Here is a 45,937-nt window from a genome sequence, read left to right on the forward strand (position 1 = left end):
ACATACGGATTAACAGTCCGCCGTTCTACCGACTGAACTACAGAGGAATCGTGTGAACGGGGCGCATATTATCGATGCTCCCCGATGATGTCAAAGGCAGAATGCATATTTCCGATCGTTTGCCGAATTATTCTCCATTTCGCGCAATTGTCAGGCATTTTGTCGCGGATATTTCCACAGCCAGCGCCCGCTGACCATGCGCCAGTAGAACAGCGCCCCGCGTACGGCCCAGTCAAGGAACATCCCCAGCCAGACGCCCACCACGCCCCAGCCCAGCACCACGCCCAGCGTATAGCCCGCCACAACGCGACACCCCCACATGCCAAGCATGGACACCCACATGGCAAAACGGGCATCGCGCGCCCCTTTCAGCCCGGCAGGTAACACCCAGGATGCCGCCCAGATGGGCATAAAGGCGGCGTTGAGCCAGATAAGGATCTTCACCACCTCTTTCACGTCATCTTCGTGGGTATAGAACGCGGCCATCAGCCCGGCAAACGGCGCTGTGCCCCAGGCGATCAGCGTCAGCCCAATCGTCGACAGCCAGAACACATGGCGCAGCTGCCGCTCCGCCTGGCCTATCTGCCCTTTCCCGAGACGTTTCCCCGTGATGATGGTTGATGCCGACCCAAGGGCGTTACCCGGCAGGTTAATCAGCGAGGCGATGGAGAAGGCGATAAAGTTACCGGCGATAACGTCGGTGCCCATTCCGGCGACAAACATCTGCGTGAGCAGCTTCCCGCCGTTGAACAACACGGATTCAATGCTCGCGGGAATACCAATCCCCATCACTTCCCAGATAATGGCGAAATTAAAGGGCCGGAAATAGCTCTTAAGCGTAAGACGCAGCGAGGGGGTAATCCCCGTCATCAGCACCCCGATGATGGCCGCCGCACCGATATAGCGTGATATGGTTAATCCCAGCCCGGCCCCGACGAACCCCAGACCATCCCACGAGAACGCGCCGTAGATCAGCACGCTGCTGATGATGATATTCAGGATATTCATCCCACCGTTGATCAGTAGCGGGATTTTGGTGTTACCTGCCCCGCGCAGCGCGCCGCTGCCAATCAACGCGATGGCCGCCGCCGGATAGCTTAAGACGGTCATTTCGAGATAGGTCAGCGCCAGTTCCTTCACCTCGTTCGTGGCTTCCCCGGCGACAAAATCGATAATCTCTTTACCGAAATAGTGGATCACCGCCGCCAGAACAATCGAAAAGAGGGTCATGATCATCAGCGACTGACGTGCAGCCTCGCGCGCGCGTTTGGGATCCAGCTTGCCGAGACTAAAGGCCACCACAACCGTCGTCCCGAGATCGATGGCGGCAAAGAATGACATCACCACCATGTTAAAGCTGTCTGCCAGCCCGACCCCCGCCATCGCCTCTTTCCCCAGCCAGCTTACCAGGAAGGTGCTCAGCACTCCCATCAGCAGAACGCAGGTATTTTCCAGGAAAATAGGCACGGCAAGAGGGGTGATTTCACGCCAGAACAGAACACGATAGCTTTTACGTTTTGCGTACCATGGCGTGCGCACGATCGCCTGGCGCAGAGGGGCAGTGACGTTCAAAATGGACCTTAGCGAGAATAGTTGAAACTCCATTTCAAATGATGGGGGAGAAATGCTAATCCTGCAAAGTATTTTCCTGAAAAAGATGTGTGTATTTACAACAAACTGACGACAGAATCGGCAATCAGTCGATTTTCCCTAAGATCAGGTTTGACAAAAGTTTTTTCGCCGCTAAGATAAGCCTCCACAACGATTCCTCTGTAGTTCAGTCGGTAGAACGGCGGACTGTTAATCCGTATGTCACTGGTTCGAGTCCAGTCAGAGGAGCCAAATTCTTGTTTTCGTGCAGCTTCATTAATGCCTGTATGGTTTTAATACAACAGCTTAGCGTGAAAACTTCTCCTGATGCATTTTGATTTTATCCTCCGCATCGGGAAAAATTGGTGGTCAAATCTGGGGTCCGGTTCGTTCTATTATGGAGTGACCCCATATGTCTCTTACCGACACCAAAATCCGCAGTCTCAAACCATCTGATAAACCCTTTAAAGTTTCCGATTCCCACGGTCTGTATCTCCTGGTCAAACCTGGCGGTTCACGTCACTGGTATCTCAAGATAGCGCTTTGATAAAACTATTTATCAAGTCAGGCAAGTCAGATTTATCCGCATTTTGGAAAATAGCTTTCCAATCTGCCATCATGGATTTTTGATTGCTTTCCGATAATTTCACCAACCAAAAAAAAGCTATTTTCATAAATTTTGGAGGAAGGGATGGTAACAATTTAATCAGTAGTTTTGACATTTTATTTTTGTCAGTTTCCCCTCCAATACTTATCGACAATGATGCTAATTTACGTAAAACCTCAGTATTTCTATCCAATTTTATATTATCTAAAAATTCATTTACCCTATCCAGAATACTGCCTACCGCCCGCTCATCACGCAATCGACTTATATTAGATTCACATATTTTATCTAATAATTCAATCTGAGCCTTTGTTGAAAAATCGAGGTTATTTAAAATAGTTAGTATTATTTCGGTAAATTCAGTGTTTGTAGTATTTGATAGCTGAGCATTACCATGTGTTATACAATTGATTAGTGCTAAAGTTTCAGAGAAAGGATATCCATTAAGTTTTAACCATTCAAAATGAAGAACAACTGCTTGCCGCTGAAGCACTTCTCGTCCTCGGGTATGTTCACTAATCCAGCGCATAAATTTGCTTCGACCAAAAAAAATCTCGTTTTTAGCAAAGACTGTTGAAACTACGGCAAACGTTATTTCTACATCTTCTTGAGTATCAGCTAAGTAAACTACAGCATCATGACCTGTTCGTACGCGTTCTGACGTGCAGACGCTTTGCAAACGTAAACTAGTTATATTTAGATTATATGCCTCCATATTTATCGCGGCATCTATAATTTTTTTACAACGGACAATATCCAGATAATCACCAACCTCAACTATAGTCTCGGAAAATTCTATAAGAGGATGTGTAAAATATTTCAGTTCAGGAGCTTGTTTTTCTAGTCCATTCTGCAACAATCCCAATCCAAAACGTCGTTCATCAATATCTCTGGCATCAATATGCTTTAACAAAGATATTTTCAAAGCCATGATATCAGGTTTAACACATTCTAAAATACTGGTTGAAAGTTTCGCATGTCCAGATCTAAACCGACGATTTACTTCATCAAAAACTAAGTGTTCTTTTTTAGCTTCTGCCCAAAAACTAACAGATGGTTCAATACGCATTAGCAAACTTTTGGGTACTGATTGATCATAAGTACCACACACACAAAGACTGAGAAATAGGTCGTACGCTTTATTACCATGTTGTTTAGCTTTCTGTATAGTTCGCTCAGCTATTATCATTAGACTTGATCCCATTAATAGCAAGGAAAGGGAAAAAATCTCCCCAGATTGCATTAAAGATAGTAATTTTCTTTTATTATCTGAACTTACTTTTCTATCAAGAACATTAGCTAGTTCAGCTATTTCATTTTCAGATACCGAAGTAAGAGTATGGATGCATAGAGACGCAGGGTAATTTTTGGGGATGCAATTCGCCGACCTGTCACTTGCTATGATGACTATATTACTATAGGTATGACGCTGTAGATCTTCAAAAATTTGCGAGTAGTTTGAAATATCATCAATGACAATTAGAGCGGGTTTGCCAGCTAACTTAGCAAGACGTGCAATTTCATCCCATGCCTGCTCAATTAATTTTGATGGATTTGTCATCTCGAAAACAAGGGCTTGACCTGAACGATGTATATCCCAAGCAACACGACGGATAAGCGTTGATTTACCGGTTCCTGATGCTCCCGAAATTAGGATCATCGATAAAGATTTACCCATATTTTTAAAGTCTTGATAAACTTTATCAGATTGGTCACGAATAATATCCATACCATAATGGACAACTTCCCATGACCCTCTGCCACTCTCTCTAAACTCTTCAGCGGCATGTTCTTTTGCTGTAAATTGATTGTCGCCGGGAAGAAGATTAAATGGAGAATCATTATGTAATGGGTGGTAAGGAGCAAGGCCTGTTAGGCATTGAGATATATCATATGCAAATAACGAGCAAGGTTTTATAAATAATTCTTTAATTCTTGAAATAGAATCATTGATTCGTTCAATTGGGACGCCAAATAAAACCAATCTAGCTATTGCCAACAACTCTAAATCTTTCTTAATTTCCTGTTTTTGATCAAGGCTAACTTGCACATGATTAAGAACATATTCAGCAACTTCTTTGTACTCATTTTTTGTAGAAAGCGGGTTTTTCTCGTATGTAAATCCTTTTGAGAGTGTGTTTGCAAGTGTATTGGTTGATGTTTTTCTAATTAATTTCATCATCTCAGGACCGACAAAGACTCCCGTAGAGACAAACAAAAAACTCAGTTGTAGAGTATCAAGATGCTTAGTATTAGCTGGATGTCCACATGCATCTATAGTATCACGCATGAATCCATGCAAAATATCACGCATTTCAGTGAATGTGTACTCTGTCCCAGCAGTTTCTTTATATTGTATATAGAGCTGTTTTCCATCCCCAAACATAATATCTACATCTTGAGCCCCCTCATATCTTAGCTGTACTAAGCCATCATCGCATGTCAATAATTTTATAACATAATTTAACGCATGTGCCTCCTGATATCCAAATCCTTTTAATGCAATCATTCCGCCTTGTCTGTGCTTTGTTTTTAAATCATCACCATCGACAACCCAGATATGTTTATTCTCGCGCATAGGTGCTCCTGTATGCAAAACGATTATCCTAACGATTTTTCTGAAAAATATCGATATCAATCAAGAACGACCATCTTTCTTGTCTATCTTTTCTCTTGATATTTATAATAAAACTATCATTTTTACAACGATGGCTTTCAGGTTTGTTTTGTTCTGTCTTATAACTGTCCATAGACAATTGTTAGCCAGTAAACTCAGTGTTCTTATCTAAATCGCCGCACCAAATAGTAAATCACTTTGAAGGAACGCAGCCCCGATTGTGCGATTAGATCAACCGCCAAACCTACCAAAATCGCCAACTGGACGGAGCGATGCCGATCACAACATCTACATACTCAACTTGCCGTTTTCTTTCCACCTAATTCTCATTTCAGTATGTTGTAACTAACTACATATTTTCATACAGAGAAAGACATATGGCCCCGGTTAAATTTTCCACGCCTGTGGTATTCTGTTGTGATTAATTTCAGGGAGTTGAGCTAAGTAAGGATCTATCAGAATAATGAATAATTCGTCGAAACATATCCTCTCCGCATGGCTAGATTATCTGAAATTCAGCGGTGCGGAAAAGAGTAAAATACCGGCCAGCCAGACGCATGAACACCATCAGCTCATGCTCGGTAAAGACAACTGTGAAGAAAACCAGAACGGGGTAGTGCTCAGCGTTACGCCAGAAATGCGCGAAAACTGGCGCAGGCGTTTCGTCAAATATGGTGAAAAAGGTGAGATTACCCATATTGAGCCTGTCAACCTGCTGTTTCCGGTGTTGCGCTGTATCGAAAATGAGCGCGGCAGAGCCAACGTAAAGTACCTGCCGCTGTTCTCTTTTCCACTCCCCAAATCCTTCTTTGAACAGGGCAATACCTCGCTGCTGGTTCCGGTTAAAGACGGACAACTGGTCAGCGCATTCCCCTTCGCTTTTCGCGAGATGTTTGGCATCCAGCTGGATGAACTGGGTGAGAACCGCCATATGATGAGTATCGTCAGCGCGCTCACCGGGTGTAAATATGACACCTTCCTTGAGGCATTTGAGGCTCTTCAGATATGGGTTGCTCAGCAATCAAACCGCAAATACCAGGGACTGGAAACTGCGTTTAACGCCCTGGTGGCACCACTGCATAATGAAGATTACAACCTCAGGCGTGATGCAGAAGATTTCACCTGGTTGTGCGATAACGCGGCTGGTGACTTCCCTCTGCTGGAGCAGTATCTCAACCATATTCACAATGACGGGAATGCCCCTGACATATACGAAGTGGTAACCGGCGGTCTGTTTGAAACACAATACCCGCTGGGTCATGGACAGATGGCGGCAATACAGGCCATTAATCAGGATGAGCGCCTGATTGCCGTGCAGGGTGCGCCGGGTACGGGTAAAACAACACTGTTCAAATCACTCATCGCACAACAGCTGGTTGCCAGAGCACTGGCAATCGCTGATGGAAAGGACCAGAACTTCGGCATGCTGGTAACGTCCACGGCAATAAAAGCGGTGGAAAATATCATTGACGATCTGCGCAGTGACCCTGCAACCCAGGATCTTGACTGGTTATGGTTTCATAGCGGCTCGAACGAACAGGTTCAGCATGAGCTTACCCGGCTTGAGCAACTGATCAGCCGCTGGCGGCAGGAAAGCTATGACGAACAGCACCAGCGCGATTTTTTAGCTGTTCTGCTCAGGCATCGCGACGAGTTGAACGCCTGTTACCGGGCGTATCTGAATGAAAAGGCAACCGCGATACAGTCTGTTGTGGATTGTGGTCTGGACACCACCAACGCAGAAGAGCTTCCGGCACGTTTCATGGTAAAAATCCCCCTGGTAGCCGCTCAGGCACAGCAGTTGGGAATTGACGTTTCACTGCATCATCCCGACGACCTGGACAACTTAACCAGCCAGCTGGAGCTATGCCTGCAGGAACTTCGCGGGATAAAAGCGCAGCGTTTGCAGGCCAGCAGAATTTACCAGACATTGCAGGCGACATGGCCGCAGCAGCATGATCTGGCGCAGATACTGCGCTGGATGGATTCACCACTACGCCCCGCACTGGAACTGCATTACCGCGATTATCCGCGTAAAGGGATAAAGCGCCATCTGGCCCGCCTGTTCGAGGGAAAATACCCGGCACGGCTGCAACAGATGAGCCTTGCTGCACCGGAGGACTTTCAGCATTTCAGTCTTTCTTCCCTGCCCCATCGCCAGTTAGCGGCTCTGGCTGATGCGGGAGAAATGCTGTCACATCAGACAGACAACCTGGCCCTGCTGGAACTGCTCATGCATGACGAACCCGATGGGCAGCAGGAAGAAAATCTGGTGAGCCTGTGTGCTGATATCGCAACACTCCGGAAACAATGGCAGCAAGTCACCCGGGCACAACAGGTTATGGCTCAGTATCAACAGCATTACCCCGAAGGTAACTGGTGTGACATTTTGCGTAAACGCTTCATCAGGCAACACCGGGAAATGTTTGAAGCCGCTATCGGTTATCTCTGGCAGGAACAACTGAAGCGGAAAATTGAGCTGGAAGAGGTACTGACTCACTGGCGGGCTCTGATGAGTAATCGCCGCAGTGCAGGCTACTATCGCTGGCTGGATAAGCTGGATGAATTCTATCGCGCACTGTCACTGGTGTATCCGGTAATGGCAACCACACTGGTCTCCGCGTGGAAAGTGGCGGGTTATCGAAAACTTGATGAACTCAGGGGACACAAACCCTGGCATCTGGCACTGTGCGATGAAGCAGGCATGATTTCGCTTGAATCTCTGGTGCCACTATTGAGTCGCAGCGAGAAAGCGATGATTGTCGGCGATCCTCTGCAAATCGAACCCATCAGAAACCTGTCAGAAAACCTGCAAACACAACTGCGCGAACGTCATTTTGCTGACAATAATACGTTATATGAGCGGGTTTCACCTGCAAGCGTTACAGGCTGGCACCGCGCGGCAGGTACACTTTCTGGACGAGTGGATGATACCGGCAACGGTATTATTCTCGATGAGCATCGCCGGTGCCAGAAACCCATTGCCGATCTCTTTATCCGGCTGGCGGGCTATCATGGCGTCAGCGTGGAAACGGCCTCCCCTTCCGACCGCATTGCCAGCGCCTTTGAGAAGTCTGGTGGGCATCATTTGATGTTCTACAGCGTAGAGGGCCAGAAAGGCGATATGGTTAACACCAATCAGGATGAAGTCGAGGCTATTGAGCAACTGTTGAATAAGTTGGAAGAAGCCGGTTACGATCTGACTGCCGATGTGGGCATCGTCACTCCCTATAGCAATCAGAAATCATTACTGATCAAGCACCTTGCCCAGCGTATGAATCACTGGCAGAAAAACTGCATTGGTACAGTGCATCAGTTCCAGGGAGTGGGCTTTGAGGTCATCATTTACAGCCCGGTAATTTTTCATCCTCTTGATAATTCAAATTTTCAGAACGATGCGCCTAACATGCTGAATGTCGTGGTTTCACGCGCAAAACAGCAGTTTATCGTGGTAGGTAACCACCATCGGTTGCGACAGGCAGGTGGATACCTGAAAGTTCTTGCGGACACTGTTGCTGAAGATTTCCTTCTTGAACAGGGTAGCCAACATCCAAGTTTCGACAGCCTGATCCAGACACCACGTTTGCTGCGTTATTACCGCGACTGTGAACATATCGCCGCATTCAGTGCGCTGGCGAGCCAGTGTGAACAGGAGCTGGTTATTATCACTCCGTGGATCCGTCGGGGTGGTAAACAATATCAAAGACCGGAACTGGCGCAACTGGTAGCAACACAGCGGCGTGATGTCAGCGTTAAAGTCTACTACGGTTACTACCATCAACGTCTGGACCGTGCAGAGGATAACGATGAAACTCTGGTTGCTGAGTACCGTGAACAACTGGGAAAAGACAATGTTATCCGTCTGACCGAAGGTACTCATGAGAAGGTACTGATGATCGATGGCCGCTATATTGTTCTCGGCAGCTGGAACTGGCTGTCACATGGTTATCATGATAGCTGTGAGCGTAGCGAGCAGTTCAGTAATGCTATTCGTCATGAGATTAGTGCGGAGCTGGATGATGTGTCGCTGGTGAAGGAGCTTAGGGAGAGGTTGAGGCTGGAATAACTCTTAGTGTTCGGACTGAATAAATAGCCTGGCTCGAAAAAACTTTGCAAGATGCAGAACAATAAGGAGAGCAGATGATTCTGGCTGATAACGAAACAAAAATTGATCTATTAAATAACGAAGCCATTGCGTCTACGATTATCGGGCTGCTTCGTGAGGAGCCTAATCACCCGGTAACTATTGGTGTTCATGGCGATTGGGGGGCGGGAAAATCCAGCGTACTCGAGATGATCGAAGCCGGCTTTTCGGATAAAGATGATATTTTGTGCTTGAAATTCAATGGCTGGCGTTTTCAGGGATTTGAAGATGCCAAAATTGCCTTAATCGAAGGTATCGTTTCGGGATTGGTAGAAAAACGTCCGGCGTTGAAAAAAGTTGAAGGAGCTATCAAAGACGTATTCCGCAGCATCGACTGGCTAAAAGTTGCCAAACGAGCTGGTGGTCTGGCATTGACTGCATTCACAGGTGTGCCAACACCAGGGCAAATTGGAACCATTGTTGGCTCCTTAGAAGCTCTAGTTGCAGATCCCGCCCAGTTAGTGACAAAGGAAAATATATCTACCGTCATTAATGAAGTTAAGGCGGTAGTGAAAGAAGGAGAAACGAAGAATGTGCCGATGGAAGTGGAAACATTCCGTAAGGCATTTGATCAGCTTCTGAAAGATGCAGGTATCAATCAACTCGTGGTATTGGTCGACGATCTTGACCGTTGCCTACCTGACACAGCCATTGAAACCCTTGAAGCTATTCGCCTATTTGTGTTTACCGCACGAACAGCATTTGTGGTCGCTGCAGATGAGGCAATGATTGAGTACTCTGTACGTAAGCACTTTCCTGACTTACCTGATACCACAGGGCCACGGGACTATGCCCGTAACTATCTCGAAAAACTCATCCAGGTTCCGTTCCGGATCCCGGCGCTGGGCGAAACAGAAACGCGCATCTATGTCACATTACTGCTTGCTGGTGCCGAAATAGGTGAAAATAACCCAGACTACGAGAGGCTAATCACCGTTGCGCGGGAAAAGCTGAAACGTCCCTGGACTAGCGGTGGATTGGACGCAGCCACAGTAAAATCAATCCTTGGTCAGCAAGCCGATAAAGCAAATAATGCACTTATCCTTAGCGACCAAATCGGACCAATTCTGGCGAGCGGTACAAAAGGCAACCCCCGGCAAATCAAGCGTTTTCTCAATACCCTCTTGCTACGCGAGCGCACAGCAACGGCACGAGGTTTTGGCGATGATATCAAACTACCCGTATTAGCAAAACTCATGCTCGCAGAACGCTTTATCCCAAGATTGTTCGAACAAATTGCTCTTGTAGCGGCGGTTCATTCGGATGGATTCTGCAAAGATCTCGAAGCACTAGAAACATTTCTTGCAATAACCGCTAATAGCAATGATAAACCACAGGAAAAACAAACCGCTGAAGTATTATTACCACCCGATAGTGCGGTTTTGACTGAATGGAAATCTTCAGAAACGATAAATGACTGGGCTCGACTCCCACCAAAGCTATCAGGTCTCGACTTACGGCCCTACTTGTTCGTCACAAAGGACAAAAAAGATTATTTTGGCCCAGTATCAGTTCTGGGTCACTTAGCCGAAGTGGTTGAAAAATTGTTCGGTGGGAAAATGACTGTCCAAAGTTATGAGTCAGAATTGAAGCAGCTTGTACAACCTGAAGCCGAGAAGGTCTTCGAAGCTGTTCGTAGCAAAATAATGAGTACAGCCACTTTTGATATCAAACCAGCTGGAATTGATGGTTTGACTGTTCTTGTAAAGGCGCAACCGAACCTACAGAGCCAGCTAATGGATTTCCTAGAGACCTTGCCAAATAATAAATGCGGTCCCTGGGTTGTAAGTGGTTGGCAAAATGTCATAAAAGACCCCGAATGTGTAACACGATTAACCATGTTGCTGGGAAACTGGGGCAAAATCACTAGTAATATCAGTCTAAAAGTCGCGGCCGAAGCAGCGCTTAAAAGTCATAAGGGAACACATTAATGGGAACTTCAACAGCTTATGGAGGACCTGGCGGCGGGACTCCACTTATTCCATCATGGTTGGATAACGAAACCCCGGTATCTCCGCCAGATATTGGCACTGGATCTGGCGGCCAGCAGCCAACAGATGGCCCTGAACCACTAACGCCTCCAAATCACCCACCAATACCTAATGCAGCGGATCCGCAACGTTTCTCAAGCGCACGCAGCAACTTCACGCGATTTGCAGGATCTGGAGGTACTGATCGTGCAAGCCTTGGACGAGCCATATCGAAGTATGTCTCAACGTCATCAGGCGGTGCTCGCCAAGCTGCACAGCGTATGGGAGCGTCCAGAGGAGCGAGCACACGACTCCTCGGTTTCTTGGCAGATGCGCAAGCAAGAGGTGTTAATGAAGCTCTGCGCTCACTGGATCTAGAATCTCTGGCAGGTCGCCCAATAACAGAAATTTTTGTTGGGCTAGCCGACTATATCTGCCCTGGTGCAGGCACGGTTGATGAAGGTATTGCTCGCGAAGCATATATTGAGACTATCGTAGAGCTTGCGAGCGAAGGGCTCACAGATTTGAATACATTTACACAAGATCAAATGCATACCGTTTTCGAATTATATGCTACTCATGCGATTGAAGCTCGTATATGTAATGATATCGGGACCAAAGCAGTGTCCATGCCTATAAATGCTCATTCTGCACATCTTGTTGAGCAGCAGGTGCGTGATTTCATCCGTGGTGGAGTAAGCGATGCTCTGGCACGAGCTCAAACGGGTACTCATTATCTTACCACCGAACAAATTCAAGGGTTCGTGGATACCATTTATGAGTCTGCATTCGGGATTTTACAGGCGCTTGGTGAAGCAGAGGCTAATAATCAATGAAACGACAACTCCTGGTTGGTCATTTCGGCTACGACGATTCATTTTCCGCAGTGGCAGGTATCGATGAACAGATAACTTACCTACAACTCATCGCTAGCAAACAAACTTTGGATTATGGTATTGGTCATTCACTGTCCAGACTCAAAGATATCGGAATATTCCCCTCAGAAATAGGCATTGATCTGCTAGTATTAGCCGCTCATGTTCATGCTGCTGATACACGAATATCTCGTGTTGAGCAGTCGCAGGATTCATGGACACGCGAAATTAGATTGATAGTGCCCGTGAGTGAGCCCTCCCGCTGGGGCTCAGCAGCACCAACCATCAAAAAATCTCTCGATTTTCTCACCGGCGATCGCTGGACTATAGATTTCAGGCCACGCCCTGAGCGTTTTGCTACTATTGCCGAAGAAGCACCACCATCTTTGATTGCTCATCCGTTTGATTCCGTAAGTTTGTTCTCTGGCGGACTTGATAGCTTGATTGGGGCTATTGACTCGCTGGAAAATGGTGCAACACCTCTTCTGGTTAGTCATTTCGGAGAAGGTGCAACGAGTGACGCGCAAAGTAAGTTATTTGCTGGCTTGAAAAAACATTACACCACATCATCTTTCGAGAGATTACGGGTTGGTATGACCTTTGAGGAAGGACTCGTCGAAGGTGTTAGTTCAGAAAGTAGTACTCGAGGCAGATCATTCTTGTTCTTTGCTCTCGGCGTTTTTGCAGGAACAGGATTAGGGGATCATTTCGTTTTGCGCGTCCCTGAAAATGGACTAATTGCTCTAAATGTTCCGTTGGATCCTCTACGATTGGGATCAAACAGTACTCGCACTACGCACCCGTATTATATGGCAAGATGGAATGAGCTACTTTCCAAACTTGGAATTAATGGCGAAATTCAAAATCCGTATTGGGACAAAACTAAAGGAGAAATGGCTTCGGCTTGCCAAAATACTTCTCTTCTAAAAAAACTAGTTTCAGACTCCTTATCGTGTTCATCTCCTGCCAAGGCCCGGTGGTTAGGACATGGCATTGAACAATGTGGTTATTGCCTTCCATGCTTGATCCGCCGTGCAGCATTGATGGCAGCATGGGGTTCAGATAGCGATCCAACAGTATATACAGTGACAGACCTCCATGAGCAGCCCTTGGACACACGTCAAGCAACTGGAGTTCAAGTCAGATCCTTTCAATATGCTATAGAGCGTCTGAAAGGAAATCCACAACTCGCCAATGTCTTGATTCACAAGCCGGGTTCACTCGCGGATGAAATAATGCACCTCGAACAGCTAGCTAGTGTCTATAGGCGTGGCCTTGCTGAAGTTGAACGACTCATTGATGGTGTCGCAACGAGACCTTGTTGAAAAGGATGCTTACATGAATCCAACTAAAGGACTCGTGGACTTTCACTGCCACTTAGATCTCTATCCGGATCATTCTGCGGCAATAAGAGGTGCGGAAGAAGCGGAAATATTTACATTAGCCGTTACGACGACCCCTCGCGCATGGCCCCGCAATCGCGAGCTTACACTACGCACAAGATATGTTAGGGCAGCATTAGGATTACACCCTCAACTGGTTGCAGAACATGAAAACGAACTTGAGCTATGGGACCAATATATTGCGGAGACACGGTATATTGGCGAAGTTGGATTGGATGCTGGTCCCCGTTTTTTCAAATCGCTCGATGCACAGAAGAGAGTATTTCAGCATATACTGCAGCAATGTGCCCAAGCAGGCGATAAAATCATTACGGTTCATAGCGTAAGAGCAGTCAAAACTGTGCTCGATCTCATTGAGGCCAATTTACCATCCGAGCGTGGAAAAATTGTTCTTCACTGGTTCACTGGAACAAAAAACGAGGCAAAGCGGGCGTCAAAATTAGGCTGTTATTTTTCGCTTAATGCAGGAATGCTTAGTAACGTGAAACATATACCCATGGTCCTTACTATACCGCTGGAACGGATATTGACGGAAACTGATGGTCCATTCACTCGTACAGGTGACAGGCCTTCACAACCTACAGATGTAGCAAATGTTGTAGAAGAGCTGGCCCGTTTACGTGGTCTATCCACAACCAGTATGGTCAAACTTATTCGTAACAATCTAAGGACATTGCTAAATAGTTGAAAGCTATTAGGCTTGCCTTACAGAAAGAATTAATTGGTGGTCATTCTAGAGGTCTTGACATAAAAGAAACTCAGGCTTAGCTTACTTATTAGCCAGTTACTGGCGTAGGCGATCCCAGTCAGAGGAGCCAAATTTGAAAAGCCTGCTTTTGAAGCAGGCTTTTTGCTTTTCTGCGTCGGGTAGAATTGTCAGCTGGCGGCTGCGCCTGACCCGACCTACAAATCAGCGGACCGTTGATCGTCAAATAAAAAAGGCCCCCTGTCACCAGAGAGCCTTTTTCACAATTCGCTGCGATTATTCGCTTTTAGCTTCGGCGTTTTTGATTTCGCCCATCACTTTCAGCTTTTTGGAGATGTCGCGACGCTCTTTGGACAGCTCGGCATTTTTGATGATGTAATCATCAACGCGGTCTTCATAGTCGCTCTTCATGCTGGCGATGATGCCCTGAATAGCTTCAACGCTCATGCCCGGCTTGATGTAGTCGCTCAGGTTGTCGAGCAGCAGAACACGTTTCTGGTTGTCACGGATCTTCTTCTCAACGTCCTGGATTTCACGCTGCAGTTTGTTTTTGCGGCGGAACAGGCGGACGAATTCCAGAACATCCTGGAACGAAGGCTTGATAGTTTCCATTTTTACACCCCTGATAATGTGAGATTCGGATTCGTTAAAGCAACCGTTGTAACAATAACCTTACTGACAGCGGCTGCGAATGACAATGGCTATATCGTTTAAAGCTATCATAACCCCAATTGCTGCTGAATCGAAGCAGCAGGCGTCACATCCGCGTTTTATTTGCGCAGCGCCCGACAAATCAGGTGCGATAGCAGTTCAAGCTGTCGCGCCAGCTCCAGGCTCAGCCAGACATAGCCGTGAATGGGCGTTTCCGCCACGTTATCGCCCTGCCGCTCGTTGATTAACTGCTTTAGTTCCGCCACGATTTCATTGAGCCGCTCGCTGTTCGCCAGAACGGGCTGCGGGTTGCCTTCATAGAGCGCATGGGCGATGGTCAGCAGGGTCTGCTGCGTCATCATCTGCGTCTCTTTGAGGGTCTGGGCGTTAAGCATCAACAGATGGCTGGGACGCGTGGCCCAGTGCGCGTTGATTTGCAGTTCAAGCATGCACACCAGATTGCGGCTGACCGTCTGGATAGCTTCGAAAATCGCTTTCTGAATATGGGTCTCTTTACTGGCTGGTACTATCAGGCCGCGCATTTTGACCACGTCGTTGAGGATGGTTTGCAGATGCTTTTCCAGCCGGGGACGCTCAACCAGATTCGGTGAAAACCCCGCCTGGTAAACGCGGTTAAACGCCGTGACGTAGTTAGCCATCTGGATACGCCAGTGCAGAAAAGCCCGCTGCGGCCAGATGCCGGTAAACAGCATGGCGAGCAGCGAGCCCAGAATAACGTCCCCGCTTCGCCACATCGCCGTGGTCATATCCCCTGCTGGCGCGCCGACCACGACCGCGAGAGTGATACCAATCAGCAGCGCCTGATAAGGCCGTTTGCCCAGCGCCAGCCAGCCGCACAGGAACATGGCGGCACCGCACCATGCCAGCATCACTGGAAATGAGATGAGCTCAAGCTTCAGGGCAATCAGCCCCAGGGCAGAGCCAAGCACGGTACCACCTATTCGCTCGAAGGCGCGCGGGACAACGTTTCCCCAAAATGAGATTGGCCCCATCACCACCACCAGCGTGATCAGCGGCCACGTTCCTTCCGGTATATCCAGCAACCTGACCAGTACAAAGGTCAACACGAACGCCAGCGCGATGCGACACCCGTGCACCACGCGGTAATGTTTATATAAGCGAATTTCAAAAGGGGTTAATGATTTGTCGGGACGCACACCCGCTCTCCAGCAACACGGCAAATCACAATTGTACTGTGTTTTCAGCCGGGCGGATCGCTCCCGGCTGAAAAACCCTTCATTAAGCAGGCTTAAACCGTTTTGTGCTCTACCGCGATAAACATTTCAATATCCCAGTAGCCGTCCGCGTTGCCATCATTGAGATAGCGCTCAAAGCAGGGCTTAAGCGCCATCTGGTATTTATTATCCTGCAGCAGGGAATTAAAGAACTGATACCACGGGGTTGCAAAGTCGTAGTTTTCCACGCGCGCCGTCGCCACGGCATAATCACCGGCCGCGATTTCCGTCATCATCACCCCTTCGCTGTTTTCCGGGATGACGAAATCATCCGGTACGGTAACGGCCGTATCGCAGCGCAGTTTTTCTGCCGGAACCTCATCGGGGTTATCGTAATAGACCGCCACCCACTCCAGCGGCTCAATGTGACGCCCGTCTACCCACATGACCAGCTGTTCAAAGCCCTGCTTGACCGTTTTTTCCCACGGCCCAACAAGATGAAAACCCGCAATCTTACGTTTCTGTTGCTGCTTGATGCTGAAGTCCATGCTGCCTCCGATTAGCACTGTATATTTATACACTATAAAGCAGGATTTCTATTATCGGCAAACGAGGAGTGTTTATTATGTGAGCAGACTCGCAACCCTGCCAGTCTGCCCATCAGCGGTTAAAGCGTGTGGTGAAGATAATCGCTCAAGCGTGAGAATACGCCTCCCTTATCAACGGCTTCCAGAGTGACCAGAGGCCAGTGCGCCACGACCTTGTCGCGGTCATAGAGCTGGATCTCCCCGACCCGCTGATGCGCGGCAATCGGTGCTTCCAGCTCTTTTTTATCCAGCACGTATTTGGCTTTAATGTTCGGTACTTCCGCTTTCGGCAGGGCCAGCCAGAAGTCCTGGTCGGTGCCCAGTTTCACCTGTTCTTTATCGCCGTACCAGATACGCTCTGTTCCGACTTTTTTACCGTTATGCAGGATCTGCACCGTATCGAAGTTCTGTTGTCCCCAGTGCAGTAGCTTACGCGCCTGGTCCTCGCGCCCTTTCGGGCTGTCCGCGCCCATCACCACCGCAATCAAACGACGCTGACCGTCCACCGCGGAGGCAATAAGGTTAAAGCCTGCTCCTGAGGTATGCCCCGTTTTCAGGCCGTCCACGTTCATGGTTTTATCCCACAGCAGGCCGTTACGGTTTTGCTGGGTGATGCCGTTCCAGGTAAGACTCTTTTCGCTGTACATATGATAAAACTCTGGCTCACCGTGAATGATGGCCCGAGAGAGCACGGCCAGGTCATAGGCCGAGCTGTGCTGGCCCGGCGCGTCCAGACCGTGGACGGTTTCAAAGTGCGTATCACGCAGGTTCAGCTTCTGCACGTAGTCGTTCATCATCTTCACAAACTGCGGCTGCCCGCCCGCCACGTGATCGGCCAGCGCCACGCAGGCATCGTTGCCGGAATCGACAATCAGACCGCGGCTTAAGTCACGCACGGTGACGCGATCGCCCTCTTTCAGGAACATCAGCGACGAACCGTCAAACACCGGGTTCCCTTTTGCCCACGCGTCACGCCCTACGGTGACAATGTCATCCGGCGAAATGCGATGGCTGTCAATGGCCCGATCCACCACATAGCCCGTCATCAGCTTGGTGAGGCTCGCCGGGTTACGTTGCTGATGTTCGTTGCCCGCCGTTAAAATTTGACCAGTCGTGTAATCCATCAGCACCCAGGAGCCAGCCTGAATGGCCGGAGGCTGCGGCGAAAAATCCAGTGGTTCGGCCGCAAAAGCAGATGAGACACTCGAAGCGAGTAAAGAAACAGCAATAAACAGACGGCGTTTCAACGGTATATCCTCAGGTCATTAAAAATCGATGACCTTTTTACGGGACTTCTGATGTCGTTACCTGGCTTAATTGCAAAAAAATGTGACAGAACGCAGGTTTTACGCGGAAGCGGTCTCGCAAATTTGCGCCGCGGCGGCGCTTTTTATTCGGTCTGACCCGCACGATCGTTTACCATAGTGACGTCATTTTTTAACAGGATGGTATTACTGGTGTCTGACTCTGCCGCACGCCCGACTTTTTTATTCCACGATTACGCGCAACAGCCACGAACCCCGCGCGATTAAAGCCATCTCTCTCATCACACTTTTATTTGGTACGCAATTTGGTACACAACCAATAATTTACCTCTAATGCTGATTTTGCTCCCTGCCCTATACTTTCAGTCTGACTGACTGGAGGTTTCTATGTGTGGACGTTTTGCACAAGCCCAAACCCGTGAAGAATATCTGGCTTACCTGGCCGACGAAGCAGATCGCGACATCGCATACGACCCGGAACCCATTGGCCGGTACAACGTCGCACCCGGTACCAAAGTCCTGCTGCTGAGCGAACGCGACGAGCAGCTGCATCTCGATCCGGTGGTCTGGGGTTACGCGCCCGGATGGTGGGATAAAGCACCATTGATAAACGCGCGAGTTGAGACCGCGGCAACGAGCCGCATGTTCAAACCTCTCTGGCAGCATGGCCGGGCGATATGTTTCGCCGACGGATGGTTCGAATGGAAGAAGGAAGGCGACAAGAAACAGCCCTACTTCATCCACCGTGCCGATGGCCAGCCGATATTCATGGCAGCGATCGGCAGCACACCTTTCGAACGTGGCGATGATGCAGAAGGATTTCTCATCGTGACGTCTGCAGCTGATAAGGGCCTGGTCGACATTCACGATCGCCGTCCACTGGTTCTGTCTCCAGAAGCGGCCCGGGAATGGATGCGGCAGGATATAGGCGGGAAAGAAGCTGAGGAGATAGCCGCCGACGGAGCTGTGCCGGCGGACAAGTTTATCTGGCACGCCGTGACGCGCGCCGCGGGTAATGTGAAGAACCAGGGTCCGGAGTTAATCGAGCCCGTCACCTGACAACAAGCAGATCTGAGTATCTCGTCGTATACCGTGGCGAAAGCATTTCCCGCTTCATCTGCCACTGCTGCTGCACGCCCTGGCCTGCAAAATAGAGCGTGCCTTTACCGCCTTTGGCATTGAGCTGGTCAAGTACCTGCATCAGCTGTGCGCTGTCTTCGCGCGGCGCGTTCTCGTCGAACAGGTTGAGCTGAGCAACCCCCTGACTGAAGAAGTCACCAAGCATGATCCCAGCCTTTTGGTACCGATGTCCATCCTTCCAGATTGCATCAAGGCACCTGGTGGCGGCGTTGATAATATCGCGGCTGTCCTGGGTAGGTGTCAGAAGCTTTACCGATGCGCTATTGCCGTAGTATCGCTCGTTCAGCGCAAACGGCGACGTCTTCACGAACGCCGATATGTAACGACAGTATTGATGCTCGCCGCGAAGCTTCTCTGCTCCGCGGGCGGCATAGCTGCAAATGGCCTGGCGCATCTGCTCATACTCAGTAACACGTTCGCCGAATGACCGACTGCAGACGATTTCCTGTTTTACCGGCGCAAATTCTTCCAGCTCAAGACAAGGCTCGCCGCGCAGTTCGCGCACCGTTCTCTCCAGCACGACGTTAAAGTGTTTGCGGATAACGGCAATATGGGTGTCAGCCAGGTCGAGGACGGTCTTAATGCCCATAGCTTCCAGCTTCTTGCTGATGCGGCGACCAACGCCCCACACCTCGTCTACTGGCAGCAATGCCATGAGCTTTCTCTGGCGATCGACGTTCGACAGGTCCACAACACCGCCAGTGGCCTTCCATGTTTTTGCGGCATGGTTGGCAAGCTTCGCCAGGGTTTTTGTCTGAGCTATCCCCACACCTACGGCCAGACCGGTATTTCTGAGCACTGCATCTTTCAGCTCATGGCCGAACTCTTCCAGCACGCGGCAGTTACGCACCCCGGTCAGGTCACAAAAAGCCTCGTCGATTGAGTATATTTCGACGCGAGGGCTCATTTCCTCCAGCGTTGTCATTACCCTGTTGCTCATGTCGGCGTAAAGCTCGTAGTTTGAACTGAAGCAAACCACGCCCTGATGCCGGAAGTAGTCCTTACACTTGAAGTACGGATCACCCATTTTAATGCCGAGCTTCTTGGCTTCAGCAGAACGGGCTATTACACAGCCGTCATTATTTGAGAGCACGACAACCGGCTTCCCCCGTAGATCCGGCCTGAATACTGTCTCGCAGCTCGCATAGAACGAGTTGACATCTACAAGCGCAAACATGTCATATCACCGGGTTTTCATCAGTGAATGCCGTGGCGCCATTTATGAAGAACGTGACGACTCCCATCACGACAACATCCTCCAGGATATCGCCCTCTATACACTCTCCTTCTTCAGTTATGAGTGACTGTCCCATAACAACAGCAAACTGCAGACGACCTGATACGCAAAGCAAAACGCGCGCGCCATTACCCGGCAAATGGTCAGTCTGGAAGATAGCGTAACCACCTGTGGTTTCTACCAGGCGAGAGTTGCCGTTAACTTTACAGATCTCGTCAAGCCTGAATCGTGGTGTAGTAGAGTGCATTCTGGGCCCCTATCAAAAAATAACTGTATGCACATACAGTATTATTAATGTTGATAGGGAGGTCAATGCTCAAACCAAAGAGAATGATCGGATTCATCTTAACTGTTAAAATCACTCGCCTTTTAACAGACAAGAAAGTTGACGATGATTGCCAACATCCAGTATCTGCGGTTCCTGGCCGCCTTCCTCGTGATTTATGCTCACGCAAACCTTGCCGTTTATGGCATCACCCCACAGATCACAAACCTTGGCGGTGTTGGCGTTGACATATTTTTCATCATCAGCGGTTTTATAATGCCGTACATCATTTACGGCGGCCTCTATAAGGATGGCATGATGCCAAAATTAACGCCGCTGGGTTTCATAAAGCGCCGCATTACTCGCATATGGCCGTTGTACCTTGTGGCAACACTAGTGGTTGTGTTCATATCATGGCTGGTTGATTCTGGTGCCATATCCCAACCTACTGCAGATTTTGCATATATCTTCAACGGCTCGCGGCTAGACCTCATGTGGATCATCAAAACGATGACGTTCATGAACTTTGACAAGCCACCAATTCTTGGCATCGGCTGGACTTTGCAGTTTGAATTCCTGTTTTATTTCTTACTCGCCGGCCTGCTTGCGATTGGCATTAAAAAAGCCAACTCACTCGAGTTTTATTCAGTCTGCGCCCTGGTAGTTTTCGGCGCAGGTAACGCCCTGGCTCACGGTGAAAGCAAAGTTCTGGTAACTCTGTCCAGCCAGATGTTTATCGAATTCATTCTCGGTATGTATCTTTACCGCATGTACTCAGCAGGATGCGTCCTGCCGAAGTGGCTGGCGTGGGTGGGAATTGCTTCTTTCTTCCCGCTTTTTGCTTTCGCTAACTCGGGTGTTTTTGCTTATAACGACTATTCTCGTCTGCTTACCTGGGGCATCCCGGCGTTCGTGATTGTCTGGTCAGCTCTGAGCCTTGAAGGGGTTATTCCTCATAACCGCACTTTCCTTCTGCTTGGCGACTCGTCTTACAGCCTGTACCTATCTCACGGTATATCGGCGCCTGTATTTCTGTTTATCTGGACGCAACTTGGGCTCGATAAAGCCGTGAGTATCGTGCCTTATGTTATTGTCTATTACGTCTACTGCCAGGTTATCGCCCTTGTCTGCTACAAGCTCATTGAAAAACCTGTTAATGGCTGGATAAAGAAAAATGCATACGGAAAAGCTAAATGAAAAAATTAATTATTGCCTCACTATTATCTGTGTCATTCGGTTCCGCAGCTGAAATACCAGCACCACCCGAAGGGTATACTACTTGTCACAATGCGTTTTGTAGTTATATTACAGTTTCAAAATTCAATGTCAGACCATCCTTTTTCGGTGGTGATTATGTATTTGCTGACAGTGTTTATGCGTCAAGAGAGGTTGGCGGGAGTCTATTATTTAATCCATCAGAAAACACCGTCGCCTTTAACCAAAGGAATGGCGATGAATACCATAATGGTTCAGATTACAATCTGAAAGGGACATCTGTTTACTTTAGAAAAGACACAAAAATAAAAATGGCTCCTGATGGCTTTTCAAATCCAGAGGCAAAGAGTGACTTTAACATTAAAGTTACCCCGGAGTACATGGATTATCAGGTAGCATTTTCGTATAAGAAATCTGACAAACTGTCTTTGCGTTTAGATGGAAATGTGGATGACCTAAGAAGTTACATTAAAAACTTAAAAGACATGAAAGTGACATTTTATGGAGACAGCATAACTTACGGCTCCAACGCCAGTGATATTTATGCAGAACCTCATCAGCCTCCATTTGTGGGTTTAGTTGCTGCATACATGTCAATGATTAAAGTAGGAAAATATCACTCATACAATGCAGCAGTGCCTGGCTGGTCATCAGACAATGCTTACTATAACACTGACGGCAGACTTACGAAGATGGACTCTGATGTATATGTGCTGTCGTTCGGGATGAACGATTCTAACAGCCTCCCACCTAAAGATTACGCTTTCAACATTGACGCTCTCATTGCAAACATACGAAGCAAAAACCCAAATTCTCGCATTGTTTTGCTTTCGTCAACACTCCCTAACCCGGAGTGGGATACGCCTAAGAAAGAATACTTTCCCTTGTACAGTGAAGAGCTTTCAAAGCTTTCGCATAAATATCAGCACGTGACATTTATTGATATTACCAACGTATGGACGCAGATATTGAAAAGGAAAAACATTTATTCAATCACGGGTAACGGGGCGAATCACCCTAACGATTTCGGCCATAGAGTGATTGCTGAAGCATTGCTTACTGCCTTCCTTGGCGATGACTTCACTTAAACGACAATTTTCAGGAAGTTTGACGCATCTTTATAGATGGTGCCCGCAGGGGCACCGGATATTTCAGCCAGTGTTTTAACATTTTTCAGAACCACCATTCCATCAGCTGATAATTCAATACTCTGCGCTCCGTTGTTCATGTTGATCTTCAAAGTTCCTACCGCGCTTCCCCCATTTGTGCTTGCCCACTCCAAAGAAGCGATATCTAATGAAGCGCCGCTGTTAGATGTTCCCTGTAGTTTGATCCTTGCTGTGCCAGTTTCACCAATCCTGAAAGCAGCATTAGTCCCATTGGGCATTACTATATCAAGAGGCTCTTTGGGGTAGGAAGTATGGATACCAACAAATGGTAAATCAGAAACCCCTCCTCCGGCTGGCGCAACAGTAATCCCTGGCACTACAGAGTTACTATACAGCGCTACAGATTTTGCGTTAGGGTTGGATGCCGGATTACCTGGGTTTATGCCTGAACCTATCGCAACAGAACCGCCATAAGCCTGGATGTCACGACCCACAGCAAAAGATCCGTCTCCCGCAGCGCGTGTGCTGTAACCTAACGCAGTAGCACCGATCCCATCACTGGCTACACCGCCCGGGTCAGACGTTAATCCTTCTCGCGCCTGCGTAAAATACCCAGCAGCAAATGATGCTCGTGAATTTGCCTCTACTTCCTCGCAAAAAGCCGCTGATTTAGATCCGAGTGCAATTACGTTTTTACCGTACGCAAATGAGCAATACCCCTCACCATTTGGAGATGTAATATCATCTGGGTTACCAGTTGCACTACCTGCACCGCCTGCTAAGGATGCCACTCCGTAAGTGACGCAGTCATGCCCGAGCGTCACGGTGTAAACAGCAAAAGACGCCCCATTTCGTCCAAATGAAATAGAATAGTCACCTATATTTGCAGGGTCACCCCAGGAGTTTTTAGAAGGCAATCCGCGCCAATAGTTTTTTTCGTCATCAAGCGGTTCGAGGTCCGACCCACCTACTCGTAACCAGCCCTTAATCTTATCAAACGCCCAGATAAGCCCCCTCGTTAAACTCGAACCGGAAGGAATTCCATAGTTAACTTTTTGACCGGTGAGCTTCAAACCATCGCTTTCTGCAAGGTCTGAGCGCAGAGTAGCATCTCCTACACTGAGCCACTTTCCTACCCCTACGCCACCAGCAGAATCTGGCGTTGAACCAGCAGGAACGTCTTTTGGAAATGCACCATCCCAGCGGTAGTATTCGCCTGTCGCTTCAAGGCGAAGAACCTGGTTAGGGAGGGTGAGCGTATTTCCATCTTCAAAGCTATCCAGAGTGATGTAGCCAAATGCGGCAATAGCCTGCTGCGCAAGCCAGCGCATGCCTTCAATAGTGTAATGCTGCACACCGAATCGGTCGGTGTATGTCCACCCCATCGATGTAACGAATTCGTCAATTTTCCCCGCGTTGAATTTCAGGTCGCGAGGTGATTCGCTTGGTACTGCATCTTGCGTCGGTTGCGTAGCCATATTGATTCCATAAAAAAACCCGGCGCAGTGGCCGGGTTGAGGTGATCGGGATAGGTCTTATTGGTAAATCAGATCGCTGTACTCAGCGAGGGTTAACGCGGTACTGCCCTTACCGTCTGGCTGCTTCGCCGTGATTGTCCACTGCCCTGCATCAAGCTCCTGAGACGTAGCAATGACGTATCGTGAGGGTGACTGTACGTCGATCCCGTCGAACAGGTTAAGGGCGATATCAGGAATGGCAGCGGTAAAGCCAAATGCGGTATCAGCCCTTGGTGAAGCCGGATATCGCGCCGTGGTGGCACCGTATGAATCTGTGACCTGCACAAACATGGTTCCGGAGAAATTGATGCGCTCACTCGTCTCGAAGTCATTCCCGACCCTCGACACGATATAACCGGCCTGCTGGTTGGTGTCGTATGTGTCCGGCACCTGCACCATATCGCCAATGTTCACCCATTCTCCGTCTGCCATAGCGGTGATCTGCATGGTCATACGAGAGTAGATGAGTCTCTTACATTCCCTCAGCGCGCGCTCGTCGGCCTGAAACCTGTTCCTGACGTACAGCATTTCGAACTTCTTCGCTTTGGCCGGCGATCCTTCAATGATTGAATTGCCGGATATCCGGTACCTGACAAAGTCCTGCTTATTGGTGTCCGGGTTACGATACTGCACCTCCACTCCATCATAGCCGCCAGGCAGTGTCATGTCGTAGGAGAGCGAGTAGCCATCAGGTTTGGTGTTCGAGCGGTTGAATATGGTGGCCGCAGACGTCTTTTTGCTATCTCGGGTGAATGACAGCACGCCGTTGTCGTCGTAAACCGAGACGCTGGCAGCGTCACAGATGGTCTCCATGCGCGATCTAAGCTGACTGAGCACCTGACGCGCTCTTCGTGGATTATCCCTTTCCTCTTCGGTGAGGAGATCCACCCACTGCTTTATCGTGATGGAGGATGCCGGTCGACTCGGGAAAGCGTCATGCATCCGCTTCATAACCGTTGATCGGTATAGTGCCTGGGTCTTTTCTCTGAGTGTTGTAGAGACGTAATTGTCGAACCAGTAGTCGAGGCACTGAGCGACCGTCAGGGAGTTTTGCGTCTTCTCCTCAAAGTAGGAGCGCGGATCTGTGCCGTAGAAATAAAGGTTTCGTAAATCAGAGGTGATCTGCCTGGCATCCTTTAACGACACCGACGGGTAGCGGCCAATGCCAAGACGATGAGGTTTACCATGCCAGCGATACCGGTACTGGAACTGGATGACCCCCTTTGGAGAAATGCGCACGCTGAGGCCATCAGCATCAGCCACTTCTTGTGGGCCCGAATATGGTTTACCATGAATGGTACGCAGTTTTGTGTCGCTGATAGCCATAAATAATATTTGGTACGCTCAGAAATAGTGGTTTGGTACACTTCTGGTACGCAATATCACATGGACATCGAGACACAGTAAACAACTATATTTAACGTTCGTGGACAAACTCAGGTGAGAAAAGGGTTGTTTTTCGAGTGATAACAGGCAGTTAATTAACTATTGTGGACAATATTAAACAATGGCAGACACAGATAAACAACCTACCTTCCTATTCCACGACTACGAAACCTTTGGCACGCATCCGGCGCTGGACCGACCGGCGCAGTTTGCCGCCATCCGCACCGATGACGAATTCAACATCATTGGCGAGCCTGAGGTCTTTTACTGTAAACCGGCTGATGACTACCTGCCGCAGCCCGGCGCGGTAATGGTCACCGGGATCACGCCGCAGGAAGCACGGGAAAAAGGCGTTAACGAAGCAGAGTTCGCCCGCCGCATCCACGATCTGTTTACCGTGCCTAATACCTGCGTGGTCGGTTACAACAACATCCGTTTTGACGATGAAGTGACGCGCAACATCTTCTATCGCAACTTTTACGATCCGTACGCCTGGAGCTGGCAGAACCGCAATTCACGCTGGGATCTGCTCGACATCATGCGCGCCTGTTATGCCCTGCGCCCTGAAGGCATTAACTGGCCGGAAAATGAGGAAGGGCTGACCAGCTTCCGTCTGGAACACCTGACGCGCGCCAACGGCATCGAGCACAGCAATGCCCACGATGCGATGGCAGACGTTTATGCCACCATTGCCATGGCGAAGCTGGTGAAAACCGCACAGCCCCGGCTGTTTGAATATCTGCTGAGCCACCGAAGCAAGCAGAAGCTCATGACCCTTATCGACGTACCGCAGATGAAGCCCCTGGTGCATATCTCCGGCATGTTTGGCGCCTCGCGCGGCAATACCAGCTGGGTTGCGCCGCTGGCGTGGCACCCGGATAACCGTAATGCGGTTATCATGGTGGACCTGGCGGGCGATATTTCGCCGCTGCTGGAGCTTGACAGCGATACCCTGCGCGAACGGCTTTACACCCCGAAAAATGAACTCGGGGATCTGCCTGCGGTGCCGGTTAAGCTGGTGCACATCAATAAATGTCCGGTGCTGGCGCAGGCGAACACGCTGCGTCCGGAAGATGCCGACAGGCTGGGCATTAACCGTCAGCACTGCCTGGATAACCTGAAAGTGCTTCGCGATAACCCGCAGGTGCGCGAGAAAGTGGTCGCCATCTTCGCCGAGGCGGAGTCGTTCGTGCCGTCCGAAAACGTGGATGCCCAGCTCTACAACGGCTTCTTCAGCGATGCCGACCGCGCAGCCATGAATATTGTTCTGCAAACCGAGCCGCGTAACTTACCTGCGCTGGACATCACCTTCGCCGATAAGCGCATCGAAAAGCTGATGTTTAACTACCGGGCGCGCAATTATCCCGGCACGCTGGATGAAGCAGAACAGGCGCGCTGGCTGCAGCACCGTCGAAACGTGTTTACGCCAGAGTATCTGCAGCATTACGCGCAGGAGCTTGAGTCGTTATACAACCAATATGAAGGCAACGCAGAAAAACAGATCCTGTTAAAAGCCCTGTTCCAGTACGCGCAAGAGATAGTCTGAAGTGAGATATAAAAAAACCGGAGACAAGGTCTCCGGTTTTTTTTAAATGTTAAGACTTAAGCAACGTCTTCGTACTGCGGAACCGGGTTACGGAAGCTCTTCGTAACGCAGGCCAGGTACACCAGACCGATACCTGCCCAAATCAGGCCAAGCACCATCGAGCTCTCTTCCAGGTTAACCCACAGCGCGCCCACGGTCAGGGCACCGCACATCGGCAGGAACAGATACTGGAAGTGATCTTTCAGCGTCTTGTTACGCTTTTCACGGATCCAGAACTGAGAGATAACCGACAGGTTAACAAAGGTGAACGCCACCAGCGCACCGAAGTTAATCAGCGCCGTTGCCATCACCAGGTCAAAGTTAATCGCCAGAAGCGCGATCGCACCGACCAGGATAATGTTCATCGCCGGGGTACGCCAGGTTGGATGCACGTAGCCGAAGAAGCTTTTCGGGAATACGCCATCACGACCCATTACGTACATCAGACGCGCAACGCCTGCATGCGCGGCCATACCGGACGCCAGTACGGTGATGGTGGAGAAGATCAGCGCGCCGACCTGGAACGCTTTACCCGCCACATAGAGCATGATTTCCGGCTGAGACGCATCCGGATCCTTGAAGCGCGAGATATCCGGGAAGTACAGCTGCAGGAAATAGGTCGAGAAAATAAAGATCAGACCGCCAATCAGCGCCGTCAGGAAGATGGCACGCGGGATCACGCGCTCTGCATCCTTCGTTTCCTCAGACAGGTTGCTAATCCCGTCGAAACCGGTAAAGGAGAAGCACAGAATCGTCGCCCCGGTAATCATCGGGATCACATGCGCATCACCAGACCAGAACGGTTTGCTGCTCGCCAGGGTGCCCGCGCCTTCGCCGTGGAATACGCCATAGATCACCATGCCAAGAATCACGGCAATCAGGACAACCTGAAGCACAACGATAACGGAGTTAAAGTTGGCAACGGACTTGATGCTGCGCAGGTTAAAGGCCGTCATAAAGGCTACCAGCGCCACGACGAAGATCCACGAGGGAATCGATGGCACCAGCGCTTCAAAATAGATTTTTGCCAGCAGAATGTTGATCATCGGCGCGAACAGGTAGTCGAGCAGCGAAGACCAGCCCACCATAAAGCCAACCGTCGGACTGATGGATTTCTGGGCATAGGTGTAGGCGGAACCTGCAGACGGATAGCGACGCACCAGTTTACCGTAGCTCAGCGCGGTAAAGAGGATCGCAATCAGCGCAAAGCCGTAAGCCGTCGGCACATGACCGTCAGTGAGGCCCGATACGATACCGAATGTATCGAACAGCGTCATCGGTTGCATATAGGCAAGGCCCATCATAACAACCGGAATCAACGTAAGCGTTTTACGTAATTCCACGCGAGAGGTGTTTGGAGTTGCGTTATGCGACATAGTTATTCTCCTTTACGGTGATAACCGCCACGTAAGCGAAAAATTGCCCCATTTCTTTCTTCCTCAGCGACAACAACTGTCGGATTTTAGTAAATATCTATCCGGTACGAAGCCCGGCCTCTTGGTTTTTAGTTTCGTTTCGTACATGCAAAAAAAAATAACCGACGCCTTTTATATCGTCGATTATTCATTTGGTTGCAGCGGCGGCATTTTGCCCCACATCGGATACAAAAGGCAATACTTTGCAACGCACCGGGTCATTTTCTTTTTTCTAACTGGCTGATTTCTCGGCGCTCCCCTGAGAGTAAACTGCAGCGATAGCACTATTTGCTAAAATTTCGTCCCGCCACCAGGCGCTGGCCAGCCCGGCGGTTTGTTCGTTCCAGCCCACCCATACCGACTCGTTACTGCTTTGCGCAAGCACCTGTTTTTCAACAAGCGCACCGCTGTCAATAAAGCGCTGCGCCAGGTAGCGCGGCAAATAGCCGCAGCCCAGGCCGCTAATTTGCAGCTCCAGCTTGGTTTTAAAGTCAAAAACGGTAATGGCCTCCTGCTCATCCAGCAGCTGCGAGGAAACCGCACATTCGGGGCGCGAGCTGTCCCCGACTACTATTGCGCGGTACCCCTTAATAACGCGGCGGTTAAGAGGATCAGGCTCCTGAGCCAGCGGATGATGGGGCGCCACGGCAAATACCTGCTCCAGCACGCCCAGGCGGGCAAAACCAAAGTCACTCAACTGGGGAGGCTCGTGCAGGGCACCGACAAAGATGTCCGCCCTGCCCTGGGTTAAAGCCTCCCAGGAGCCGCCCAGCACCCCGTTGATGAAGATCAGCCGGGTGACGCTGTGATGCTGGTAAAACGCTTCAATGAGCGGCGTCAGCAGAGAAAACGGAAAGGTATCATCCACGCCAATCACCAGCTCATTCTCCCATCCCTGATGGAGCTTGACGGCCTGCTTTTCCAGCTCGCGAACGGTATGAAGAACGTCACGGCCTTTTTCCAGCAGCATCTGCCCGGTGCGGGTAAACCGGGCGCGGTGCCCGGAGCGATCGAGGATCTGAATATTGAGGTCGCTTTCCAGTTTTTGAACGGTATAGCTCAGGGCCGAAGGGGTTTTGTAGAGCTTTGCCGAGGCAGCCGCAAAGCTCCCCTCTTTTTCCAGTGCATCCAGAATAATAAGAACATCCAGCAGCGGTTTCATGCTCGCCCCCTTCTGGTGTGCGATTGTCTCCGCTGCGGGGCTTATTCCATGGGCATCACCAGCGGATCGGGATACTGATACTCAAACCCCAGCTCATGGCAAATGCGATTGCCATCAACAATTTTGCCTTTACTTTCGTTCTTTGCCTCACCAAAAACCGGCGGAGCCAACCCAAGCTGGCGTGCCATGAGCGGGTAAAACGTGCTGCGCGCCGGATGAGACGGTGCACATATATTATAGATGTGTCCGCCTTTTGGAGCCTGTAAGAGTAGCTCAATCGCACCAATAACATCTTCAAGATGCACAAGATTCACGCCATGCTGACCGTCTGGTGCCGTCTTACCGGCAAAGAAGCGCCCAGGATGACGCCCCGGGCCAACCAGCCCCGCCAGACGAACGATATCGACCTGCGTGCCGGGAAGGTTATGCAGCCAGTCTTCCAGCTCTTTCAGGACCTGACCGCTCGCGGTTATGGGACGGCGCTCGGAACTCTCTTTCACCACGCCCTCAGTATCGCCATAGACCGACGTCGAGCTGGTAAAAATTATGCGCGGGACGTGATGCGCCAGCGCGCTGTCGACAATCTCCTGCATCGCCTGCAGGTAGAATGATTCGCCCGGGCCACTGCGCCGTGCGGGTAGCGTAATCACCAGCGCATCTACGTTCATCAGCGTGTCCAGATCGTCCGCATCACACACCAGCTCCGGCTCCAGACGCAGTTCAACGCCATCAATACCGCACATGCGCGCCGCTTCGACCCCATCCCGGGTGGTCTTGCTCCCGGTCACCTGCCAGCCTTTCGCGGCTAATGACATCGCCAGCGGCATTCCCAGCCATCCTAAACCGACAATCGCGACCTTTTTCATGCGAATTCTCCTGACTCTCACTCGTCTTTCATAAGGCTACGCCAGCCCGGCAGAACACACAATTCATAGCATCAATATGAAATGAATTAATGATCAAAAAAAGCCCTTGCAATATGTCGTACAACTGGTTTAGGTTAAAAGACATCAAATGAATAAGCATTCATCGAGAATTTATATGACACGCGTTCAATTTAAACACCACCATCATCACCATCATCCTGACTAGTCTTTCAGGCGATGTGTGCTGGAAGACGTTTGGATCTTCCAGTGGTGCATGAACGCATGAAAAAGCCCCCGGAAGATCTTCTTCCGGGGGCTTTTTTTTGGACCAAATTCAGACAGGTTAAAACAGGTTAACGAGGAATAAAGAATGTTAGATAACTCACGTTTACGCATAGCTATTCAAAAATCAGGCCGTTTGAGTGACGATTCACGCGAACTGCTGGCCCGCTGCGGGATCAAAATCAACCTGCACACCCAGCGCCTGATTGCTCTGGCTGAAAACATGCCGATCGACATTCTGCGCGTGCGTGATGACGATATTCCCGGCCTTGTGATGGACGGCGTCGTTGACCTCGGCATCATCGGTGAAAACGTGCTGGAAGAAGAGCTGCTGACCCGCCGCGCGCAGGGTGAAGACCCGCGTTACTTCACCCTGCGTCGTCTGGACTTCGGCGGCTGCCGCCTGTCGCTGGCAACGCCGGTTGATGAAGCGTGGGACGGCCCGGCCGCGCTGAACGGCAAACGTATCGCCACCTCTTACCCTCACCTGTTGAAGCGCTATCTCGACCAGAAAGGCGTGCAGTTTAAATCCTGCCTGCTGAACGGCTCCGTTGAAGTGGCACCGCGTGCGGGTCTGGCGGACGCCATCTGTGACCTCGTCTCGACCGGCGCGACGCTGGAAGCGAACGGTCTGCGCGAAGTGGAAGTCATCTACCGCTCTAAAGCGTGCCTGATTCAGCGCGACGGCGAGATGGCCGACGCCAAACAGCAGCTGATCGACAAACTGCTGACCCGTATTCAGGGCGTGATTCAGGCGCGTGAGTCCAAATACATCATGATGCACGCCCCAACCGAGCGTCTGGATGAAGTGATTGCCCTGCTGCCGGGCGCTGAGCGACCAACCATCCTGCCGCTGGCGGGCGATCAGCAGCGCGTGGCGATGCACATGGTGAGCAGCGAAACCCTGTTCTGGGAAACCATGGAAAAACTGAAGGCACTGGGCGCAAGCTCCATCCTGGTGCTGCCAATTGAGAAGATGATGGAGTAATGGCCATGAGCTTTAACACAATCATCGACTGGAATACCTGTAGCGACGCACAGCAGCGTGAGCTGCTGATGCGCCCGGCGATTTCCGCCTCTGAAAGCATCTCCCGCACCGTGGCGGAGATCCTGGATAACGTCAAAGCCCGCGGCGATGACGCCCTGCGTGAATACAGCGTGAAGTTTGATAAGACGGAAGTCGGCGCATTGCAGGTTACCGAGCAGGAAATCATTGATGCCAGTAATCGTCTGGGAGATGACATCAAGCAGGCGATGGCCGTTGCGGTGAAAAACATTGATACCTTCCACACCGCGCAGAAGCTGCAGACCGTGGATGTCGAAACCCTGCCCGGCGTGCGTTGCCAGCAGGTGACGCGCCCGGTTGCGTCAGTGGGACTTTATATCCCTGGTGGTTCAGCGCCGCTGTTTTCGACCGTATTAATGCTCGCCACGCCGGCGCGTATCGCCGGATGCCAGAAAGTAGTGCTGTGCTCTCCGCCACCGATCGCCGATGAGATCCTCTACGCGGCAAAACTCTGCGGCGTACAGGCGGTCTATAAAGTGGGCGGCGCGCAGGCGATTTCCGCCCTGGCGTTCGGCACATACTCCATTCCTAAAGTCGACAAAATCTTTGGCCCGGGCAATGCGTATGTGACCGAAGCCAAGCGCCAGGTCAGCCAGCGTCTCGACGGTGCGGCCATCGATATGCCTGCCGGTCCGTCTGAAGTGTTGGTCATTGCCGACAGCGGCGCAACGCCGGACTTCGTGGCCTCCGACCTGCTTTCACAGGCAGAACACGGCCCGGACTCGCAGGTCATCCTGCTGACGCCGGATGCCGATATGGCGAAACGCGTGGGCGAAGCCGTGGAGCGTCAGCTTGCCGATCTGCCCCGCGCCGACACGGCACGTCAGGCGTTAGCGGCCAGCCGCCTGATTGTGGCGCGCGATCTCGAGCAGTGCATTGCCATCTCCAACCAGTACGGCCCGGAGCACCTGATCATTCAGACCCGCAACGCGCGCGATCTGGTCGACAGCATCACCAGCGCGGGCTCGGTGTTCCTCGGCGACTGGTCACCGGAGTCCGCGGGGGATTACGCCTCCGGCACCAACCACGTTCTGCCGACGTATGGCTATACCTCTACCTGTTCCAGCCTCGGCCTGGCGGATTTCCAGAAACGCATGACCGTGCAGGAGCTGTCCCGCGAGGGGTTTGCTGCACTGGCTTCTACTATTGAAACCCTGGCCGCCGCCGAGCGTCTGACCGCCCACAAAAACGCCGTGACGCTGCGCGTTGCCGCCCTGAAGGAGCAAGCATGAACATTGAAGAATTAGCCCGCGAAAATGTCCGCCGCCTGACGCCTTACCAGTCTGCGCGTCGTCTGGGCGGAAACGGGGACGTCTGGCTGAACGCCAACGAATTCCCGACTGCGGTGCAGTTTGAGCTGTCGCAGCAAACGCTGAACCGCTATCCGGAGTGTCAGCCAAAAGCGGTGATTGAAAACTACGCCCAGTACGCGGGTGTGAAGCCGGAGCAGGTACTGGTCAGCCGCGGCGCGGATGAGGGCATTGAGCTGCTGATCCGCGCGTTCTGCGAGCCGGGCAAAGACGCGGTGATGTACTGCCAGCCCACGTACGGCATGTACAGCGTCAGCGCCGAAACCTTCGGCGTGGCGTGCCGCAACGTCCAGGCGCTGGAGAACTGGCAGCTCGATTTACAGGGCATTGCCGACAATCTCGACGGCGTGAAGGTCGTCTTCGTCTGCAGCCCAAATAACCCAACCGGACAGATTATTAACCCGCAGGATATCCGCACCCTGCTGGAGATGACCCGTGGTAAAGCGCTGGTGGTGGCCGACGAGGCCTACATCGAGTTCTGCCCGCAGGCGACGCTGACGGGCTGGCTGGAAGAGTATCCGCATCTCGTTGTGCTGCGCACGTTGTCAAAAGCCTTCGCCCTCGCGGGCCTGCGCTGCGGGTTTACGCTGGCGAATAAAGAGGTCATCGACCTGCTGCTGAAAGTGATCGCCCCGTACCCCCTCTCAACGCCGGTTGCCGATATTGCGGCACAGGCGCTGACGCCTCAGGGTATCAACGCGATGCGCGAACGCGTGGCGCAGATCCTGGAGGAACGTCAGTACCTTGTCACCGCGCTGAAAGACATCCCATGCGTCGAGCAGGTGTTCGACTCGGAAACCAACTACGTCCTGGCGCGCTTCACCGCCTCCAGTGCCGTATTTAAATCTTTATGGGATCAGGGCATTATCTTACGAGACCAGAATAAACAACCTTCCCTGAGTGGCTGTTTACGTATCACCGTAGGCACCCGCGCAGAGAGCCAGCGCGTCATTGACGCCCTGAAAGCGGAGAAAGTATGACCCAGAAGATCCTTTTCATCGATCGTGACGGCACCCTTATTTCGGAGCCACCAGCCGATTTCCAGGTCGATCGTTTCGACAAGCTGGCTTTTGAACCGGACGTGATCCCGGTGCTGCTTAAGCTTCAGAAAGCAGGCTATAAGCTGGTAATGATCACCAACCAGGACGGTCTGGGTACGGACAGTTTCCCGCAGGCGGACTTTGACGGCCCGCATAACCTGATGATGCAGGTGCTGACCTCTCAGGGCGTGGTATTTGATGAAGTGCTGATTTGCCCGCACATGCCAGCCGACGAGTGCGACTGCCGTAAGCCAAAGGTGAAGCTGGTTGAGCGCTATCTGGCCGAAGATATGCTGGATAAAACCAACAGCTACGTCATCGGCGATCGCATCACCGATATTACGCTGGCGGAAAACATGGGCATCGTGGGGCTGCGCTACGATCGTAACGACCTTAACTGGGCAAAGATTGGCGAGCAACTGACAAAACGCGACCGCTATTCCCACGTTGAGCGTAACACCAAAGAGACGCAGATTGATGTAAAGGTATGGCTGGACCGTGAAGGCGGCAGCAAGATCCACACCGGCGTCGGTTTCTTTGACCACATGCTGGACCAGATTGCCACCCACGGCGGTTTCCGCATGGAGATCGCGGTAAAAGGCGACCTTTATATTGACGATCACCACACCGTGGAAGATACCGGCCTGGCGCTGGGTGAAGCCCTGAAGCTGGCGCTCGGCGACAAGCGCGGCATCAACCGTTTCGGCTTCGTCCTGCCGATGGACGAGTGCCTGGCGCGCTGCGCCATGGACATCTCGGGTCGTCCGCACCTGGAATACAAAGCTGATTTCACCTACCAGCGCGTCGGCGATCTCAGCACCGAAATGGTGGAGCACTTCTTCCGTTCCCTGTCCTACACCATGGGACTGACGCTGCACCTGAAAACCAAAGGCAAAAACGATCATCACCGCGTGGAGAGCCTGTTTAAAGCCTTTGGCCGTACGCTTCGCCAGGCGATCCGCGTGGAAGGCGATGCCCTGCCCTCGTCGAAAGGAGTGCTGTGATGAACGTGGTGATTCTGGATACCGGATGCGCCAACCTCAACTCCGTGAAATCGGCCATCGCGCGCCACGGCTATGAGCCGGTGGTGAGCCGCGATCCGGACATTGTATTGCGCGCTGACAAGCTTTTCCTGCCGGGCGTTGGCACCGCACAGGCGGCGATGGACCAGATTCGCGAACGCGATCTGGTCGATTTGATCAAAGCCTGTACCCAGCCGGTGCTGGGGATTTGCCTGGGCATGCAGCTTCTTGGCCGCCGCAGCGAAGAGAGCAACGGCGTTGACCTGCTGGGCATTATCGACGAAGACGTACCGAAAATGACCGACCACGGCCTGCCTCTGCCGCATATGGGCTGGAACCGCGTTTACGCCAAAGCGGGTGACCGGCTGTTTCGCGGCATCGAAGACGGCGCGTACTTTTACTTCGTGCACAGTTACGCCATGCCGGTGAACGTCAATACCATCGCCCAGTGCACTTACGGCGAGGCGTTTACCGCGGCGGTGCAGAAAGACAATTTCTTCGGCGTACAGTTCCACCCGGAACGCTCAGGCGCCGCGGGCGCGCAGCTGCTGAAAAACTTCCTGGAGATGTGATGATTATTCCCGCTTTAGATTTAATTGACGGCACGGTTGTCCGTCTCCACCAGGGCGATTACGGCCAGCAGCGCGACTACGGAAAGGACCCGCTGCCGCGCCTGCAGGATTATGCCGCCCAGGGTGCACAGGTGCTGCATCTGGTGGATTTAACGGGCGCGAAAGATCCGGCGAAGCGCCAGATCCCGCTGCTGAAAAAACTGGTTGCTGGTGTTGACGTGCCCGTGCAGGTCGGCGGCGGCGTACGCACCGAGGACGACGTGGCGGCTCTTCTGGATGCGGGCGTGGCGCGCGTGGTGGTCGGTTCAACCGCCGTGAAAGACCCTGAGACGGTGAAAGGCTGGTTCCGCCGCTTTGGCGCCGACGCCCTGGTACTGGCGCTGGACGTGCGCATTGACGAGCAGGGTAATAAGCAGGTGGCGGTCAGCGGCTGGCAGGAAAATTCCGGCGTAACGCTGGAAGCGCTGGTCGAGACGTATCTCCCTGTGGGCCTGAAGCACGTGCTGTGCACGGACATCTCGCGCGACGGCACGCTGGCGGGTTCCAACGTTTCTTTATATGAAGAAGTTTGCACCCGTTATCCGCAGGTGGCATTCCAGTCATCTGGCGGCATCGGTGACTTAGCCGATATCGCCGCGCTGCGCGGAACGGGGGTACAGGGCGTGATTGTGGGCCGGGCCCTGCTGGAAGGTAAATTTACGGTGACGGAGGCGATTCAATGCTGGCAAAACGGATAATTCCTTGTCTTGACGTGCGCGATGGTCAGGTTGTGAAAGGCGTGCAGTTCCGCAACCACGAGATCATTGGCGATATCGTCCCGCTGGCAAAACGCTATGCCGATGAAGGCGCTGACGAACTGGTCTTCTATGATATCACCGCCTCCAGCGATGGCCGCGTGGTCGATAAAAGCTGGGTCGCGCGCGTGGCGGAAGTGATTGATATTCCGTTCTGCGTGGCGGGCGGGATTAAGTCTGCTGATGACGCCGCCAAAATTCTCTCTTTTGGCGCCGACAAGATTTCTATCAACTCCCCTGCCCTGGCCGAGCCGGAACTGATTACCCGCCTGGCCGTTCGCTTTGGTGTGCAGTGCATAGTGGTAGGGATTGACACCTGGTTCGACGCCGCGACAGGCAAATATCACGTTAACCAATATACCGGCGATGAAAGCCGGACGCGCGTGACGCAGTGGGAAACGCTCGATTGGGTAGAGGAAGTGCAGAAGCGCGGCGCAGGTGAGATTGTGCTGAACATGATGAACCAGGACGGCGTGCGTAACGGTTACGATCTCGAGCAGCTGAAGAAAGTACGTGCAGTGTGCCACGTTCCGCTGATTGCCTCCGGCGGCGCGGGCACCATGGAACACTTCCTGGAAGCCTTCCGCGATGCGAACGTGGACGGCGCGCTGGCCGCGTCCGTGTTCCACAAACAGATTATCAATATTGGCGAGTTAAAAACGTACCTGGCCGACCAGGGCGTGGAGATCAGGGTATGTTAACAGAGCAACAACAGGCGCAGCTGGACTGGGAAAAAACTGACGGATTACTGCCGGTGGTTGTACAGCATGCCGTCTCAGGCGAAGTGCTGATGCTGGGATACATGAACCAGAACGCGCTGGCAAAAACAATCGACAGCGGCAAAGTGACGTTTTTCTCGCGCACGAAGCAGCGCCTGTGGACCAAAGGGGAAACCTCGGGGCACTTCCTGAACGTGGTCAGCATGACGCCAGACTGCGATAACGACACCCTGCTGGTGCTGGTGAACCCAATCGGCCCAACCTGCCATAAAGGCACCAGCAGCTGCTTCGGCGAGGCGAGCCACCAGTGGCTGTTCCTGTATCAGCTTGAGCAACTCCTGGCGGAGCGTAAATCCGCGGATCCTGAGAGCTCCTATACCGCGAAGCTGTATGCCAGCGGGACTAAGCGTATTGCGCAGAAGGTGGGTGAAGAAGGCGTTGAGACGGCGCTGGCCGCGACCGTACACGACCGGGAAGAGTTGACGAATGAAGCGTCGGATTTGATGTATCACCTGCTGGTGCTGCTGCAGGATCAGGAACTGGATTTGACGGCGGTGATAGAGAATCTTCGTAAACGGCATAAATAAAAAAACCGGGGAATTTCCCCGGTTTTTTTAAATCTGCAAATCAGGCTTTTGGTTTGTAGTTTCGCAGTGCGTTACGCGCCAGTACCACTACAGAACCCATCATCAAGCCCAGCAGCACGGCAAGAGTCAGAATGATTGGTTTTTTGGGGCTGTCACGATGTACAGGCAGATTTGGTTTCATAACGTAACGGTAGACGTGGATAGTATCCGGGTTTACGTTCAGATTTTGAATATCCAGCAAGTTTTGTCTGGTCTGATAGTAAGCAGCAGAAAAGACCAGCGGGCGTGACGCTTCATTGTCAATCATCGATTTCAGACCGTCGCTTCCCAGCAGAAACATCGTTTCCTGAGTCACATCCTGGGTTTGCTGAATGCGCGGCGAGGTAATTTTCGCCGCCTCAGCATTTTTCAGCGCCTCAGCAATCTGTTTGATTCGCAGCTCTTTCTGCTCTTGAGCGACCTTTTCCTGGCTTACCAGAGAATCGTTCAGGGATTTAATCTGTTCCTTGATATTGTCCTTGAGGTCAAGGGCAAGTTCTTTTGCCGTCTGTTCATCTACTTGCTGAATGTACTGCGCTAACTGCTTTTGAGCCGCTTCAGCAGAAGTGCTGATATAGGAGACGGTTAATGGCAACGTTTCCCCTTTAACAGCAGGCTCAATGGTCAGTTTTTCTGGCACGTCCTGATTGTCCAGCGCCTGCGATAACGCTGAGAAAGAAGAGTTAAAACGTCCAATAGCGCGCGTTTGAATGTCCAGCATCGAAGGGGCAGCGCTGCCGTAGAGGATGTTCAATGCATTTGAATAAGTCGCTATCTGGGCCGCATCTGGTTGTGCAATAATCGCCCGTGAGGTCCACTTTTCCTTTGCGACTGATAGATATCCTACCGCCATGGCAATAAAAACAAAAACAAAAATTGCTATCGTCCACTTCCCACGCCACAGCTGTAGCATTAATGCAAGTAAATCAATGTGCTCAGGGTCATTGCTTCGGCTGACCGGACTATTGTTGTTTTGCGTCATACAATCCCTAACAGATAAAAAGGGGGAAAATTATTATGTTTGCATAGTGTATATATTGCTGAGGATTTTTCTATAAGAATCCGATGAGTTATATCGGAAAGATGCGTTATGTAACTCGCCCCCTTCGCGCTATCATAGTCACTATGTGATGCGTTATCGCATCTGTAAGCGTTAGGTATTTGAGGAAAGATATGAAATTTCTGGTAACGGGTGCAGCGGGTTTTATCGGTTCGAATGTCAGCAAACGCCTCATTGAGGGCGGTCATGAGGTTGTCGGTATTGATAACCTGAACGACTATTACGATGTTAATTTAAAGCTGGCACGTCTGGAACGGCTACAATCTGAGCGATTCACCTTCCACAAGATGGAATTAGCTGACCGGGAAGGTATGGCTGCGCTTTTCGCTGACGAGAAGTTCGATCGCGTTATTCACCTGGCCGCACAGGCAGGCGTACGCTACTCCCTGGAAAACCCGCATGCGTACGCCGATGCCAACCTTATTGGCCACCTCAACGTGCTGGAAGGCTGCCGCCATAACCACGTTCAGCATTTGCTGTATGCCTCATCCAGCTCCGTATATGGCCTCAACCGTAAGATGCCCTTCTCCACTGCCGATTCCGTAGATCACCCGGTTTCACTCTATGCCGCGACCAAAAAAGCCAATGAGCTGATGTCGCACACCTATTCGCATCTCTACAACCTGCCGACCACCGGATTGCGCTTCTTTACCGTATACGGTCCGTGGGGACGCCCGGACATGGCGCTGTTTAAGTTTACTAAGGCGATGATTGAAGGCAAAAGCATCGATGTCTATAACTACGGCAAGATGAAGCGCGATTTCACCTACATCGATGATATCGCTGAAGCAATTATCCGCCTGCAGGATGTTATTCCCCATCCTGACGCAAACTGGACCGTCGAGACTGGCTCACCGGCAACCAGTTCAGCACCTTACCGCATTTACAACATCGGTAACAGTTCGCCGGTAGAACTGATGGACTACATCACCGCGCTGGAAGAGGCGCTGGGTAAGAAAGCCGAGAAAAATATGTTGCCACTCCAGCCGGGCGACGTCCTGGAAACCAGCGCCGACACGAAAGCGCTCTATGACGTGATCGGTTTCAAACCGCAAACCTCGGTTAAAGACGGCGTGAAGAACTTCGTTGACTGGTACCGCGAGTTTTACAAGGTCTGAAAATAAAAAACCCGGCAAATCAGCCGGGTTTTTTATTTTAACGTAAGAGAATTAGTCGCTACCGAACAGATCGCGGGTATAGACTTTGTCAGCGACGTCAGCCAGCTCTTCGGCCATACGGTTCGAGATGATGACATCCGCTTCCTTCTTAAAAGCATCCAGATCGCGGATCACGCGGGAATTGAAGAACTGATCTTCCTGCATGGCCGGTTCATAAATAATAACCTCAACGCCTTTCGCCTTGATGCGCTTCATGATCCCCTGAATGGAAGAGGCGCGGAAGTTATCGGAACCGCTCTTCATGATCAGACGATACACGCCGACCACTTTCGGCTGGCGCGCAAGAATAGAATCGGAGATGAAATCTTTACGCGTACGGTTAGCGTCAACAATCGCAGAAATGAGATTATTCGGTACAGCCTGGTAGTTTGCCAGCAGCTGCTTGGTATCTTTTGGCAGGCAATAACCGCCGTAGCCAAATGACGGGTTGTTGTAGTGGTTACCAATACGCGGGTCGAGGCAAACCCCTTCAATAATCTGGCGGGTGTTAAGCCCAAGACTTTCTGCATAGCTGTCGAGCTCATTGAAGTACGCGACTCGCATTGCCAGATAGGTGTTTGCGAAAAGCTTAATCGCCTCCGCTTCGGTGGAGTCTGTGAACAGCACCGGAATATCTTTCTTCACTGCGCCTTCCTGAAGCAGCGCAGCGAAACGTTCAGCGCGATCAGAGCGTTCGCCAATAACGATACGGGAAGGATGCAGGTTATCATAAAGCGCTCTCCCCTCACGCAGGAACTCAGGCGAGAAGAAAATATTATCGATACCAAACTTTTCTTTGATGGATTTGGTAAAGCCGACAGGAATGGTTGATTTAATAACCATCACCGCATCAGGATTGACCGCAATAACATCTTTGATAACCGCTTCTACGGTTGAGGTGTTGAAGTAATTGGTTTTTGGATCGTAGTCAGTAGGCGTCGCAATGATGACGTAATCCGCATCGCGGTATGCATCTTCTTTATCTGTCGTGGCGCGGAAATTCAGCGGTTTGTTGCTGAGATAGTCCTGGATTTCTTTGTCGACAATCGGCGATTTCTTCTGATTGAGCATATCCACTTTGGCCTGCACGATATCCAGCGCAACCACTTCATGGTTCTGAGCAATCAGAATGCCGTTAGAAAGACCGACATACCCTGTTCCGGAAATTGTTATTTTCATTCGCTAATGACTTCTTTTAGTTAACTGTATTGATGGCCAGCAGACCATCGCGATAAACATAACTGTTGGGCTTTGTACCTCCTGGCAAACAGCACTGTCAAGGCAAACCAGGAGTAATCACAACGAGGGGGATGAGATTCAGACTACTTCGAATAATGCGCGGCATTTTTTGCATAAAAAAACCCGGAGACAGGCTCCGGGTTTGATGAAAGCGAGTAAGTTAACTTATTCCATCCATTCGGTGTGGAACACGCCTTCTTTATCCGTGCGCTTGTAAGTATGCGCGCCGAAATAGTCACGCTGTGCCTGAATCAGGTTGGCAGGCAGAACGGCAGCGCGGTAGCTATCGTAATACGCCACCGCAGCGGAGAAGGTTGGAACCGGGATACCGTTCTGTACAGCGTAGGCAACCACGTCACGCAGCGCCTGCTGGTACTCGTCTGCAATCTTCTTAAAGTACGGTGCCAGCAGAAGGTTAGCGATACCTGCGTTTTCAGCATAGGCATCGGTGATTTTCTGCAGGAACTGCGCACGAATGATGCAACCCGCGCGGAAGATCTTCGCGATCTCGCCGTAGTTCAGGTCCCAGTTATTCTCGTCAGACGCCGCACGCAGCTGTGAGAAGCCCTGCGCGTAGGAGACGATTTTACCCAGGTACAGGGCGCGACGAACTTTCTCGACGAACTCAGCTTTGTCACCGGCTGGTTTAGCCTGTGGGCCTGACAGCACTTTAGAAGCCGCAACGCGCTGCTCTTTCAGAGAAGAGATATAACGCGCAAAGACGGATTCGGTGATCAGAGACAGCGGCTCGCCCAGATCCAGAGAGCTCTGGCTGGTCCATTTACCGGTACCTTTGTTCGCTGCTTCATCCAGAATCACATCAACCAGGTATTTACCTTCTTCATCTTTCTTCGTGAAGATATCTTTGGTGATGTCGATCAGGTAGCTGTTCAGCTCGCCTTTGTTCCACTCGGTAAAGGTTTCAGCCAGCTCTTCATTAGAGAGATTCAGGCCGCCTTTCAGCAGGGAGTATGCTTCTGCGATCAGCTGCATATCGCCGTATTCGATGCCGTTGTGCACCATTTTTACATAGTGACCCGCACCGTCCGGACCGATATAAGTCACACACGGCTCGCCATCTTCCGCAACAGCAGCGATTTTAGTCAGAATAGGCGCAACCAGTTCGTACGCTTCTTTCTGGCCACCAGGCATGATAGATGGGCCTTTCAGCGCGCCCTCTTCACCACCGGAAACACCGGTACCGATGAAGTTGAAGCCTTCAGCGGACAATTCACGGTTACGACGAATGGTGTCCTGGAAGAAGGTGTTACCGCCATCAATGATGATGTCGCCTTTTTCGAGGTAAGGCTTCAGGGAGTCGATAGCTGCATCGGTACCTGCGCCCGCTTTCACCATTAGCAGGATTCGACGAGGCGTTTCCAGAGACTCAACGAACTCTTTCACCGTATAGAAAGGAACCAGCTTCTTGCCTGGGTTCTCGGCAATCACTTCTTCAGTCTTATCACGGGAGCGGTTGAAAACGGAGACGGTATAACCACGGCTTTCGATGTTGAGCGCCAGGTTGCGCCCCATCACTGCCATACCGACAACGCCGATCTGTTGCTTGGACATTACATACTCCTGTCAGGTGTGGTCCCACCAGGTACTTCCCGGTGGATATATTATCGAATAATCTTAACTCAGAAATCGAGAGCAGAGGTAGGTAATTATGGTCATTAATACACTTTAGCCATAACAAAAGCATGGCTTTATCAAGTGGTCATTTTTGCGTCGTTGAAATACATTGCTTTTTATATTCTTTAATAGTTTTCTGGTAAATATAATAGCTTAACTTAGGTATACGTTTCAAATTCTTATCATCGAAATCGACACCAATTATTCCAAATCTATTTTTGTAACCCCATAACCACTCGAAATTATCGAGCAAGCTCCAAAATAGATAGCCCTGAATATCCAATCCTTCCTTTTTTGCATTCATAACGGCAGTAACATGTCTCTTGAGATAGTCTGCTCTCAACTTATCAGAAATGACCCCTTCCTTAAGTTGTTCATCAGCTAAACCAAAACCTGCACCATTCTCAGTAATAATGAAGGTAGGATGAGCATATTCGGCATCAATCTTTTTCATCATTGTAACCAACGCCTCAGGAGAAACAGGTCCGTTGACGGATGGTTTTTTATCTGGGTTAGGGACATTACCTATTTCAAACGGTTCAGATTTATCATACCTAACCAATGTTGGACCATAATAATTTACGCCGATGAAATCAGGTTTTCCTTGGGTAATCAATTGCATATCTTGAGATGTGGGCTTAAATTTAGGATATGCTGATTGATACATTTTCAATACTGAATCTGGATATTTTCCCTTATATAGAGCATCGAGAATCCAGTTGTTGTGGAGATCGTTACATAACTGCTCAGTAGTACTATTTGGATGTCCATTATCGATGCAAGGAGATAAGTTTAACGCAATGCCAATACGTCCATCATATTTAGCCTTATGGTAATTACGTACCACCATCGCATTTGCAATCAAAAGGTTGTGTAATGCTACCGCTTGTTTTCCACGAGACGCTACGGACAAAACGTCACGGTATCCGTCTGGTTTTTTTTCAATGAGATTTGCTGCAAGGGGTTCAAGAGTAAAAACATAGCCTTCAGGCTCATTAAAGGTAATAAAATTATGACTTTTATTACCAAAATTCTCAAAAATTACTTGCGCAAATTTTTCGAACCACACTGGTGATTCAGGGTTAGACCAACTACCTTTTTTATAAAGCGCTAATGGCATGTCCCAGTGGTAAAGTGTAATCACCGGCTCAATATTAGCTTCTTTTAAGTCAGCAATAAGTTGGTTGTAATATTCTAATCCCTTTTTATTTACCGTTACACCGTCAGGCATGACCCTGGACCAGGATATGGAGAAGCGGTACGAATTGACACCTAATTCTTTCATGAGTTGTATATCTTTTAGATAGACATCCCGAGAAATTTGATTGGCTGCAACATCTCCATTTTCAACGGTACCAATAGTATATTTTGTTACTTCATTATGAGTAAAATAATCCCAGTTTGAAGGACCCTTTCCACTCTCATTCCAGCCACCTTCAACCTGGTAAGATGAGGATGCCGTGCCCCAGAGAAAATCACATTGTTGTTTTTCACCAGAGAATGCAGGAGGTAAAAGAAGCGCAGAGGTAAGGAAAAAATATTTTGCTTTCATTTTATAATCAAAACCTGATAGCTATTAAGGGTATGATATTGTTAATTTTATGAATCGCTATTTGCTATTTTTTATTAAATTGAGCAAATACTGGCCGTAATTGGTCTTGCTCATTTCATTCCCGTAGGTCAGGACCTCACTCTCAGTGAGCCAACCGTTACGGTAAGCAATTTCCTCCAGGCAGGCGATTTTGAACCCTTGTCGCTTCTCAATAGTATGAATAAATTGTGATGCTTCGATTAAACTGTCATGGGTACCGGTATCGAGCCATGCAAAGCCTCGTCCCAGTAATTCTACCTGAAGATTTCCCTGTTCGAGATACATCTCATTCAGCGTAGTAATTTCAAGTTCACCGCGTGCTGATGGTTTAACGCGTTTTGCCATATCAACCACGTTTGCATCATAAAAATATAGGCCAGTAACAGCCCAGTTGGATTTAGGTGCAGCTGGTTTTTCTTCTATACTTAATGCCTTGAAGTTTTCATCAAACTCTACAACACCAAAACGCTCTGGATCCATTACCTGGTAGCCAAAAACAGTAGCCCCGGCATTACCTGAAACAACCGATTCAAGTTTCCTACCAAAACTCTGCCCGAAGAAAATATTATCACCTAATACTAAGGCACATTTATCACCAGAGATAAACTCTTCACCAATAATGAATGCTTGCGCAAGGCCATCAGGAGACGGCTGAATTTCATAGGACAAATTAATTCCGAAACGACTACCATCTCCTAACAAACGTTTAAAAGAAGGCAGATCTTCAGGTGTTGTGATTAAGAGAATATCACGGATACCCGCAAGCATAAGCACCGACATTGGATAATAAACCATAGGTTTATCATAAATGGGTAAAAGTTGTTTAGAGACTCCACGTGTAATTGGGTGTAAACGTGTTCCTGAACCGCCAGCAAGAATAATACCCTTCATTCTACTACCTCAATACTCTTAAGCTAAATTAGAATTAATATCTTTCAATTAAACAACATCTTTTCTGATATCAGTTGAGCACAATGTTTTTACCCATGAGTCTACGCTATAACGCGAAATTGCATCCGTATGCTTTTCATCATACGGGATATCAAAAAAAGCAGAGTCTATATAAATATTTTTGCGGTCTATAAAATAAAAATTTTCAGATGCATAAAAGTCGTAGTCCTTAACTCTGCTATTAGTAGTTATGAACTTCCTCTTTAGAGGTAAGCATTCTATTGTTCTCATCGTCAAACCTGTCTGCCGGGGATGCTGGATGTCAAGCACAGCATCAGCACCAGAGAAGAATGACGCAATCTGTTTTTTATTTCTAGAGCGAAGTGTAAAACTAAAGAGTCTGTATTTAATGACATCTTTTATAT

38 protein-coding genes, 1 tRNA gene, 3 pseudogenes and 1 other annotated feature are annotated in these 45,937 nt (G+C 50.2%); of the genes and pseudogenes, 21 read left to right on the forward strand and 21 right to left on the reverse strand.

Going from position 1 to position 45,937, the window contains the following annotated elements; genetic code table 11:
- Positions 1-150 precede the first annotated feature (150 nt).
- Complete coding sequence (emmdR, locus tag IM294_RS20940) at positions 151-1,605, reverse strand: multidrug efflux MATE transporter EmmdR (protein ID WP_120266864.1); 1,455 nt, start codon at positions 1,603-1,605, stop codon at positions 151-153.
- Positions 1,606-1,667: 62 nt separating this feature from the next.
- On the reverse strand, positions 1,668-1,760 hold the full coding sequence (locus IM294_RS22280; protein ID WP_219358334.1) for a DUF5951 family protein: 93 nt from the start codon (positions 1,758-1,760) through the stop codon (positions 1,668-1,670).
- Positions 1,761-1,766: 6 nt separating this feature from the next.
- Here IM294_RS22280 and IM294_RS20945 point away from each other — a divergent pair.
- Together IM294_RS20945 and IM294_RS20950 are read left to right on the forward strand one after the other, a co-directional pair.
- A tRNA-Asn gene (locus IM294_RS20945) sits at positions 1,767-1,842 on the forward strand.
- A gap of 160 nt (positions 1,843-2,002) precedes the next feature.
- A pseudogene (locus IM294_RS20950) lies at positions 2,003-2,125 on the forward strand (Arm DNA-binding domain-containing protein); the annotation flags it as partial.
- On the opposite strand, the gene IM294_RS20955 reads toward IM294_RS20950, so the two are convergent.
- On the reverse strand, positions 2,121-4,775 hold the full coding sequence (locus IM294_RS20955; RefSeq protein ID WP_126818258.1) for an AAA family ATPase: 2,655 nt from the start codon (positions 4,773-4,775) through the stop codon (positions 2,121-2,123). The pseudogene IM294_RS20950 and the gene IM294_RS20955 overlap by 5 nt on opposite strands.
- A 502-nt stretch (positions 4,776-5,277) precedes the next feature.
- Between IM294_RS20955 and IM294_RS20960 the strand changes: the two genes are divergently transcribed.
- The 5 genes from IM294_RS20960 (at position 5,278) to qatD (ending at position 13,894) form a co-directional block, all read left to right on the forward strand.
- The gene (locus IM294_RS20960) at positions 5,278-8,880 is read left to right on the forward strand and encodes an AAA domain-containing protein (RefSeq protein WP_126818257.1); all 3,603 of its coding nucleotides are present in this window, start codon (positions 5,278-5,280) and stop codon (positions 8,878-8,880) included.
- 74 nt (positions 8,881-8,954) lie between these two features.
- Positions 8,955-10,889 carry a Qat anti-phage system ATPase QatA gene (qatA, locus tag IM294_RS20965; RefSeq protein ID WP_126818256.1) on the forward strand — a complete coding sequence of 645 codons (1,935 nt, stop codon included), beginning with the start codon at positions 8,955-8,957 and terminating at the stop codon, positions 10,887-10,889.
- Positions 10,889-11,764 (forward strand): Qat anti-phage system associated protein QatB, encoded by an 876-nt coding sequence (qatB, locus tag IM294_RS20970; RefSeq protein WP_059358467.1) that lies wholly within the window; start codon positions 10,889-10,891, stop codon positions 11,762-11,764. The genes qatA and qatB overlap by 1 nt, the downstream gene beginning before the upstream one ends.
- Entirely contained in the window at positions 11,761-13,128 is a 1,368-nt protein-coding gene (gene qatC, locus IM294_RS20975) for a Qat anti-phage system QueC-like protein QatC (protein WP_072252736.1), read from the forward strand. The genes qatB and qatC overlap by 4 nt, the downstream gene beginning before the upstream one ends.
- A 13-nt stretch (positions 13,129-13,141) precedes the next feature.
- Positions 13,142-13,894 carry a Qat anti-phage system TatD family nuclease QatD gene (qatD, locus tag IM294_RS20980; protein ID WP_048998867.1) on the forward strand — a complete coding sequence of 251 codons (753 nt, stop codon included), beginning with the start codon at positions 13,142-13,144 and terminating at the stop codon, positions 13,892-13,894.
- A gap of 294 nt (positions 13,895-14,188) precedes the next feature.
- On the opposite strand, the gene IM294_RS20985 is transcribed toward qatD, so the two are convergent.
- The 4 genes from IM294_RS20985 to dacD form a co-directional block, all read right to left on the reverse strand.
- The gene (locus IM294_RS20985) at positions 14,189-14,524 is read right to left on the reverse strand and encodes a DUF496 family protein (protein WP_028013754.1); all 336 of its coding nucleotides are present in this window, start codon (positions 14,522-14,524) and stop codon (positions 14,189-14,191) included.
- A gap of 158 nt (positions 14,525-14,682) precedes the next feature.
- Positions 14,683-15,741 (reverse strand): FUSC family protein, encoded by a 1,059-nt coding sequence (locus tag IM294_RS20990; protein WP_028013755.1) that lies wholly within the window; start codon positions 15,739-15,741, stop codon positions 14,683-14,685.
- 92 nt (positions 15,742-15,833) lie between these two features.
- On the reverse strand, positions 15,834-16,307 hold the full coding sequence (gene sbmC, locus IM294_RS20995) for a DNA gyrase inhibitor SbmC (protein ID WP_059358469.1): 474 nt from the start codon (positions 16,305-16,307) through the stop codon (positions 15,834-15,836).
- Between the two features lie 119 nt (positions 16,308-16,426).
- Positions 16,427-17,593 (reverse strand): serine-type D-Ala-D-Ala carboxypeptidase DacD, encoded by a 1,167-nt coding sequence (gene dacD / locus IM294_RS21000; RefSeq protein WP_028013757.1) that lies wholly within the window; start codon positions 17,591-17,593, stop codon positions 16,427-16,429.
- Between the two features lie 405 nt (positions 17,594-17,998).
- Between dacD and IM294_RS21005 the strand changes: the two genes are divergently transcribed.
- Positions 17,999-18,670: an SOS response-associated peptidase gene (locus IM294_RS21005; protein ID WP_193360386.1), complete on the forward strand. Its 672-nt coding sequence runs from the start codon at positions 17,999-18,001 to the stop codon at positions 18,668-18,670.
- Here the strand turns inward: IM294_RS21005 and IM294_RS21010 are convergent.
- Both IM294_RS21010 and IM294_RS21015 read right to left on the reverse strand, forming a co-directional pair.
- The gene (locus IM294_RS21010) at positions 18,663-19,928 is read right to left on the reverse strand and encodes a Y-family DNA polymerase (RefSeq protein WP_193360387.1); all 1,266 of its coding nucleotides are present in this window, start codon (positions 19,926-19,928) and stop codon (positions 18,663-18,665) included. The genes IM294_RS21005 and IM294_RS21010 overlap by 8 nt on opposite strands.
- 1 nt (position 19,929) lies before the next feature.
- Complete coding sequence (locus IM294_RS21015) at positions 19,930-20,235, reverse strand: hypothetical protein (RefSeq protein ID WP_192971367.1); 306 nt, start codon at positions 20,233-20,235, stop codon at positions 19,930-19,932.
- A 144-nt stretch (positions 20,236-20,379) separates the two neighbouring features.
- Here IM294_RS21015 and IM294_RS21020 point away from each other — a divergent pair, with 144 nt between their 5' ends.
- Together IM294_RS21020 and IM294_RS21025 are read left to right on the forward strand one after the other, a co-directional pair.
- The gene (locus tag IM294_RS21020; RefSeq protein WP_193360388.1) at positions 20,380-21,450 is read left to right on the forward strand and encodes an acyltransferase; all 1,071 of its coding nucleotides are present in this window, start codon (positions 20,380-20,382) and stop codon (positions 21,448-21,450) included.
- Positions 21,447-22,556, forward strand: coding sequence for an SGNH/GDSL hydrolase family protein (locus IM294_RS21025; protein ID WP_193360389.1), 1,110 nt, complete (start codon positions 21,447-21,449; stop codon positions 22,554-22,556). Before IM294_RS21020 ends, IM294_RS21025 begins: the two co-directional genes overlap by 4 nt.
- Before the next feature lie 1,079 nt (positions 22,557-23,635).
- Here the strand turns inward: IM294_RS21025 and IM294_RS22140 are convergent.
- Positions 23,636-24,055, reverse strand: a pseudogene (locus tag IM294_RS22140) (hypothetical protein); the annotation flags it as partial.
- Between the two features lie 57 nt (positions 24,056-24,112).
- Entirely contained in the window at positions 24,113-25,420 is a 1,308-nt protein-coding gene (locus IM294_RS22285) for a host specificity factor TipJ family phage tail protein (RefSeq protein WP_370552630.1), read from the reverse strand.
- Between the two features lie 181 nt (positions 25,421-25,601).
- On the opposite strand from IM294_RS22285, the gene sbcB reads away from it, so the two are divergent.
- A complete protein-coding gene (gene sbcB / locus IM294_RS21040) occupies positions 25,602-27,026 on the forward strand; it encodes an exodeoxyribonuclease I (RefSeq protein WP_193360390.1) in 1,425 nt (474 codons plus the stop codon).
- Between the two features lie 56 nt (positions 27,027-27,082).
- On the opposite strand, the gene plaP is transcribed toward sbcB, so the two are convergent.
- From plaP to IM294_RS21060, 4 genes are all read right to left on the reverse strand, one after another.
- Entirely contained in the window at positions 27,083-28,441 is a 1,359-nt protein-coding gene (plaP, locus tag IM294_RS21045; protein ID WP_028013759.1) for a putrescine/proton symporter PlaP, read from the reverse strand.
- Positions 28,431-28,493, reverse strand: coding sequence for a membrane protein YoeI (gene yoeI / locus IM294_RS21050; protein WP_099458931.1), 63 nt, complete (start codon positions 28,491-28,493; stop codon positions 28,431-28,433). The genes plaP and yoeI overlap by 11 nt, the downstream gene beginning before the upstream one ends.
- Positions 28,494-28,712: 219 nt before the next feature.
- Complete coding sequence (locus tag IM294_RS21055) at positions 28,713-29,642, reverse strand: LysR substrate-binding domain-containing protein (RefSeq protein ID WP_049137393.1); 930 nt, start codon at positions 29,640-29,642, stop codon at positions 28,713-28,715.
- 41 nt (positions 29,643-29,683) lie between these two features.
- A complete protein-coding gene (locus tag IM294_RS21060; RefSeq protein ID WP_126818254.1) occupies positions 29,684-30,508 on the reverse strand; it encodes an SDR family oxidoreductase in 825 nt (274 codons plus the stop codon).
- Positions 30,509-30,683: 175 nt separating this feature from the next.
- Between IM294_RS21060 and hisL the strand changes: the two genes are divergently transcribed.
- The 9 genes from hisL to hisIE all read left to right on the forward strand — a co-directional run bounded on the left by hisL (position 30,684) and on the right by hisIE (position 37,900).
- Entirely contained in the window at positions 30,684-30,734 is a 51-nt protein-coding gene (hisL, locus tag IM294_RS21065; protein ID WP_001364200.1) for a his operon leader peptide, read from the forward strand.
- Positions 30,710-30,833, forward strand: a sequence feature (His leader region). Its footprint overlaps the gene before it by 25 nt.
- A 45-nt stretch (positions 30,834-30,878) precedes the next feature.
- Entirely contained in the window at positions 30,879-31,778 is a 900-nt protein-coding gene (hisG, locus tag IM294_RS21070; protein ID WP_000886595.1) for an ATP phosphoribosyltransferase, read from the forward strand.
- Positions 31,779-31,783: 5 nt separating this feature from the next.
- On the forward strand, positions 31,784-33,088 hold the full coding sequence (hisD, locus tag IM294_RS21075; protein ID WP_126818253.1) for a histidinol dehydrogenase: 1,305 nt from the start codon (positions 31,784-31,786) through the stop codon (positions 33,086-33,088).
- Positions 33,085-34,146 carry a histidinol-phosphate transaminase gene (hisC, locus tag IM294_RS21080; protein ID WP_126818252.1) on the forward strand — a complete coding sequence of 354 codons (1,062 nt, stop codon included), beginning with the start codon at positions 33,085-33,087 and terminating at the stop codon, positions 34,144-34,146. Before hisD ends, hisC begins: the two co-directional genes overlap by 4 nt.
- Entirely contained in the window at positions 34,143-35,210 is a 1,068-nt protein-coding gene (gene hisB / locus IM294_RS21085) for a bifunctional histidinol-phosphatase/imidazoleglycerol-phosphate dehydratase HisB (RefSeq protein WP_126818251.1), read from the forward strand. The genes hisC and hisB overlap by 4 nt, the downstream gene beginning before the upstream one ends.
- Positions 35,210-35,800 carry an imidazole glycerol phosphate synthase subunit HisH gene (gene hisH, locus IM294_RS21090; protein ID WP_028013765.1) on the forward strand — a complete coding sequence of 197 codons (591 nt, stop codon included), beginning with the start codon at positions 35,210-35,212 and terminating at the stop codon, positions 35,798-35,800. Before hisB ends, hisH begins: the two co-directional genes overlap by 1 nt.
- Entirely contained in the window at positions 35,800-36,537 is a 738-nt protein-coding gene (hisA, locus tag IM294_RS21095) for a 1-(5-phosphoribosyl)-5-[(5-phosphoribosylamino)methylideneamino]imidazole-4-carboxamide isomerase (RefSeq protein WP_126818250.1), read from the forward strand. Before hisH ends, hisA begins: the two co-directional genes overlap by 1 nt.
- A complete protein-coding gene (hisF, locus tag IM294_RS21100; protein WP_126818249.1) occupies positions 36,519-37,295 on the forward strand; it encodes an imidazole glycerol phosphate synthase subunit HisF in 777 nt (258 codons plus the stop codon). Before hisA ends, hisF begins: the two co-directional genes overlap by 19 nt.
- Positions 37,289-37,900, forward strand: a complete 612-nt coding sequence (gene hisIE, locus IM294_RS21105) for a bifunctional phosphoribosyl-AMP cyclohydrolase/phosphoribosyl-ATP diphosphatase HisIE (protein WP_126818248.1) — start codon at positions 37,289-37,291, stop codon at positions 37,898-37,900. The genes hisF and hisIE overlap by 7 nt, the downstream gene beginning before the upstream one ends.
- 40 nt (positions 37,901-37,940) lie before the next feature.
- On the opposite strand, the gene wzzB is transcribed toward hisIE, so the two are convergent.
- Complete coding sequence (wzzB, locus tag IM294_RS21110) at positions 37,941-38,921, reverse strand: LPS O-antigen chain length determinant protein WzzB (protein ID WP_126818247.1); 981 nt, start codon at positions 38,919-38,921, stop codon at positions 37,941-37,943.
- Between the two features lie 191 nt (positions 38,922-39,112).
- Here wzzB and IM294_RS21115 point away from each other — a divergent pair, with 191 nt between their 5' ends.
- Positions 39,113-40,117, forward strand: a complete 1,005-nt coding sequence (locus IM294_RS21115; protein ID WP_126818246.1) for an NAD-dependent epimerase — start codon at positions 39,113-39,115, stop codon at positions 40,115-40,117.
- Positions 40,118-40,168: 51 nt separating this feature from the next.
- Here IM294_RS21115 and ugd read toward each other — a convergent pair whose 3' ends face one another.
- The 5 genes and pseudogenes from ugd to IM294_RS22145 form a co-directional block, all read right to left on the reverse strand.
- Positions 40,169-41,335, reverse strand: a complete 1,167-nt coding sequence (gene ugd / locus IM294_RS21120) for a UDP-glucose 6-dehydrogenase (RefSeq protein ID WP_048961289.1) — start codon at positions 41,333-41,335, stop codon at positions 40,169-40,171.
- Positions 41,336-41,560: 225 nt separating this feature from the next.
- On the reverse strand, positions 41,561-42,967 hold the full coding sequence (gndA, locus tag IM294_RS21125; protein WP_028013772.1) for an NADP-dependent phosphogluconate dehydrogenase: 1,407 nt from the start codon (positions 42,965-42,967) through the stop codon (positions 41,561-41,563).
- Positions 42,968-43,115: 148 nt separating this feature from the next.
- Positions 43,116-44,582, reverse strand: a complete 1,467-nt coding sequence (locus tag IM294_RS21130) for a glycoside hydrolase family 1 protein (RefSeq protein ID WP_049137384.1) — start codon at positions 44,580-44,582, stop codon at positions 43,116-43,118.
- A gap of 57 nt (positions 44,583-44,639) precedes the next feature.
- A complete protein-coding gene (gene rfbA / locus IM294_RS21135) occupies positions 44,640-45,512 on the reverse strand; it encodes a glucose-1-phosphate thymidylyltransferase RfbA (protein ID WP_028013773.1) in 873 nt (290 codons plus the stop codon).
- Positions 45,513-45,560: 48 nt separating this feature from the next.
- Positions 45,561-45,937, reverse strand: a pseudogene (locus IM294_RS22145) (hypothetical protein); the annotation flags it as partial.

This window comes from Enterobacter cloacae complex sp. P43RS, assembly GCF_014930585.1.
GTDB classification, from domain to species: Bacteria; Pseudomonadota; Gammaproteobacteria; order Enterobacterales; family Enterobacteriaceae; genus Enterobacter; species Enterobacter bugandensis.

Excerpts from the sequence above, each read along its gene's own strand:
- sbcB (WP_193360390.1), top strand. The coding sequence starts at position 25,602 with ATGGCAGACACAGATAAACAACCTACCTTCCTATTCCACGACTACGAA.
- IM294_RS20985 (WP_028013754.1), bottom strand. The coding sequence starts at position 14,524 with ATGGAAACTATCAAGCCTTCGTTCCAGGATGTTCTGGAATTCGTCCGC.
- IM294_RS21015 (WP_192971367.1), bottom strand. The coding sequence starts at position 20,235 with ATGCACTCTACTACACCACGATTCAGGCTTGACGAGATCTGTAAAGTT.
- hisD (WP_126818253.1), top strand. The coding sequence starts at position 31,784 with ATGAGCTTTAACACAATCATCGACTGGAATACCTGTAGCGACGCACAG.
- IM294_RS21060 (WP_126818254.1), bottom strand. The coding sequence starts at position 30,508 with ATGAAAAAGGTCGCGATTGTCGGTTTAGGATGGCTGGGAATGCCGCTG.
- hisF (WP_126818249.1), top strand. The coding sequence starts at position 36,519 with ATGCTGGCAAAACGGATAATTCCTTGTCTTGACGTGCGCGATGGTCAG.
- IM294_RS21025 (WP_193360389.1), top strand. The coding sequence starts at position 21,447 with ATGAAAAAATTAATTATTGCCTCACTATTATCTGTGTCATTCGGTTCC.
- wzzB (WP_126818247.1), bottom strand. The coding sequence starts at position 38,921 with ATGACGCAAAACAACAATAGTCCGGTCAGCCGAAGCAATGACCCTGAG.
- gndA (WP_028013772.1), bottom strand. The coding sequence starts at position 42,967 with ATGTCCAAGCAACAGATCGGCGTTGTCGGTATGGCAGTGATGGGGCGC.
- IM294_RS20960 (WP_126818257.1), top strand. The coding sequence starts at position 5,278 with ATGAATAATTCGTCGAAACATATCCTCTCCGCATGGCTAGATTATCTG.
- qatC (WP_072252736.1), top strand. The coding sequence starts at position 11,761 with ATGAAACGACAACTCCTGGTTGGTCATTTCGGCTACGACGATTCATTT.
- plaP (WP_028013759.1), bottom strand. The coding sequence starts at position 28,441 with ATGTCGCATAACGCAACTCCAAACACCTCTCGCGTGGAATTACGTAAA.
- IM294_RS21010 (WP_193360387.1), bottom strand. The coding sequence starts at position 19,928 with ATGTTTGCGCTTGTAGATGTCAACTCGTTCTATGCGAGCTGCGAGACA.
- qatD (WP_048998867.1), top strand. The coding sequence starts at position 13,142 with ATGAATCCAACTAAAGGACTCGTGGACTTTCACTGCCACTTAGATCTC.
- IM294_RS21055 (WP_049137393.1), bottom strand. The coding sequence starts at position 29,642 with ATGAAACCGCTGCTGGATGTTCTTATTATTCTGGATGCACTGGAAAAA.
- hisB (WP_126818251.1), top strand. The coding sequence starts at position 34,143 with ATGACCCAGAAGATCCTTTTCATCGATCGTGACGGCACCCTTATTTCG.
- qatA (WP_126818256.1), top strand. The coding sequence starts at position 8,955 with ATGATTCTGGCTGATAACGAAACAAAAATTGATCTATTAAATAACGAA.
- IM294_RS21115 (WP_126818246.1), top strand. The coding sequence starts at position 39,113 with ATGAAATTTCTGGTAACGGGTGCAGCGGGTTTTATCGGTTCGAATGTC.
- rfbA (WP_028013773.1), bottom strand. The coding sequence starts at position 45,512 with ATGAAGGGTATTATTCTTGCTGGCGGTTCAGGAACACGTTTACACCCA.
- IM294_RS20955 (WP_126818258.1), bottom strand. The coding sequence starts at position 4,775 with ATGCGCGAGAATAAACATATCTGGGTTGTCGATGGTGATGATTTAAAA.
- IM294_RS21005 (WP_193360386.1), top strand. The coding sequence starts at position 17,999 with ATGTGTGGACGTTTTGCACAAGCCCAAACCCGTGAAGAATATCTGGCT.
- hisA (WP_126818250.1), top strand. The coding sequence starts at position 35,800 with ATGATTATTCCCGCTTTAGATTTAATTGACGGCACGGTTGTCCGTCTC.
- hisC (WP_126818252.1), top strand. The coding sequence starts at position 33,085 with ATGAACATTGAAGAATTAGCCCGCGAAAATGTCCGCCGCCTGACGCCT.
- hisG (WP_000886595.1), top strand. The coding sequence starts at position 30,879 with ATGTTAGATAACTCACGTTTACGCATAGCTATTCAAAAATCAGGCCGT.
- IM294_RS21130 (WP_049137384.1), bottom strand. The coding sequence starts at position 44,582 with ATGAAAGCAAAATATTTTTTCCTTACCTCTGCGCTTCTTTTACCTCCT.
- hisIE (WP_126818248.1), top strand. The coding sequence starts at position 37,289 with ATGTTAACAGAGCAACAACAGGCGCAGCTGGACTGGGAAAAAACTGAC.
- ugd (WP_048961289.1), bottom strand. The coding sequence starts at position 41,335 with ATGAAAATAACAATTTCCGGAACAGGGTATGTCGGTCTTTCTAACGGC.
- IM294_RS21020 (WP_193360388.1), top strand. The coding sequence starts at position 20,380 with ATGATTGCCAACATCCAGTATCTGCGGTTCCTGGCCGCCTTCCTCGTG.
- IM294_RS22285 (WP_370552630.1), bottom strand. The coding sequence starts at position 25,420 with ATGGCTATCAGCGACACAAAACTGCGTACCATTCATGGTAAACCATAT.
- sbmC (WP_059358469.1), bottom strand. The coding sequence starts at position 16,307 with ATGGACTTCAGCATCAAGCAGCAACAGAAACGTAAGATTGCGGGTTTT.
- emmdR (WP_120266864.1), bottom strand. The coding sequence starts at position 1,605 with ATGGAGTTTCAACTATTCTCGCTAAGGTCCATTTTGAACGTCACTGCC.
- qatB (WP_059358467.1), top strand. The coding sequence starts at position 10,889 with ATGGGAACTTCAACAGCTTATGGAGGACCTGGCGGCGGGACTCCACTT.
- hisH (WP_028013765.1), top strand. The coding sequence starts at position 35,210 with ATGAACGTGGTGATTCTGGATACCGGATGCGCCAACCTCAACTCCGTG.